Origin of the sequence: Paenibacillus motobuensis (assembly GCF_039521865.1) — a bacterium.
GTDB classification, from domain to species: Bacteria; Bacillota; Bacilli; order Paenibacillales; family Paenibacillaceae; genus Fontibacillus; species Fontibacillus motobuensis.
The window spans coordinates 288357-346027 of record NZ_BAAACX010000004.1 but is presented as its reverse complement, the minus strand read 5'-3'; the positions used below and the strand labels follow the sequence as shown (position 1 = coordinate 346027).

The window sequence follows — 57671 nt, the reverse complement described above, 5'->3', positions numbered from 1 at the left end:
CTTGGTCTGCATGAAGATTTTCGAGGAAGCGGAACCAACAGACAACCCTGCTAGGCTAAGTGGTGAAGTTCACCCCAACACCGCATTCGTTTTTAACCTAGCACTGATCTTCTAAGTATAGAAGAAAAGCTCATCCCCGATAAACTGGATGAGCTTAATATACCAACGGCATTCACACTGTGAACCTTTCGGTCTTTGGTCTGTAAGAGGTGATTCGAAGAAGTGGATCAGCATTCAATCCTACGAGCTAAGTCTTCGACCCACTAGGCGCTCTTTAAGCCTCTCGGAATCGTGAATACTGAGGACGTTGTGTGAAATTCGAATTCTAGTCCAATGTTAAGAGGTGATAGTTGTGATAAATATAGAATTAGACTATTTTGCTATAGAATGTGCTAATGGGCACCTAAATGAATGTATAAATGATGTATGCAAGGAATGTGGTATATCGCTTGAGGATCAACGACAATCTGTTGACCCGTATGTACAATCTCGCAAATTGTTATTGGAGAATGTATTATCAAGCATTGAAAATAGCGAATCAGAATATAAAAAGGTAAAAAAAGATATTAGAAAAGGTATAAGAACTAAGAATTGCTATGAGAATGAAATGGAAAAAGTTTCGGAGTATATTAGTATACTAAGTAATGAATTAAGCTTTGACATTTTCTACTCAATAAATATGACTCAAGAGGGGATTAAGTTAGTTGAAACTGTTGAAATTATTAATGAAATAAACACATTCATGATTAAATTATATGATCTATTATGTGAAGTTACTTTATTTGAACCTACTAAAGTATTTAGAAATATTCACAAAAGGCTTCTACTTACGGTTATTGCTTACAAGGAATCTGTTGTTGAACTAATAATGGCAACTATTGCTATGAACATCGACGATGCAATGAAATTGAAAGCTACTTCTCAAGTAAAATTGGATAATTCAGCGCAAGAAGTAAAAATACTTGGAAGTATATTTGGTGCTCATAATATCGAAAATTTAACTGATTTGTTTCAGAATGGTGAATTGAACCACTCAGCTATATTAGGAATGGTATGGCAAACATCAAATGAAGGAACGATTGAAGAGAGAATTAGTGATGTGTGCGAGCAAACAAGTTACTATTTTCGATCAATTTTATCTAGAGATAAAAAACACTATTCAAATGATGATCTATTAAAACTGTCTATCTACAAGTATGTTGGTACTATAGCGTTTGATGATGAAAGTTTCTTTAGAAAGGTAAGTATTGCATACAAAACTTATGAGAAAGCTTTCGAAAAGAATAATAGCTTAGTTTGTGAGTTTCTTAGCCGATATACTGAAAAATACAAGTATATGTTCAAAAAGTTAAGTGACCTTTCAATAGCATTTGGATTTGTTTTTGGTAATAATCCTTCTGATCACGTTCTTATGACCAACGGACTGAAATGGTATAAAGATTTATGTGAGGGAATATATCGTGATTCCATGGTTTTCCTATTATTGGCAAGTTACATAGATAGAGACATGAGTTGTGATATCAATGAATTAATTGAATGGACCGGATTTGGTGATATTTGTGGTCAGTTTGCATCACTAACAAAGTTCAAGCTTAATTACTTTGTTGAAGGTGTAGATAGTATCATACGTCATTCCGAAGCGCATGTAGATTATGATATAGATATTGACAATCAAATAGTAATACTAAGGAACAGACATAAGAAAACTAAAACTATCTCCACAAAAGAGTATAGGTTTGATGATTTCTTCGATCAAATGAATCTACTAGCTGAGACAGTATATTCATCGATTGCAGCGTTTACGGTATTTCTTATTAACAATAAGTATCAAATTAATAATGTAGAATCTTATTTTGAAGAAGATGAAGTAACAAACAAATTAATTGGAGTATATGCTGTATTGAGTTTATTTGGTATTTTTATAAATCAAGTGAATGAGAATGACAGCTCAATGGAGTTATTTGGTGTGTACATTGGAGAAGTTGAAAAGTTCTCGTTCGAATCGATTCGAGCGATTTTTGCACCATTAGTTCAGGCCAAACCTCATTTAACCGATGTTAAACTTGAATTGAGTGATCATATTGGAGAAAAGTTTGGTCATATTAAGGTCAGAACAGACTATATTATAAACTCAATTAATGAAAAAGGGATCAAAAAAGATTGTTGGGTTTTAATGTATATGCTCACTACCAAAATTGAAAGTATATATGAGTCTGATGAAGCAGAGAGTAAAAACGATGATAGATTTATATCAGGTATTCTTCAGCTCATATTCCCTATTTTAAAAGAAATTGATAATGAGAAAAAAAGAATTATTCAAACTGGAAAAGTTCATACTTTTGTATTAGGTTTGATAAATGCTCAAATAAAATATGTTGAAATGATTGCAGAAGAATACCTAAAGCATTCAATTGAGCCAAGATTAATTGGTCATGTAAGTCAAATTTTCAAAAATATTAATGTCGCAATAAATGTAATTATAGAGTACAATTCTAACCCCAGCATTAACTTAGATCTAGAATTCAAGAAAATATCGAAAGAAATGATGAATGTAGCACATTGCTTTGAATACTTATCAGGAAAAATTAGTGAAATGGAACTCTTCATTAATTATTCAGAAGAAGGTAAGAAATTGTACAAGAAGGTTACGGTTAATTCACCTTGCCCTTGTGGAAGCGGGAAAAAATACAAGAAGTGTTGTAAGAAGTATATACTAACGAATTAGAACATCACATCACATAACATGACAGTTTCCTACATTCCTTCCGATGACACAGTCCTTGCGAAGCAAGGACGTGCGCCACTTTTCCGCTAAGGCATTAAAAGGAAGGCGTCGTAACTGCTGGAACGCTATGTGAAATCCCTGTAACCCATTAATATCAAAAAGTTATTAGGTGATCAGATGAATCATTAAAAATGGATTATTTTTAGATAGAAATGTAAGTATCAAGAGAGAGCTATTTTAGAAGAAAAGAGTTGCATAAAAAAAGGAGTTGATTATCCGTATTTCCAGATGAATCGCAAGATGTAATGCTTCATGAGGAGAACCTTTGGATGAAGTTATTTGGTCACATTCTTGGTCACACTTCGTTAATTCAGAATACTTCGATTAGCTCGAACGTAGAATCATAAAACTCACTATATTGAACCACAAGGCCTCCTCCCTCATTATCTCTATCGTACAAACCTCATCGCTCCACTGGCAGCGAAGAGGTCAGGGGTTCGAACCCTAGACTCCACCAACATCTAATACAAACGGCAGAAGATGCGTTTTTTTTATTCAATAATTTCTGAGATAAAGCAATCATGATCGCCAGGGCGCTCAAGCTGCAAAGTAGTGTTCAAGCTTCGACTGGCTTTGCCGACGACGAAGTAATTCCACAATGGGCGAAGGGGGCGATAGAAGCAACTCACGCGCTTGGCATTGTGGATGGCCGCGGACAGAACCGTTTCGAACCGAATGAAAAGGCGACGCGGGTGGAAGCGACGGTCAGCTGCTGCGAATGATAGGACAACAGGAAGAGGAATAAGGGATGTTGTTAGGCGCTGCCAAATAATAGGCAGCGCCTAAGCTTTTGCGCGATACCTATTACAGTACCACAAGAGAATCTATGAAGTGATGAGAGAATCATTCAGACGTCATCTCGATCATATCGCGCAAAATACAACATTCTTCATAAGATATTTTATCCATAAATGAGAATTTTAGAAATTAGTGTTATTTATTGTATATTTTATGTTATTATATTTTTGTTTGAAATTTTAATAAAAGGAAGTGATCCACCATATGGCACAATGGCTCCCTCCATGGAGCAATTTATTCTTGCATGTCAAATGGTTTACCAATCAACATCTATGGTACCCCGAATCCATGTCCAAGGTTATCACCCCCGTTTTTCTCTTCTGGCTGGCATTCACGCTAGCAGCATTGCTTATTGCAGCGATATGCAATGAGAAACTGGAGAAATACCGTGTTGTTCGCCAATTTCACTTCTTACTTAATAAGTTAAGGCGATTCCAATTGACGATTTTACGTGTAGGCCTTGGCCTCGGCTTCCTCCTTCAACTCTGTACAGGAACCTATATATCCCCTTCGTTCGTATCTAATGACATATGGGTATACCTCTTGCTTATAGCAGCCATGGCGGGACTATTGCACCGCAAGCTGCTCCCCGGTAGTGGCCTGGCAATTACTGTGCTATACATTACCGCCATTGTGAACTACGGAATTTTCCATGCGCTGGACTACGTATTCTATGTTGGAATCATCTATTACTTATGCGTCGTTAACACACGATGGTCCCCCTCAGTCAATATGGTTCTCTATTTCTTTACAGGCTTGTCGCTGGCATGGATCGCCATGGAAAAGCTTACGCTACCCGAACTCGCTTACTCCCTCATGCACGAATATCATCTTCCAACTCTGGGTTTTTCCGTTGAACATTTTGTTTTGATCAGCGCCTTCATTGAGCTTGGACTTGCTTGGGCATTCATAGTTGGACTTTTGAATCGATTCTCTGCGTTCTTGCTTACGGGTATATTTATCCTTACGACAACCGTATTCGGATTTACAGAGATCGTTGGACATACCATCGTACATACAATACTGATCTTGTTCATCATTAACGGTAACGATGGGTTCAAAACCCTCTTCAAGTTCCACCGTACCATGACAATGCGCTGCTTATTTGTGGTCATTAATTTCTGTGTATTGTTATTTGGTTTGATGGCCATCTATATCTGGTTAGGACAATGGAGCTATCATACCTAAAACTTCGAGATTAGCGCACCCGCGATCTCCCAGCACCTTAAGGTATTGGAGCGAGCAGGGCTGATGCGATGGCTGGGCCAATGCGTTCGATACTTTAATGCACACACGACACGCTTGCGCGACCAGCAGCAATAGGCAGTGAGCACGAACATAGAAGGTACCTTCATGGGACATCTCATCATCGAACAGATCCTCTCCGCAGACGGGCTGTTGCACGACGCCTACGGCGGCATGGACCAAGTCCGCGCGGGCGAACTCCTGGCCCCATCGCTGCCAGTGATGGCGGTAGACTTATAAAGATTCTTTCTTGCGATAAAAGTGATCTTGAGTTCAAGTGTAAAAAACTTAATATCGCAAAATCCTATGTTGTAAGAAATTAAAGATTATATATACAATAGAACATAATTTGATACTCGAAAGGATAGAAGACGATGAGAGCTGTTATTACGGTTACTGGAAAAGATACGGTAGGAATTCTAGCGCGTGTAAGTACGATGTGCGCCAAATACAATGCGAATGTGATTGAAGTAAGCCAGACCGTGCTTCAAGATATGTTCGCTATGATTATGATGGTGAATATTGATCAAATTACTTGCGAACTGCATGAGCTGGTGGATATTATGCGCACGGAAGGCGAGCAGCACGGTCTCGTCATCCAGGTGATGCATGAGGATCTATTCAACTCCATGCACCGCATTTAGAGGAAGTTCAAAAAGTTCCGCTGGACTTTTTGAACACGATCGAACTTGGAACTTAGCACTATTCTAATCAAGGCTGAAGGGAATGTACCTGATGATAAATTCGAAAGAAGTACTAGAGACGATTCATATGATCCAGGATCAGCATCTGGATATCCGCACGATTACGATGGGAATTTCTTTGCTGGATTGCGCTGACCCAGATATTGAGAAGAGCTGTGACAAAGTGTATGCAAAAATAACACGACTGGCCCGCGATTTGGTCAAGACGGGCGAGGATATTGAGAAGGAATACGGAATTCCGATTATTAATAAGCGTATATCGGTAACGCCTATTTCCGTTCTGGTTGCTGCGAGCGGCGGTGATCCGGTGTTGTACGCGAAGACGCTTGACCGTGCGGCGAAGACCGTTGGCGTCAACTTCATCGGCGGATATTCGGCCTTGGTGCAAAAGGGCTTTGCGGCGGGGGACCGAGCTCTGATCGAATCTATCCCACGGGCCTTGAAAGAGACCGAGCATGTATGCTCATCCGTGAATGTCGGTTCGACCAAAGCGGGGATTAATATGGATGCCGTGGCTCTCATGGGCGATATTGTTCGGCAGTGTGCGGAACTAACAGCAGATCAGGACTGCTTCGGAGCCGCCAAGCTGGTTGTGTTCTGCAACGCAGTTGATGATAATCCATTCATGGCGGGTGCATTCCATGGCGTAGGCGAGGGCGATGTCGTGCTTAACGTCGGCGTATCCGGCCCGGGTGTTGTACGAGCTGCGGTAGCTAGTGCACCCGATGATTTCGATTTGACACAAATCGCTGAAATTATTAAGAAGACAGCGTTCAAGATAACGCGAATGGGACAGCTTGTAGGTACCGTAGCAAGTGAACGGCTTGGCGTTCCGTTTGGTATCGTGGATCTCTCCTTGGCTCCGACCCCGGCGATCGGCGATTCGGTGGCCCACATTCTCGAAGAGATCGGCCTGGAGTCCTGCGGCGCTTACGGAACAACTGCGGCGTTGGCGCTGCTGAACGATGCCGTGAAGAAAGGCGGCGTTATGGCTTCCTCACGGGTCGGCGGCTTGTCGGGCGCATTTATCCCGGTGTCCGAGGATGCGGGGATGATCTCGGCGGTGCGCGAAGGGGCGCTTGGTCTAGAGAAGCTGGAGGCGATGACTGCGGTATGTTCGGTAGGATTGGATATGATCGTAATCCCTGGCGATACGCCAAGTGAAGTCATTGCTGCGCTGATAGCCGACGAGGCGGCAATTGGCATGGTCAACTCGAAGACGACGGCAGTGCGGGTCATCCCTGCGATCGGTAAGAAGGAGGGAGAAGAGCTGGAATTCGGCGGACTGTTCGGAACCGGTCCGGTAATGAAGGTGAATTCCTTCTCACCATTCAAGTTCATCAAGCGCGGAGGTCAAATTCCGGCACCGCTGCAAAGTCTGAAGAATTAAACGGATCAGAACGATTCTATTGATATAAAGAAGCAGGACAGGAGCAGATGTCGCTCTTGTCCTGCTGTTTTTTTACTCTGACAAATCATTAACCTCCGCTCTCGTACGAGACACTTATAATTTTGGCAGTCGGAACAAGGATGCGCTGCTGCTGATCATCTTCCATCTCTAGTGAGTCGTCAGCGACAGCAATCAAGGTACCGCGCACAATGGCATTATGAAGACGGATCGTCATATACTGCCCGATAACATCATTCAATCGGTTTCTTGTGTCCTGATTCGGGAATGTTGCAAAAGCCAGGGCCTGCTCCAGGTGATCGATTCTAACGCTCAGAAGGGATAGAGAAGCTTCTAATATCTGAATGCGTCTTCGGTCAGGTAAATTGAACAATAAGCGTAGAATCCCCATCGTATATTCACCCCCTTGTCCAGAAATATCTCCTTAGCAGGAGACAAAATATCATATGTTCATAGTTTGATAGAGTTCGAACAAGCGTATATGAAAAATAAATAATTGCTGATTCTACTCAGGTATTATTGTGCTTGGCAGATAGATATGATTCAATCAAGTAAAGAGTACTTATTGACCGGATGAGTGTATATGAAATCTATTAAAGCTATTAAAAGGAGGGATATTCGATGAAACTGACATCCTCGCTCTCTATTAAACCGGATGAGATCGTCCTGCCCACGCGTCTGCCGCTATCCGTCTCGACCTCGCTCGGCGTTTCTCCATCATTTCAACGGCTGCATTGGCACCGGGCTCTAGAGATCAACTGGATTACAAAGGGCAGCGGCACTTATGTCATTAATGGGCAGGATTATCCTTTTGTTGAGGGGGATCTATTCCTGATTGATTCTCATGATCTACACCGGGCTTATGAAGGGACCGATCTGGAGATGGTGATCATCATGTTCGAGCCTGTATTTCTTGGTTCGGAGTACAAATACGATCATGATATACTCCTTCCTTTCCGCCAGATGGGCAATCCGCTCTCCAATCATATATCCCATGAACACCCGGCTGCCGAACAGCTTGGACAATATGTGATGAGAATGTATCAGGAGTACCAGGGTAAGGGACGCTCTTATGCCTCGGCGATCCGCGGCTGGCTGCTTCTCTTCCTGACGGAAATGAATCGTTCCATCCATACCGGACAAGGCGAACAGAGCCGGGCCGTCGTGAAGCATCTGGAACAGATCAGACATGTTGTTCAGGTGATGGAAGCGAAGCTGGCTTATCCATGGACCTTGAAGGAATTGGCGGATGAGGCGCATTTAAGCCCTTCGCGGTTCAGTGCCCTGTTTTGCCAAATCGTGGGTACGTCGCCGATGAAATACCTGGTCCAGCTGCGAATTGATCACGCCGTGGGTCTGCTGGAGCAGGATGATCTTAGCATTCTCGAAATTGCTGAAGCTAGCGGGTTCCGTAACCTCTCCAACTTCAATCGCCTTTTCCTAGGACAGACTGGAACGACGCCTTCGGTGCTGAAGAGACGGCTGCATGGCGAGGAAGTGGAATGAGTTTTTATGGCGTGAGTTCATGTTTTAGTAAGATAGTATCAAAAATGAGGACTATTGCAGAAGAAATGCGACAGTCCTTTTTAGTATGCTTAAGAAGAAGGAGAGATGCCAGATGAACTACTACTTGGGCGTTGACGCCGGGGGCAGCAAGACACATTGCCTGCTCGTCAATGCGAAGGGGGAGACCCTTGGCAGAGGAGCAAGCGGGAATGGGAATCATCAGACCGATCCCCGGAATGCGGGCCGTAACATCGCATCTGCATGCAACCAGGCGCTGCGTGAAGCAGGACTATCTGTTCACGACATTACTCATGCTTTTTTTGGATTGGCGGGAGCGGACCGGGAGGCGGATTACCGCATTCTTCGTCCAATGATCGCCGAATTGAATTTTCCCGATCACTCTATCGCGTGCGATACGATGATTGCTATGCGTGCGGGGAGTGAGCATCCCTACGGAGCGGTTATTATTAGCGGTACAGGCTTTAATGCAGCGGCCAGAAACCGCGCTGGTGAAGAATTGCAATACGGTGGGTTTGGCTTCCTGTTCGGAGACGGACAAGGCTCTGGACGGGATCTAGCCAATTTTGCGTTTCGTTCAGCCATCCGTGCCTGGGATCGCCGCGGCAAATCAACGCTGCTAACGGACCTGGTTCTGCAGGCGAGTGGGTTTGCTACTGTGCCGCAAATGCTGGATGCGGTTCTGGATGGAGAGTACACCCCTCCATTAGAGCTTGCCAAGCTTATGTTCGAAGCGGCGGAGCAGGGAGATGAAGTAGCTACTTCTATTCTTGTTGAACAGGGTGTAGAGCTCGGCAATGCAGCGTCCGCTCTGATTGTCAGACTGGGAATGGAGCAAGAGGAATTTAATGTTGTGCTGGGAGGGAGCATCCTCTCTAAAGTGCGCACGGATATTATGCGTGATGCGATCAAGCGGCGAATCACCCTTACCGCGCCGAGAGCGACGATCACGCGGATTACGATGGACCCGGTCGCCGGCGCTGTGCTTAGTGCCATGGATCGGGATGGGCAAGAGATCAGCCCGCAGGTAAAGCATCATTTAAGCCAGGTTTCTTTTTCTGATTTGAAAGGAGAGATACAGTGATGAAGACACAACATGGAATTAAGGTGGCTGTCATTGGTGGAGGTTCGTCCTATACGCCTGAATTAGTCGAGGGACTGCTGAAGAGCTACGAGGAAATGCCAATTGCTGAGCTATGGCTGGTTGATATTGAGGAAGGCAAGCACAAATTAGAAATCGTCGGCAATTTGGCCAAACGGATGGTTAAGAAATCAGGTCTTCCGATTGAGGTGCATTTGACACTGGATCGGCGGGAGGCAATTAAGGATGCTGATTTCGTCTCAACACAGATCCGTGTAGGGCTGCTAGAAGCTAGAAAGCTTGATGAGCACATCCCGATCTCACACGGGGTAATCGGTCAAGAGACGACCGGCCCAGGAGGCATGTTCAAAGCGCTGCGTACAGTTCCGGTCATTCTAGATATTTGCCGTGATATTGAAGAACTGGCACCGAATGCTTGGATGCTTAATTTTACGAATCCGGCGGGTATGATTACGGAAGCCGTTACTAAATATTCACGGGTACGCTCCGTAGGATTATGTAATTCTCCGATCAATTTCAAGAAATTTCTGGCGGAAGCCTATCAAGTGGACGAGAGTAAGGTACTACCTGAATTTGTCGGTATTAATCATCTGCACTGGGTAACCTCGGCATTAGTTAACGGCAAGGAACGGATGCCGGAATTGTTGGCAGGCAAGGGGGAGTACTCAGCCAAGAACGTGCCAACGCTTGGCTGGGATCCGGAGTTCCTGCAATCGTTGGGTGCGGTCCCAACCTACTACCTCAAGTATTACTACATGATGAATGAAATGTTCGATGAGATGAAGGAATCACTGGAGAAGAACGGAACCCGGGCCGATGTGGTCAGCCGTGTAGAGAAAGAATTGTTCGAACTGTATGCTAACGAGGAACTGGAAGAGAAGCCGAAGCAATTAGAGCAAAGAGGCGGGGCATTCTACTCGGAAGCCGCTGTACATCTCATGAGATCGCTCTATACAGGCCGTAATGATATTCAGACTCTAAACGTAGCGAACAACGGAATATTTGACTTCTTGCCGGATAACGCCAGTATTGAAGTGAACTGCGTAGTAACCTCTGAGGGGCCGATTCCGCTTGTGCCGCAGCATATTCCAGAGCATGTCAAAGGACTGCTGCATGCAGTGAAGACTTACGAAAGCCTGGCGATCGACGCGGCGGTTAGTGGGGATCGCGGCCTGGCTCTGCAGGCGCTGGCCCATCATCCGTTGGTGCCGTCTGTCTCTGTAGCCAAGGTGCTGCTCGATGAAATGCTCGAGGCGCATCGCCGGTATCTGCCGAATTTCTTCTAAGATGATGTAGAGGTTGTTTAAAAAGTCCCCTGATAAGAAAACCGATCGAAGTAATTCAAGGATAAGCGACCGCGACTCAAAGGTAGGTTTTCTTGCGATATAGAATTTTATCAGCGTAGCAAGATAACGAATAAATTCTATATCTAACACGAGGTAACACTGAGAGCCTATTCGACATCGAATCCAGCCGGGCCTAAGCAATATGCTTACGAAGTTATGTTTCCTCCGGAAACATCTCAAGTGCTCACGTACCAACTACGTACGCTCCGCTCCTCAGGCCCTAGCTTCATCCAACCTTCTCGGTGCTGAAAGTCTGACTTTTTAAACTCGCACTATAAGTGAAAGTCATAGAATAGATTTAACGAATAGAAGACCCTCAGAGAGACAGGAAGATTCTGGGGGTCTCTTTTCGTCTTGATGTGACGAAGTAGCCTTTCATGTAGCTGGGGGTTATGTTATATTTTGTGAAGAAGGTGTTTCAATCACGATAAGGTTTCTTTTCCAAAGCGGACTTTTTGAATTACCTCTTATAGAGCATGGGAAAGGGAGGGCTTACATGATCAAGCATATTGTTCTGTTTAAATTGAAGGACTCTTCACCGGAGGGCATTCGGGTGACGGAAGGAGTGCTGCGTGGACTGGAAGGCAAGGTAGAGCAGTTACGTTCGCTGGAAGTCGGAGTGGACGTTGTGAAGTCACCTCGTTCCTATGATATCGCGCTGATCGCAACCTTTGATTCGCTGGAAGATCTGCAGGGCTATCAGGTGCATCCGGAGCATAAGAAAGTGATCGAGCATATGAACGAAGTACGTGAGAGCCAGGTAGCTGTAGATTTTGAATTCTAACAAATCGATAAGGCATGGAGGTTAGCACATGTATTATGTGAACCGGGAGCAAATCGAACGGAGATTGGACGTTATTCCCGAGATCTTACAAGTATTTACACTAGCGAATACGAATCCAGGAGAGCACTTGCTGGCCCGTTATGCGGAGGAAAGGGCCATTCATTTGGCCATCGAGGTCGTAACGGATGTCGGCAGTTATTTGATCGATGGCTTTATCATGAGAGATGCGAGCAGCTATGAGGATATCGTTGAAATTATGATGGACGAGCAGGTCGTTGACAAGGAACTGGGCAATATACTTACGAAGCTGGTACGTCTGCGCCGTCCTCTCGTACAGAGTTATTTCGATTGGGACAGATCTGGCGGGCATGAACTGGTTCAGTACCTTCATGCAGCATTGGATTCATTTGCGAATAAGGTTCGCAGCTATCTGGATCGAGAAGCGATTCCTTCTTGACAGGCTGGCAAAAAAATAGGCGGTAAATTGTGACGGGCCAAGCTACAACTGCTTATAATGACATTAATTATATAGGCATTCGCCCTAATAGCTGAAGGGAGGCTGCCTTCCTGCGGGGGGGACAGTGGTTGAATCGGCTGTTAGTGCAATTGTACGATAAGGAGAGATGGATTATGAGTAAAGGAAACAAAGGCTGGATTTGGGGCGCAGCTATCGGTACGATTGTAGGTTCAGTTACAGCGCTGTTGTTTGCTCCGAAGGCAGGACGAGAACTGCGCAAGGATATCGCGGACGGTGCGCGCCAAGTCGGCGAGAAGACACAAGAGGTGGCAGGCAAGGTGTCCGAGCAGGGTGCTCAATTGGTTGATAAGGTTAAGAAAACAACAGGCGATCTAATCGAAGATTTCCAAGAATGGCGTGGGAGTAAATCTGACGGGAAAGTTGAAGTACGTGTGTCATCTGTAGCCGATGACGAAGACCCTCTGCTGTTGGAGACCGCTGTAATCGGCGTTGCGGAGGATACAGAGCAAGCGGTGACTGCCACAGAAGAGATTGGCGAACCCGTTGCTGTAGAAGCCGGGGATTCGATTGAGGAAGTTGCTCAGGCAGTCAAGGATGAGGTCGAGGAAGCTTAATTCCATCCAGACCGAGCTAAGCCAAGTCCTAGTGGATTGTAAACTCGCCTATTCAGGGCTAAGAGAGAGCATTTGGCTTGTACGGGATCTTAATACTTAATAAGAGCAAGAGGACCCGATTTCAGGGTCTTTTTTCTCGTGTAGAGGTGTGCTGAGGCCTGATCTGCATCCTTGTACCATCCTTGAAATTACGCTAATATTTAGGTACGCTTTATGCAAGGCAGTCATAAAGTAACGAGTAGAGAAATAATACTAATAAACAAAGGAAGCGGTATGTTCGTGCAGCAAGCCATCGCAATATTAGACTCGGGCGTCGGAGGACTCACCGTCGTCAAGGAAGTCATGAGACAGCTTCCTAGAGAAAAGATTATTTATTTTGGAGACACCGCGCGTGCTCCCTATGGTCCACGTACACCTGAAGAGGTAAGCTCCTTCACGGAGCAGATTGTTGATTTTCTGATTCAATTTGATCCTAAAATGATTGTCATCGCCTGTAATACCGCCACTGCGGCGGCTCTGGAATATATCAAAGGAAAGGTGAATATTCCTGTAATCGGTGTAATTCATCCTGGAGCCCGTGCGGCTATCAGTGCTACCAAGACAGGGCAGATTGGAGTCATTGGCACTATAGGGACGATCCGGAGCGGAGCTTATATAGCGGCTCTCAAGGAATTAAATCCAGGTGTAGAAATCGTAAGCAAGGCGTGTCCAACGTTGGCACCTCTGGTTGAGCAAGGGCGATATGATACGCCAGAAGCCCTGGAGCTTGTGCGGGACTCTCTTACGGAGATCAGACATTATTCACTTGATTGTCTCATTCTCGGCTGTACCCATTACCCATTCCTCAAGAAGGAGATCAAACAGGTCATGGGGCCAAGCGTTAAGCTGATCAGTTCCGCCGATGAGACGGCGCGGGAGATCAGCACGATTCTGTATCAGAAAGACAGCCTGGCAAAAGGGAATGAAATCCCGATTCATCAGTTTTTCTGCAGCGGGGACCCGGAAATTTTCCGTAAAATAGCTTTACAATGGTTAGGAGAACAAATTGAGTTAACGCCGATTGTATGGCAAGTATCGAATCCTTCTTAACTATCAAAAAAAACCTTTGGATGGCTATAACCATCCAAAGGTTTTTTGCTCAAAGCGCGTTCAAAAAGTCCGGTTCCTATAAAAAGTTATTTTGGGAGTGGGCACATTACCATTAGAGCACCCGGATCAGCCGAAACAGATAGAGGCGTTGAAGCAATCTGCTCTCCATCACCTAGTGCCAGCCGGGAAAGAGAGCTATGGACTGAGATATGTCTGCCGCGCATCATCGTCACGAAAGGAAGCCGTGTATGCTTGCCGAACAGCAGAGTTGGAAACAGCAGCAGAAGCTGCAGCTTGGAGCAATCATGAACGATGCAAATGTCCAGCACGCCGTCATCTGGTTTCGCTTCCGGGCAGATCGTCAACCCTCCGCCGTAGCTGATCACATTATTGACCGCTGTCAGCCAGGCCGAAGAATAGTTATGAATAACCCCGTCACATTCTACAGTAAGGTCGGCTGGACGGAAGGTGAGCAAGGTATGAAATACGCCAATGACATAGGCCAATCTTCCAAAGCCTAAGGCGTTGCATATCTTCTTATAACGGCTCTTATTGACATTATCCGCAACCTCGGCATCGAAGCCGACAGCCAGAGCGGTTAACGTGCTGCGGCCCGTAGTTGAGATGAGATCGGCAATTCTCGGCAATCCCTGCAGCATTGTATCAACAGCTGCCGGTATCTTCTTGGGAATACCGAATCCTCGGGCGGTATCATTGCCGGAACCTGCCGGGAAGACAGCCAGCGGAATTCCGGTTGCGCGCAGCGCAGGCAAGAGACTGTGGATCGTACCGTCTCCGCCTACAACACCAACTGCTTTCCATTCCACAGGAGATGCCAATTGCTCCTTGAGATAAGCTTGGGCTCCTTCAGCACTCTCGGTAAATTGATATTCGTAAGTTACTCCTTTATCATCAAGGATCTGACTAATTTCTCGCCAGACCCGTCTTCCTCCCCCATTTCCTGAGCGTTGATTCACGATAAATAAGTACATGATAGTTCCTCCATATGCAGCTCGTTCGATTCAAGGTAGTACACAACAAGAATAGATGCGTTCCCCAAAATTCTTATACATCCTATGAATTATTGATACTGTAACTTTTGAATGCGGATACATTCTAAGTTTAAGTAGTTTAAGTGTAACAAATTAAGATTAAAAAGGAACCATTAAATTTTGAGGAGAGAGCCTATGCAATGGATCGCGATCGTCACGATGCTGCTCGATCATATCGGAGCGGCGTTCTTTCCCGGTGAGTTAATATGGCGTATTATTGGCCGCATCTCTTTCCCGATCTATGCCTATGCATTGGTGCAAGGCTTCCGGTATACGACGAGCTATAGTAAATATATGCTGCGGCTCACGATCATTACAGTCCTGTCCCAGCTTCCCTATCAGATCGCCTTAAGCCGGAGTGGGATAAATGTCGTAGGGACACTCCTGGTGGCTGCTCTGTTAATGCGCTTGCTAGAACATATGCGCCCAGGCATACTGTCGATCCTGTTGATCGCGGGTTGCAGCCTGCTGATAGAGGTTATTCCGTTTGATTACGGGGCATATGGACTGCTTCTGGTGCTTATATTCAGATATGCGGAGAAATATCAACTGCTGTTCATACATGTATTACTGAACGTGATTTATTTGCTGGTTTATGGCTGGGTGGTGCAGATGGTGAGTATTATACCGACGCTATTAATCGTGTTAGATCCTACAATATGGCGCAGGTTGGAGTTGATCCGAATGCCGCGCTGGCTGTGGCGTTCTTATTATCCGCTTCATCTTCTAGTGCTGGCGGCAGTCAGCTACTGGCATGTTTAAGAACAGAAATTGAATGGGGAGGAGAAAACATGGATTCATCGCAATTTGCGGATCGGGCTGATACGCCGATTGTAGAGGTATGTGACGGTTATCGCTATGCCGACTTCCAAGCTCAAAGCATGGAATTGATGCGTAAATATCCGCATCTATGCCGGCGAAGTATTGGTAGAAGTGTTCTTGGGCGATCGATCGATTGTTTTATGATTGGCAATGGTCCAGAGCGCGTGCATATGAACGGGGCTGTGCATGCGAATGAATGGATTACTACTCCACTCCTGCTGCGTTTTATGGAGGATCTGCTGGAACACGCCTGTTCGCAGCGATCAGAGGCTATTGCTCATTTGCTGCAGCAAGCGACTCTGTGGATCGTGCCGATGGTTAATCCGGACGGGGTTGATCTGGCCCAGGACGGTGCTGTAATGGCCGGCGATAGCTGGAGAAGCTGCTTGCTTGCATGGAATGATGGACACGATGATTTCACAGCATGGAAGGCAAATATTCGTGGGGTCGACCTGAATGATCAGTTCCCGGCTTGCTGGGAGACAGAGCGTGAGCGCCGTCAGGTTTGTGGGCCAGCTTCTCAGGATTACAGCGGACCTTGCCCGCTAAGTGAACCAGAAGCCCAGGCATTGGCGGAGCTGACGGATACTGTGGATTTCAGCCGTGTTCTCTCTCTTCATACTCAAGGCCGGGAGATATACTGGAACTACCGAGATCAGGAGCCGCCGGAGGCGGAAGCATTGGCAGATAGACTGGCAGCGGCGAGCGGTTACCGTGCTGTGAAGCTAAGCGGAAGTGATGCGGGCTACAAGGACTGGTTCATTATGAAATTTCGTCGCCCGGGTTACACAGTAGAGGCAGGAGAGGGCAAGAATCCATTGCCGCCGGAACAATTCGACTCCATCTATAGAGATCTGGCGCCACTGCTGTTGGAGTTTATCCGGGGATAGAATTCTCCCCGGATGGCCGTCAGGCCTAATTATCATTTGTTCCCGCTAAGGAAATAAACTAGTGTAGAAGAAAGGAAACAGGGTATTCTACATGTAGGGGACAGTCCCTTAACCCGCATGCTAAGGAGGGTTCGCGATGAAATGGTCGAAATTGTGGTCGCTGCGGCATTGGTCACATATTTTCCGAAGGGTGCCTAGGCTGCTTCAATCCCCACAGATTCCATTGCTGGACAAGCTTCTGCTCACTGTTCCGGCATTGTTGTATTGGGTGCTTCCTGATTTTCTACCTTTCATTCCAATTGATGATCTGGCGGTCACAATGTTGTTAATGAACTGGTTCGTAGCACGGGCAGAGCGTAAATATCCATCAGTTTAACGATAAGTTCATATCCGGCAAGAGGATTCCATGCTACGGAATATATACGGTGGACCCTTGCATCCAGGCCAAGGTTTCTTTACAATAGGAATATTGGCGGTATAGATATAACATATTTGCTGAACAGGAGATGTCCCTTATGAAAGTGAAAATTACCCGCAACGCGGCCAAAGTGATAAAGAAAGAAATGGACAAGGAAGAGAACAAAGATTTGGTCTTGAAGGTGTTCATTACCCATGCTCATGGAGACCATGCCCATTATGGCCTTGATTTGGTCAAGCCTGACGACAAATTGACATTAGTATCGACCGATAAAGAAATTGATGTTCTTGTCGATGCGAACGAGCCGATGCTTGATGGCGTGAAGATTGACTACTTGTATCTGCCTGAAGAAGGATTCGTGATTACGAACCCGTCCATGGGCAACCATGGAGATCACTAAGAACGGAACTTTTGAACTTCCACTAAGCAATAGCATTGAAGAAAAGAAGGGAAAACATGATGGCAAATGACATTCGCATTTGCGATAAATGCAATCATATCCGTATGAAGACATTTGTGCCGAAGCTGAAGAAGATGGCACCTGATGCCGACATCAAGGTCGGCTGCAAGTCTTACTGCGGGCCATGCGGCAAAAGAGCCTTCATCTACATTAACGGCCGTTATGTCAGCGGTCCGACGGAAGATGAAGTGCTGGAGAAGGCGGCACCTTTTGTGAAGAAGCCGAAAAATTAAGAGCAGCTATTATTAATCTAATAAGGATTAGAAAGAGCGTCCATTGTACTATGGACGCTCTTTTTTTACGTATCAGTAAGTGATTTATCTTGCTTATAATCTAAATAGAATCATCTTGTTTGTTTTAAATTCATTCCTTTGTTCTTAGCAATTTGATCAAATCCCCCGTAATCACACGGTCAGATATGGATAGGCGCTTATTCGCTTCTTCATAAGGGATCTTGCACTTCTCTACATCAGTAAGTTTACGTGTCGTGAGATCATAGCAGGAGCCGTTATCGAAGCGGCTATCCGGAGACGGAACGTAATACAGATTACCATCTGTGAAAGCACCCGATCGAAGCACGACAAAGCGTTCCTGACCGGAGAATAGATTATTGCCCATCATATAGTAGCTTTCGGTTGAGATACCGAGCAAGTGCAGTAATGAAGGCGCCATATCGAGCTGACCCGCAGGCTCATCGAAAATCCCCGCATGTTGTCCATCAGGTAGATGAATCAATAGAGGAACTTGGTTCATGATTTGGCTCATATCAAGACTGGTTAAGGATTTGCCGAGAAATTGCTCATAAGGTTCCTTGTCTTGAATCGAGTTGTCATGATCACCATAGAAGACGAGGATCGTATTGTCCCAGATCCCTTGCTGCTTCATTCCTTCTACCAGCTCGCCCACCGCTGCGTCTACATAATGGACAGATTGAAGATAGTCGCCAAATATAGTTCCCTTGAATTCACCAGGATCCAACTCTTGCACGTTGGCGGGAAGCGTATAAGGATGGTGACTCGATAAAGTAATCAGGAACGAATAGGAGGGCTGCTTTTCCGTAGACATCAACTCCAGCGATTGGCGGAAGAAGGACTTGTCGCCAAGCGACCAGCCGATGGCCTCATCCATTTTGTAATCCGATTTGCTGTAGAAATGATCATAATTCATCGCTTTATACATATTCAGACGGTTCCAGAAGCTGCTCTCATAGGCATGGAAGGCTCCGGTTTCGTAGCCGTTATTCTTCAGAATACTCGGTAGTGCATCATATTCATGGTCTGGAAAGCGGACAAATACTGATCCTGTAGGTAGCGGGTGCAGAGAGCTCTGCGATGAGAAATCGGCATCCGAGGTTCTGCCTTGACCCGTCTGATGGTAGAAATTGGAGTAGTACATGCTATCCTGCATCAGACGGTTGAAATTCGGCGTAATCTCCTGACCGCCGATCTTCTTGCCAATCATGAAATTCATAAAGGCTTCGGCCTGAACGACAATAATATTGCTGTCTCGGTAGGCGCCGAAGGTCTCATTTTGAACAACCCGTCTAGATTTTGCCTGATCGAACCATTGCTGTATTTCCTGCTGGTCTTCAGCGCTAAGCTCAGGCTTGCCGCCAAGATGCTCCTTGGCATAGCGGTAGACATCATAATAATGGAACCCTAGCAGACCGGTAACATTATAGAGGGAAATATTCCACCAGCCTCCTTCAAATAAACCTGCGGCCCATGTCTTGGTATAATGCCGGATTGGACCAAGCGTCATAGCGAAGCCAATGATGAAGATCATGAGCCCACTGGCAAAGCGGCGAATCGCCACGCGTCCCCAAGATGGTATCTCCGGATATGAATAGGTCTGAGGATAGAGAGAGCCCAATTGATTACGCTGTGTATTCTGCAGTCGCCCTCGGTGTAGACCAAAGAATATCCCGGCGATCAACCCCAGCAGCAGATCGGCGCACAGCCACAGATCAGATAGATGGATAAGCGAGCGGATACTGTCTCCGAGCTCGCCGACTTGACCCGCCTGCAGCAGAACCGGGATCGTAATGAAATCACCGAAGTAACGGTAATAGATCAGATCGGCAAAGATGAGGAAGGTAAGGACAATGTCAAGGATCCATAGGGCAGCCAAGCGTCCGCGCCGCGGCAGCCAGAATACCCAGAACGAGATCAGCATGACTGAGCCGATAGCGATCACATCATCCAGCCGACTCATATCGATATATCTGGCGTGCAGGTTGTTATGAAGCAGAACTAGTTTATAGAAGATTAGAAATAAAAAGACGATATATGCAAAAAAACGGGCACGATACAAGCGTGTTAATAGGGCACGCGGACCCCTAGCCTGTGTATGACTCAGCATGAAATGCCAGCCTCCTTTCTAAATCGAATAAGCTCTCAGTGTTACTTCGTGAGCAAAAGTGAACTTTTTGAACAACCTCTATAACAAGGAAAACCCTTCCCCCAGATTAATGTCTGGGTGGAAGGGGGCCAAGGTATTGCAGGTATTGGCACTCGATCCGACCGTTGAACAGCTTGCGGCGCTTGTCCGCCTTACGGCCAAACTCATGCTCAAATTGCTTGGTCGGGGTAATAGCGAAGAAGGACCATGTTGGATGTTCCGCGGAAATCCGGCCGAGTTGGGAAATCAAGCGGCGAATTTCTTTCTCCTCACCAATTCGTTCACCGTAAGGAGGGTTCGTGATCATACATCCATAGTCGCCTTGAAGCCCGATCCTTGCCGCGGGAAGCGCCTGAAAAGTGACCTCTTTAGCAAGTCCAGCACTCTTGGCCGCCGCTTGGGCTACTTCAATCGCCTTCGGATCGATATCACTGCCGCTGATATTCAACGGAATATCATCACGTACCAAGTCGATCGCTTCATCCCGGGCGTCCTGCCACAACTCCTGCGGAATGGCTGGCCAATTCTCTGAATTGAACGAGCGGCGCAGTCCAGGGGCGATATTCCAGCCGATCATTGCGGCTTCAATCGGCAGCGTTCCCGATCCGCAGCAAGGATCGTAGAATGGGCGAGACGGATTCTGATTCCAACGGCTGAGCAGAATAAGCGCTGCCGCCATCGTCTCCTTGAGGGGAGCTTCTGTAATCAGCTTGCGGTAACCGCGTTTATGAAGTGCGGGTCCTGTCGTGTCCAGCGTCAACAGTGCAACATCATTCAGAAGGTTGACCTCAATCACATAGCGTGGTCCATTCTCCTGGAACCATTCCGTGTGGTAGGATTGCTTCAGCTTCTCGACGATCGCTTTCTTGACGATGCCTTGGCTGGCAGGGACGCTGCTAAGCTGCGATTTATGGGATCTGCCTTCTACCGGAAATTCTCCGTGCACGGGAATCCAGTCCTGCCAAGGCAAAGCCTTAGTGCCTTCGAACAATTCGTCAAAGGTGCGGGCCGTGAATTCTCCCATTTTGATGAGTACGCGGTCTGACGTGCGCAGCCAGAGGTTGCAGCGGCAGATATCGATCAGATCCCCTTTAAAAGTGACGCGTCCGTTCTCTACCTTCGTATCGGTGTAGCCTAAGTCTTTTAACTCGCGTGCCACGACGGCTTCCAGACCCATCGGTGCAGTTGCGATCAATTCCAATTGTCTCGACATTCTCGTTAATCAACTCCGTATAAAGCTTGTAATTCCTGAACTATTTCTTGTAGGAAATGTGCAAAAACCATACAATTCAGTATAGGACAATGTCTATCAAGTTACAAACTATTGTTGTCTGTTGACGGCAATTTAAATCTAGATCGTTCAAAAGGGAGTGTGGATATATGATAACGCCTGAGCAATATGGCGATGAATTGTATACAGAAGACGAGGTGCTGAGCAAAGTCACTCGTTCGATTGAGGAACACGGGATTCAGGATGTATCGATTGCGCCTGGCTATGGCAGATTGCTGACTTTGCTGGCGAAGCTGGGTGGTGCGAAGCGTGCGCTTGAGATCGGTGCCCTTGGCGGTTATAGCGGAATATGTCTGGCCAGAGGACTCGGAGCAGATGGACGTCTAGTATCGCTTGAGATTAGTGAGGATAATGCCAGGCTGGCTGGAAGCAATATGGAGATGGCTGGATATGGTCAAATGGCGGAATATATGGTTGGACCCGCTCTGGACAGTTTGGAGATTTTGAAGCGGCGTGGGGAGAAGTTCGACTTTTTCCTGATCGATGCGGACAAAGGGAACTACCCGGCTTATCTGGAATATGCGATTTCGCTGGCGTCACCGGGAGCGCTCATTGCCGGAGACAATACCTTGCTTAGAGGTAGAACTCTAAATACCGACAAGAACGGACCTTCGGTGATGGCCATGCGGAAATTCAATGAAATGATCGCATCGGATGAGCGTTTGATCAGCACGATGCTGCCGGCCTATGACGGCCTGGCGTTGGCGCTGGTGAAATAATCTATGCGTGAGCTTTCGGCTTGGAATACAGCTTGGTTCTTACCCAGATTGTGTTTAACAGCAATAAAATACCGGAAATAATGAATAATCCTTCAATGCCGATGAAGCCGGATAACGTACCTCCGATCAAGGCGCCGAACATGTTGCCCAGGGCCAACGTACTACTATTGAAGCCGAAGGCCCGGCTCTCCATTCCGTCGGGGGTATAAAACCGAATCAGAGCGTTCACGCTCGGCAGAAGTCCTCCCATGAAGATCCCCATCAGGAAGCGGACAATAACCAGTTGCCAGACACTCTGCACAAATGCTTGTGGAATCAGCATCGCTGCGGCACCAATCAGACAGAATGTCAATATGCGGTGTGCTCCGATCTTATCGCTGACCCGGCCGAGTATCGGCGAAGTGATCATGTTGGACATCCCTGTGACCGCACTGACGAAGCCTGCCCAGAACGAGGCGTTCACCGCGGTTCCATGCAGTCTCTCTACATATAGCGGCAGCAAAGTCATCGGGCTGATCATGGCGAACTGCAGCAGAAATGTTACAGCAAATAAAGCGGTCAGCTGCTGAGTCTTCGTTAATTCGCGCAGGCCTGCAAGCACAGAAATTTGCGGTACTTGGGCTGCGGCTTCTTTATTGAAGTTCTCGCGCACGAACAGCAAGCAAGCTAGGGAGGCGAGGAATAACAGGCTGCCGGTAATATAGAAAATAGGGCGGAATCCTACCCAATCGGCCAAAAGTCCGCCGATCAGCGGGCCAAGAATCGTACCTGCGACGTTGCCGGACTGGATCGTTCCCATCGCAAAGCCCATTCTTTCCTTCGGCGCCGTTCCGGATATGAGCGATACTGCAGCCGGGTTGAAGCCGGAGATCGTACCGTTGAGTAGCCGCAGCATGAGCAGATGCCATGGCTGTGTAGCTAAGCCCATGAGGGCAATAACAATCGACATGCCGAATCCGGAGCGAAGGAGCATGACTTTTCTTCCATATTTATCAGCCAGCTTGCCCCATATCGGCTGGAAGATGAAGGAGGTCGCAAAGTTGGCTGCAAAGATGCTTCCGGCCCATAAGCCGATCGCATGTTCTCCGTGAACATTCAGATCTCTGGATAAGTAAAGAGACAGAAACGGAGTGATCATGGTCATTCCGGCATTGACAAGGAATGATCCAACCCAAAGCACAATGAGGTTTACTTTCCAGGTTTTCAGTGTGCTTCACTTCCTTTCTGACTGTATTCTGGGTGTAATAATATAGAAACCTCAAAAAGACTGATCTTTCTAGTATACCACAATGGTCCATAATCATCGGAGCAGTTGTCATATGATTGTCATGAGTTTTCCGGGTGTGATAGTTGTTACATCTAGGTAAAGAAGTCATAATGTATAATATAGGATTTTGATAATAGGAGGAGAAGTTGGTTGGCATATAATGATCGGTTTATTCGCGCATGCCGGAGGCAGGAGATCGATACGGTTCCCGTCTGGTACATGCGACAAGCAGGCAGGTATGACCCGGAATATCGCAAGATCAAAGAGAAGTACAGCTTGCTCGAAATTTGCCGTCAACCGGAGCTTGCCGCGGAGGTAACGATGATGCCGGTACGCAAGCTTGGCGTGGATGCGGCTATTTTATACTCGGATATTATGAACCCGGTTGCATCGATCGGTATCGACTTCGATATTGTCAAGAATATTGGACCGGTCATCGACAATCCGATTCGTTCAGAGGCCGATATCGACCGTCTGACTCCGATTGATGTCGAGCGTGATCTATCCCATATTTTAGAGACGATACGTATTCTTGACCGGGAGTTAGAGGTTCCGCTTATTACTTTTGCCGGGGCTCCATTTACGATTGCCAGCTACTTAATTGAGGGGCGTCCGTCCAAGAGCTACATACGTACAAAAAGTATGATGTATGGCGAGCCCGAGCTATGGGACAAGCTGATGTATAAGCTTGGAGATATGGTCATCGCCTATTTGAGAGCACATATTAAGAATGGCGGTAAAGCGTTCCAACTGTTCGATAGCTGGGTTGGCGCGCTGGCCAGACGCGATTTTGAACGATATGTATTACCTACAATCACTCGCATTTTTGCCGAGCTGTCCGATCTTGATGTACCGAAGATTTATTTTCCAGGCGTAAGTTCGGGGGAATTGCTGCCGGCTCTGACAGAGCTTAAGGCGGATGTGATTGGTCTTGACTGGCGCATATCGATCGAAGAGGGAAGGCGTAGAACCGGAGGGGACTTTGCTGTACAAGGCAATTTGGATCCATATGTTCTAACTGCGCCTATGCCTGTGATTAAGCAGTATGCCAAGGATATTATCGACCAAGGCATTCAACAGCCGGGGTTTGTGTTCAATCTCGGACATGGACTATTCCCTGAGGCATCTCTAGATAAGTTACGTGAATTGACGGAATATGTACATGAGTACTCACATCAGGCTATTGCGCAGAAAGAATAGATATTGGCTGTCTCAATTTAATGGATGAGGTGAATAAAAGCGTGAGCACAAAAATCGGCGTATTGGTGATGTCTTATGGCACACCGGAGAGCATGGATCAAGTAGAGGCTTATTACACACATATACGGCGCGGGCATCCCCCGACTCCGGAGCAGCTTCGGGAACTGACAGAACGTTATGAGGCAATTGTTGGCGGCGTGTTCCCCCTGCGCGCGAATACGGATAAGCAGGTAGCTGCCTTGCAGGAGACGCTGGGTCAGCTGAACCAAGGTTCGGATCAGCAATTTGTCTGTTATCAGGGGTTGAAGCATGCCCGTCCATTCATAGAGGATGGAGTAGAGCAAATGGCCCGTGACGGTATTAAGCAGGCGATCGGAATTGTGCTTGCTCCACATTATTCGGTGATGAGCATTGGCGGCTACATAAAGCGGGCTGAGGAGAAGGCAGCCGAGCTGGGCGTAGAGATGAGCTTCGTGCATAGCTATCATCTGCATCCGAAGCTGATCAAAGCGTTCGCAAATCGGGTGTGTGCCAAGCTGGATCAGTTCAAAGAGGGCGGCGCGAATCGGGATCAGGTAAAAGTGTTATTCAGCGCGCACAGTCTGCCTGAACGCATCCTTAAGATGGGAGATCCTTATCAGGATCAACTGTTGGAGACAGCCGGAGCCGTGGCAGCGGAAGCTGGAGTGAATAACTGGCAATTCACATGGCAGAGTGCGGGCCGTACAGCCGATCCATGGCTGGGACCAGATATTCTCGATACGCTCCGCAGCTTAAGCCAGGAACAGGTGGAGGATATTCTTGTGGCTCCAGTAGGGTTCGTATCAGATCATCTGGAAGTGTTGTATGATCTAGATATTGAAGCGAAGACGATTGCCAAGGAGTTGGATATGCGCCTCGAGCGTATCGAATCCTTAGGAACCGATCCGCTTTATATGGAGACGCTGGCCGAGTGCGTTATGAAACAAGCAACAGATTTGAAATAGATTTCTAGATCTACTGCCTAAGTAGTTTCATTAATGTAACAAACGTGAAATTATGAACCCTTCCCTGTAAAATAGGCGGAGGGTTCTATTTATTTGTAGTACCTTGATATAATAAAATCAATGATGTCATGAACAAATCATGTTTTCAAAGGAGTCTCATGGATGTATCCACCAAGGTCTGAAAAAAATAAAAAACGAAAACAAGAGCAGGAACGCCGCCTAAGCCGTTTTTGGCTGGCAGTGAACGGCCTTCTTATCTTTATTATTGTTGTGCTAGGGACTTATTATTATCTTGATTATCGTACGGTCCAGGGGAATAGCAAGAATGTAGAGCAGCAAGAGCAGAATAATCCTGGTCTGTATGAGATGCCGGATATTTCCCAGCATGAGAATGAGCCGTCAAATGAAGGCGAGGATCGTTCCGCTCAGACAGATTCCGCATTGAATGCGGATGGGCAAGATAACTCATCCACGGACGGATTGCTGGATGATGAGGGATCCAGCACCACAGTAGATGCTGATCTGAACGGCGATCTGAAGCTGACACCGGAGGAGACGGCCTCCGGGGATCAGGTATTGATCCATTTCGCCGGGGATACGATCTTCTCTGGCAATGTGGCGAAGGTCCTAGAGAAGCAGGGCTATGATTATCCTTATCAGTATGTTAAGGATCTGTTCCAGGGCGACGACCTCACCGTGCTCAACCTGGAGACGCCAGTGACGTATGGAGGGACTGCCGCTGAAGACAAGACGTTCGTGTTCAAGTCCTCGCCGAAGGCGCTCGAAGAGATGTTCAAGGCCGGTGTTGATGCGGTTAATCTGGCGAACAACCATACTCTTGACCAAGGGGTAGAAGGATTGCTGGATACGATTCAGCATTTGAAGGACAATAAGATCCAATACGTCGGTGCGGGCAGCAATAGCGATGAGGCTTATGCTCCGACTTACTTCAAACGCAAAGGAATCAAGATCGCGCTATGTGGCTTCAGTCGGGTGATCCCGCAGGCAGACTGGGCCGCTACCAAGAAGAACGCTGGGGTTGCAGCCGTGTATGATTCCACTCTCGCGGTTAAGGCCATTAAGGAGGCCCGTAAGAAGGCGGATCTGGTGCTAGTCGTAACTCACTGGGGCAAGGAGAGAGTAACGAAGCTGGAGGACCATCAGACGAACCTGTCCCATGCCTTTATTGATGCCGGCGCCGATCTGGTCATTGGTGGGCATCCCCACGTGATGCAAGGCATTGAACAATACAAGGGGAAATGGGTCGTGTACAGCACGGGGAATTTTATTTTTACGAAATCGAATGATCCAAAAACGTGGGAGACGGCAGTATTCTCGGCAAAATGCAACAAGAGCGGAGACTGCCAACTGAAGCTTACGCCTTACCTTACGGAAATTGGCCAGCCAGTTCCCATGGATGAGAAGAATGGCACCAAGCTGTTGAAGGAAATAGAGGCTCTATCACCTGGGATTAGGATCAATGACTCTGGTGAAGTAAGAACGAAATCTTAACTGTAAAAACTTGCCTTATTTTATTATAAGTGTCATTCCATTTTGATGAGTGAGTCAACAGGCGGGGGTCGTAAGTCATGGGAAATATACAAAATTTATGTGTAGCCCATCGAGGCTTCTCTGGAATTGCTCCGGAGAATACGATGGCTGCGATCCAGCGAGCAATGCAGGAATCTTATGTGGAATGGGTAGAAGTGGATGTTCAGCTGTCTAAGGATGGGGTTCCGCTGCTTATTCATGACTTCACTCTGAATCGAACGACGAACGGGCGGGGCCCTGTAGGGGAGAGGACCTGGGCTGAGTTAAAGAGTCTAGATGCAGGGAGTTGGAAGGCTCCTGAATATGCTGGGGAACGCTTGATCAGCCTGGATGAGTTCCTGGAGGCAATTGCCGGACGATTGCGAGCTAATATTGAGATCAAAACGCAAGGGAATATGTATCCGGGCATTGAGGAGAAGATCGTATCAGCGATAAGGAGATATAGGATGGAGGATGAGGTGGTTCTTACTTCCTTTGAGCCACGTGTTCTTGCTAAGGTGAAGGAGATCGGCCGGGGAATCCGCACCGGATTAATCGTCGATGAGAAGCCGAGGGATTTGTTCATTCGCCTTCAAATGCTGCACTGCAGCTTTCTGTCGCTGAATTATCGCTATTTAACTGCGGAGCTGGCTACCAAGGCGGCAAGATGTGGTATTGAGGTTATGGCCTGGACGATGAACGATGTCAGGAAGCTGCGACGGGTCAGAGCAAAGGGCGATAAGGTTCTATTATGCACCAATTGGCCAGATCGATGGTTGAAGGCCATGTCTTGCGTTCGCAGTTGAAAAAATATTGAGCTTATTCGGCAGCTACGTACCGGTCCAGAATGGATCGGTATTTTTTAGGTAGGCCTAAAACCTGGTTCGTAGAAGATGTACGGGTAACTGCAGTACAGGGGCATGGCCAGTACCGTGAATATGAACAGACCCTATTCTGTGATGTAGCAGTATATAAGCCTTAGAGCGCGCGTTGACATAAGTCGCAGATACTTGCAAAAAGGTAGGTTTCTATGTCACAATCGACATAGGTACGCTGAATTCCGCTCTGGATATTCGTGCGAATGATGACAACGGGTACGAAAGGGGCTGACAACCATTACCTCAGGGTACAGGCCGCCTAGTACTCGTTGTTTTTTGCTTATTTTCCGCAAATATAACTTTACATAGAATTTAACTACCTCTACTAAAGGAGAAATATATAGTGAACAGAACAATTGCTAACGTATATTGCGTAGGACGCAACTATCGACTGCATGCTGAGGAATTAGGCAATGCGGTGCCGAAGGAACCGATGATATTTATGAAACCGTCCCATGCGATCGTGCCAATGACTGGTGCTCAGCTTGATCTGCCCACAGAACAGGGTGAGGTTCATTATGAGGCTGAGCTCGTATTGCGCATCGCGCGGGAATATAAGCCGGGGATATCAGTAGATGAACTCGTTGATGTTATGGGATTCGGCATCGATTTCACACTGCGTGATGTCCAGACTGAGTTGAAGGCCAAGGGACATCCCTGGACGGCGGCTAAGGCATTCCGCAACTCCGCTCCGATCACCCCTTACATCGCATTTCCGGGTACGGAAGAGACGGCGAGGGAGGACTTCATTCTGCGCAAGAATGGCGAGATCGTCCAGCGCGGCAATATCGCGAATATGATCTTTCCACTGCAGCGAATTATCGATTTTGTGGCTGAACGTTATGGACTGGGTGAAGGTGACCATATTTTCACAGGTACTCCGGAGGGAGTTGGCCCGGTATATAAAGGTGACCGCTTGGAAATCTCCTATGGATCCCAAGTACTTGGAAGCTGTGTGATTGGGAGCGGGCCTGCAGCTTCGGGACGGTCGTAATGATAGACTGGATTATCGGGGCGTTATGCGCCCTATTGATTGCTGGAGCTGCTTATTGGAAGAGATCCTTATCTTTATCGGGGGCCGTTGCTGCTGTTATTATGGGCACTGTATATTATGCAGCTGGTAATTTATTTTGGTTTGGTATATTGATCCTGTTCTTCGTGACCTCATCTATATTCTCCAAGCTTCGCGGCGAACGCAAGGAAGAGCTGGAGAAATCCTATGCCAAGAGCGGCAGGCGTGACGCCGGACAAGTGCTCGCTAATGGCGGTCTTGGGATGGTTGCTTGCATATTGAATGCGCTGTGGCCAAATCCGGTCTGGGGATGCTTCTTCATTGGTACGATGGCAGCTGTAACAGCAGATACATGGGCTACAGAGTGGGGTGGACTGAGCAAAAGACCGCCTCGTTCCGTAGTGAACTGGAGAGTTGTTCCGCCGGGAACATCCGGCGGGGTCTCTTCGTTGGGCAGTATGGCAGCGCTGATTGGCGCCGGGATTATTGGTGGTGCCGCTTGGGTGCTGCTGAGATGGACTGGAGATATGCAGGGCGCCATGCAAGGCTTAATATCGATCGACTTATGGAAATGGATTGTTATCGGCGGAGTGTCGGGATTTGCCGGAGCGATGGCGGATTCATTGCTAGGTGCAACAGTACAGAAGATGTTCCGCTGCGAAGTATGCGGCAAGATCGTCGAGGTTCGCGAGCATTGCGGGCAAGCTACCGTGCCGGCACGAGGTTGGAACTGGATGAGCAATGATGCGGTAAATCTGATCAGCTCTGTGGCAGCTGGCTTCATTGCCTGGGGGCTGGGGGTTATTTTAACCTAGCTGGAGCATTGCCTTTTATTAATATCGTATTAATTGAACAGAAAAGTAGGGAAATAACTATGAATATCATGACAGTAGAGCATTTGACGAAAACCTATGGCGAGAAGGTCCTGTTTCAGAATGCTTCCTTCGGAATGGATGAGCACGATAAAATTGGTGTGATCGGGGTAAATGGGACGGGAAAATCGACATTCCTGCGCGTCATTGCTGGATTCGATCAGGCCGATGAGGGCAAAGTTGCTATCAATCGGGATGTCCGTGTTGCCTATCTGGCCCAGAATCCGGAATTTGACGCTGAACTTACGGTGCTTAGAGCGGTATTTCAGGGGGAGGATCCGCAGCTTCAGGTCGTGTCAGAATATATGGAGGCCATGGAGCTGCTGGAAATGCTGCCAGGTGACCAGGTGCTTGCGGAACGTGTAACCCGATTAACGCAGGAGATGGATCGAACCTCGGCTTGGAATCTGGAGGATGAGGCCAAGACAGTCCTATCCAAGCTTGGTATTACCGATTTCAGTCAGAAGATCGGTAGTATGTCCGGCGGCCAGCGGAAGCGGGTAGCCCTAGCGTCCGTACTGATCATTCCATCGGAGCTGCTGATCATGGATGAGCCTACGAACCATCTTGATAATGATACTGTCGGCTGGCTAGAATCATTTCTCCAGAAGCGCCGCGGTGCCCTATTACTGATTACGCATGACCGTTATTTCCTCGATCGGGTCTGCAATGTCATGCTGGAGCTGGATCATGGACGTCTGTTCCGTTATGAAGCGAATTATAGCCGTTTCCTAGAGCTGAAGAGCGAACGGGAAGAGCGGGAGGCAGCGTCGGAGCAGAAACGGCAAAATCTGCTGCGAACAGAGCTGGCCTGGATCCGGCGGGGAGCTAAAGCGCGTTCCACAAAGCAGCGGGCGAGAATTGAGCGTTTTGAGAAGCTGCAATCACAGGGAACAGATTATAAGAGTGATTCGGTGGATATTTCAGTCGCTTCCACCCGGCTGGGGCGGAAAATCCTGGAGATCAGCGATTTGAGCAAATCATTCGGGGAGCGTCAGTTAATCTCCGGCTTGAATTATACGGCGGTGCCTGGCGATCGCGTCGGCATTATCGGTCTGAATGGAAGCGGAAAATCGACGCTGCTGAACATGATTGCCGGGCGAATTCAACCTGATGCAGGTGAGATTGAGCTTGGAACGACAGTCAAGCTTGGTTATTACACGCAAGAACATCAGGAAATGGACGGTAAGATGCGCGTCCTCGATTATATTAAGGAGGAAGCAGAGCTTGTAACTACGGCGGATGGTTCACGAATTAGTGCTAGCCAAATGCTGGAGCGTTTCCTGTTCACAGGCGCGATGCAATGGACGCCGATCGAGAAGCTGTCCGGCGGAGAGAGAAGGCGTCTCTATCTATTGCGAGTGCTGATGAGCGCTCCGAACGTATTGCTGTTGGACGAACCGACCAATGATCTGGATATTCAGACCTTGACTGTATTGGAAGCTTATCTGGATGAATTCCCGGGTGCTGTGTTTACAGTATCCCATGACCGTTATTTTCTCGACCGTACCGTGGATAAGATTATGGCCTTTGAAGGCGACGGGAAGGTCGCTGTTCACGTTGGTGATTATAGCGATTATCAGGAGCGGGTACAGCGTGATGACCTTGGCGGTAGTCAGGAATCGGAGTCTGAGCGTGGTGGATCAGGTAAAGGCAATCAAGGCAACGGTGGAAATGCGAGCAGAAACGGCAGTCATAACGGAGCTGCTACTCAGGGTGACGCGGCTGGTACCGATGGCCGGGCTGCGCGCACGGAGCGGCTCAAGTTCAGCTATAATGAACAGCGCGAGTATGAAGCGATCGATGGGAAGATCGAAGCAGCAGAAGCGCGGCTGACTGAGATTAGCGCGGAAATGGAGCAAGCGGCTAGTGATGCAGCAAGGCTGCAGGAACTGATGCAGGAGCAACAGACAACAGAAGCAGAGCTGGAGCATTTGATCGAGCGTTGGACCTATCTCAATGAGCTTGCTGAGAAGATTGAGAGCCAGCGTAATCAATAGTCGTGCTTGAGTCTGGTCATCGAATAAAAAGACGCCTGTCCCCAAAAAATGTCCGGGACTAGAGGCGTCTTTGCTTTATCTATCGAAGCGGAATCACAGTTACTCTGTAACGTAGGCAGCGAGCAGCTTAGCAGTATTAATAACCGCTTGTTTATGCGTCCGTTCCATAGCATGCGAAGCATGAACGCCCGGCCCGATCAGAGCGGCGCGGATGTTATTGCCGGCGCGCAGGGCGGCGGAAGCATCTGAGCCGTAATGCGGATAAATATCGACCGCATACGGAATTTCAAGCTGCTTGGCCAGCTCGATCAATCGGCCAGTCATATCGTAATCATAAGGGCCGCTGGAATCCTTGGCACAGATCGACACATCGGTCTCTTTGCAGCTGAGATCATCGCCCATTGCGCCCATATCAACGGCTACCATCTCATTGATGCCTTCCGGCAGCCAGGCTGCACCATGACCAACCTCTTCATAATTGGAGAGGAGGAATACGAGGTCATGCTTCGGTGTCCAGCCTTCGCGCTTACTCGATTCGATCAGTCCAAACAGAGCGGCAACGCTGGCTTTGTCATCAAGATGACGGGATTTCACATACCCACTCGGCGTAATGACGGCCCGGGAGTCGAAGGAGATGAAGTCTCCTACGGAAATACCGAGTTTCAAGACATCCTCTTTATTCTCTACCCGCTCATCGATACGAACTTCCATATTTGCTTCCTCCCGCTTATAGGTGCGGGCATCATCGTATACGTGCACAGATGGATGCAGGGATAGAATCGTTCCGGTATACTTCTTGCCATCACGAGTATGAATGACACAGTATTCGTTCTCGATACTGTTCATCAAGAAGCCGCCGACCGAAGTCAGCTTCAGCGTTCCGTTCGAGGTAATCGAGCGGACCATCGCTCCAAGCGTGTCAATATGCGCGCTCAGCGCGATGCGACGGGACGAATCGCTGCCCTTCAAGGTGAGCAGAGCGCCGCCTTTCTCATTCAGGGAGAAAGGGATACCTAACGATTCGGCTTCAGCACGAACAAGTTCGATGACTTCATGCGTATAACCGGTCGGGCTTGGTGTATCTAGCAATCTTTTTAAGAGATTCAAAATATAAGCTTCATTGGGCTCTATATTCATAGTTACAATCCTCCATCGTTATATCAAGTGCTGACAGGTTGAAACTGTGCAGTTCGCAAGTCTACTTGTAGTTCATTTCCCCAAGATGAGAGAAACGGCCGGGTTAGCTGTTGGTTGTAGGTTGTTCTTCAGCAGGCAATTCTTCCGGCTTCGATTCCGGAAAAACATAGCCTGTAGCTTCCTGAATATGTACAAGCTTGGCATTCAGAGTTTTGACTTGCTTCTGCAGGCGGTAGCCGCGAAAAATGCCGAAGGAACCAACGATAATGCCGCCGAGCAGCGTACAGCCAAGGATAAGCAGAATTTTCGGCAGGCTGACCGTTCCAAACAGTAGGTTCACATCGACCATGTCCACATTAATTACAGCAAAGACAGCAGTAATCAACGCAAATATCAAAGCGAGAATAAGAGACCATTGGATTTTCATGAGGGAACACCTCCTTCTTATTGACAGTATAAAATCCCTCTCCCACAAGGGGCAAGGGATTTTTTATGACGCTGATGTAAAGAGGAGCTAAACGGGCAATTATTTCGTCAGCTCTTCCATTTGTTTGATAACATCCTCGAACACGCTCATTGCTTCGCGGATTGGCTGAGGAGATGACATGTCGACTCCGGCCTTGCTCAGAATGTTAATGGAGTAGTCGCTGCCTCCGCTCTTCAGGAAGCCGAGATAGTTATCGACTGCTGGCTTGCCTTCATCAAGAATCTTCTTGGAGAAGCTGGTAGCCGCAGAGAAGCCGGTCGCATATTTGTACACATAGAAGCTAGTGTAGAAATGCGGAATCCGTGCCCATTCCATCTCGATATCTTGATCAACCTTCATTTCGTTGCCATGATATTTCACATTGAGATCGTAGTAGATGGACGATAATTCTTGCGGTGTCAATGATTCACCAGCCTCAGCGCGTTCATGTACAATTTTCTCGAACTCGGCGAACATGGTCTGACGGAAGATCGTCGTACGGAATTGATCCGCATAGTAGGTCAGCAGATAGAGCTTCTGCTTCGGATCGGTGGATTTCTTAAGCAAGTAATCCATCAGTAGTGCTTCGTTCGTCGTCGAAGCTACTTCAGCCAGGAAGATGGTGTACTGCGCATCCCGGTATTTCAGAGCTTCATCTGAGAAATAGGAATGCAGGGCATGGCCCATCTCATGCGCCAGAGTGAACATGCTATTCAAGTTGTCCTTATGGTTGAGCAGAACATATGGATGTGTGCCGTAGGCGCCCCAGCTATATGCGCCGGTCCGTTTGCCTTCGTTCTCATATACGTCGATCCAGCGGTTCTCGAAGCCTTGGCGCAGCACCTGAAGGTATTCCTCACCGAGCGGTTTCAATCCATCAAGCACGGTCTGCTTGGCCTCATCGTAAGTGATATCCCATTTATATTCCTCGACTAATGGAGCGAACAGATCGTACATATGCAGTTCATCCACGCCCAGCAGCTTCTTGCGCAGCTTCATATAACGGTGCAGAAGCGGAAGGCTCTCATGGATGGTGTCGATAAGATTGGTATAGACTTCTTTAGGAATGTTGTCTCCATGCAGGTACATTTCCAGCACGGAAGGGTATTTGCGAACGCGGGAATAGAACATGTTCTTGTTCACATTCGCACTTAGGGTAGCGGCAATCGTATTCTTCTGCTTGGCATACGTCTCATAGACGGCCTTGAAGGCGCGGCGGCGGACATCCCGGTTCGGGCTCTCCAAATATTGAATATAGCTGCCATGGGTAAGCGGAACTTCCTTGCCATTCTCATCCTCGATGTTCGGGAATTTCATATCGGCGTTGTTGATCATGCCAAAAATGCTCTGTGGCGCCTGAGATAGATTGCCAACTTGAGCAAGCAGCGCTTCCTCAGCCTTGCTAAGAACATGGGCTTTCTCGCGCTTGATCTCCTGGAGCGTGAATTTATAATCGGCCAGCTCCGGGCTACCGATTAACGCATCAAGTTCCTTCTCAGGAAGGGACAGAATTTCAGGAGTGATGAAGGATAATGCCTCACTCACCTCGACGCTCAATTTCTTGGCTTTTTGCAGCAGTGCCTGATATGTAGGATTGGTAGTGTCTTCATCGTGATGAAGATGAGAATATACGTATAGACGTTCTAGCTTGAGGGAGATGTCATCCTCGAGCACGAACACTTCCTTGATCATTTGCGGAGTGTTCAATTTGCCCTCGTATTCCGACGTCTTCTTCTTTAATTCCTTTAATTCATTGTAGGATGCGTCCCAGGCCTGTTGGCTTGGGAACAGGTCATTAAGCTCCCAGGTGTTGTTTTGCTCAACTGCGGATCGTTTTGGTAATGTGCTCATTGGTATCCTCCTCTGTTTTGGATGAGATGAAGTTGCAGATGCTGGTTGTTGAAAGGTGGTGTCAGCGAAAACTCCGGAGAATAGCAGGCAGCCGGATAGCAAGAGAGGAAGTATGGAATGTTGGTTCAAGTTGGGAATACCCTCCTATTTAGAGGTAGTTCAAAATGGTGCTGAAAATCGGGCTTTTTGAACATACACTGTTAATATATAGGAGTTAGTATATCCTCACTTGGTGAGTTCTATTTGCCGGCAGATATCCTTCGGAACTTTGAATCAACCCAGATTCCAAAAACTATAAACGATTAAAATAAAAGCTGCCACGATCATGACTATTGAGGTGATGGCAAGTCCGCGTTTCAGTTTGGGCGGGATGGAATTCTTGTTTAATATCACTACAAGCCCAAGACAGAATGCGCAAATAATGAAGATTAGATAGGTGCTCTCCATGAAAATACTCACTTTCTACATATTTTAGAATCGCAGCCGCCAGTTGGGGGCCGCGATTGCACACAAGTTAAAGTGTCTTCGGACAGGCCCTCTAGACGAGCTTGAAGGCGTCCATAATCTCTTTCCATTCTTCTTCCCGGCCTACGAAGTCCTCCTTCGGGAACCGGTCAGCAGCCCATTTCATAAGGGCGGGGCGGCTCAGAAATGTATGTGTTTCCTCGCCCCATTGGTCCGAGATCTCACGGAGAATAATATACTTGCCTTGCACCTCTACAGTCATCATATTCCATTTGTCGCGTTTGTATATTTGGTGTTTTTTTATCATTATGACTCTCCGATCTGTGCATCATTTGTGACGATAAATGACTTATGATTTTTATCATCTTGAATTGGAACATTTTCATGAAAATGATAACGCACTATATGAAGGAAAGCAAATAAAAAAGGGGCTCGGCCGAATGGAAGTAAAAGATTTTTTAACAAAATGACACGTTGCATTGTTCATAGGCATAGAGTATAATATGGTTATTCGTCAATGATGACGATTATTTTTAGGAGGTTGTTCATTTGAAAGGTACAGTTAAATGGTTTAACGCAGAGAAAGGCTATGGCTTTATTCAGGTAGAAGGCGGCGAAGACGTATTCGTACATTTCTCCGCAATCCAAGGCGACGGATTCAAAACTTTGGACGAAGGCCAAGCCGTTGAGTTCGAAATCACTGAGGGCAACCGTGGTCCTCAAGCTGCTAACGTAATCAAATTATAAGATCTATTCCGTTTAACGGATCACTTATAAAGTTTGGTTCCAAGCGCGATAATGAAAGACACAGCTCTAATTAGGGCTGTGTTTTTTTGCGTTTGAAGCCTAAGTGAAGAAATACTGTTAGCCCGGATCCTTGCAGTAGCAAGTTGTGCCTTTTTTGCTCTAACGAAACTACAGATCGTTATTGACTAAAAATCACAGGCATTTCAAGTCTAACGAAACTACAGACCGTTATTTGCTCTAAAAATAGGTTTTTGGTCGTTCTTTAGCTCAAATAGCGATACCCAGTTTCGTTACAATTTTCAGCAACTCTTTTTAGATCGAATAGCGTTACCGCGTTTCGTTAGAGAATGACGGGATCCTGTAGGAAGCAGGAAAATTGCTGAACGAATTGAATTACTAGGGAAAGTCCAATATCGGCGATATCGGTGCAGAATAATCGTTAGATTAATACAGGATAATGCATCTGATAAATGTTTTTAATACATACAATGACCGTTAGAATTAGCGACAAACTGTTGTCACCAATGGTTTGATATATTGGGATGGAACGGGGGAAAAGGATCAGCAATGAAACGGATGGATCGAATGATGGCCATTGTGTTGGCTCTTCAGCATCAGACGGAGACGGCGCAATCGCTTGCCGATAGGCTGGAGGTGTCAAAGCGGACGATTCTGCGCGATGTGCAGGCGCTGTCTGAGATCGGCGTTCCGATCTACGCGGTGAGCGGTCCTGGCGGCGGATACCGCTTGATGGAAGGCTATAGACTTCCCCCGCTGCAGTTGGATACGGAGGAAGCGTTGGTGTTGCTGCTCGCTCTGGACGGGATGACGAAGTACAGCGACAGTCCGTTTCAACAAGCCAGATGGACGGTAAGGGACAAGATCCGTTCCGTACTTCCAGAGCATACTTTAGGTCAAATTACTCCTTTACTGGGACATGTAGAAATGGAGGTGCCGGATCGTCGTTATAAAACACCGTATTTAGGCGACTTGATGAAGTATGCTGCGAACGGGCAGTGGCTATTAACGCTATATCGTTCGCAGAATCACAGCCGACAACTGAATATTCGTCCGCTGCGAGTTTATGCAGCCCACGGGTTCTGGTATTGTGAAGCGTACTCGTCTCAGCATGGGGAAGTGCGTACATTTCGGGTCGACCGCTTTGTAGAAATGGAGGCTTTCAGCATGCCGGAGTCTGAGGTGGAACAAGAGCTTAATTCGCTGAGTTCATCTAAGGAGGCGACAGCGCTTGAACAGTCCGTACATATATGCGCGAAGCTCACTTATCGCGGGGCGCTGTTGGCAGAGCAAGATCCTCATATGGGGCATCTGGTCAAGCAGACTGGAGATGAGGAGTGGGAGGTTGCCTTTGATTGCCCGAGATCGGAATGGAATTGGGCGGTGGATTTTTTCTATTATATCGGGCTAGATGCTGAAGTGCTGGAGCCAGTACGGCTTCAGGAAGAGATCCGTGCGAAGGCGGAGCAGCTGGTACAGAAATATTCAAGAAATGAATAACGAAAATCTCGAAGTAATAGAGGAGGATTGTGGTATGAAGAATGAAAATAGACATGTATTGGAGCGCAGCAAGGATTTTATATACAGGAACGCTAGATTGCTGGACCGGCTGCGGTTTGCCTACCATTTCGAGAAAGGCTCCAAGGAGGATGTCCTGCGAGCACTGCAGGCTTATCAGAACGAGGATGGCGGCTTTGGGAACGCTCTGGAGCCGGATATGCGCTGCCCGCATAGTCAGCCCGTAACTACGGAAACAGCTCTGATAATTATCAAGGAAGTAGGCGGATTTGATCATGTTATGCTAGACGGTATTCTGTCCTATTTACGGGGAATAAGTCTCTCTGGGGGAGGTTTACCGCGGGCTACTAGTGCTGTGAATGATTACCCGCATGCTCCTTGGTGGACAACAGAGCAAGATGATGTTCCGTCTCTAAATCCGACGGGAAGTATTATCGGAATGCTGCTCGGACAATCGGAACGCACTGAGTTTCAAGCTGAACGATGGTTCCGGGATCACGTAGACTTTGTATGGCGCTGTCTTGAGGAATCCTCTGCAGGTCCTGGCGACTATCATGATGCGGTACAGTGGATATCCTTCCTCGAGACTGTATCCGGAGAGCTGGAAAGGACAGCAAAATATAAGGAAATCCTTGATGAATGGTTAACTGGGCCGAAAGGTATTGAGAAGAACATCCATGCTGAAGGATACGTCCATAAAGTTCTCGATTACGCGAAGACCCCAGACTGTTATGCTAACCGGCTCCTTCAATCTGATGATATAGAACGGCATTTGGATTGGTTAATGGATGGTCAGCAAGCTGACGGGGGCTGGAATATCACATTTCCGGCTGTTAGTCCGACAGGGGAGCAGGAGTGGCGCGGTTCGTTAACCGTTGACCGATTAATTACGCTGAAGGCGTATGGGCGTTTGGGGTAAGTTAAGAGTTTAGGATATGCTTTGATTGAAAATATTAATGCAGATGCAAAAAAATATCCTTTGGTACAAAGAATTAATAGATTGACCTAATTAGAAGAACCTTGATAGGCGTGCCCTATCAAGGTTCTTTTTTAGGTTGGAGATTCATCTCCGTTCCTTACCCTTTTTCAGTGAAAGATAATATTCAACCCCGTCCAGAATACGCTCCAGCCCGAATTCGAAGTCATCTCCAATGGGGTTGGCCTCCTCTGCTTCATGGGTATACACCCCTGACATCACGAGCGGATATAAATCTGGAAAACGATCGGGAGTCACCAGCTTTTTCAATGCATCGCTGTAATCAAAACCGGTAAATGAACCAGGACTCTTTCCAGCCTTTAGGGTCCGTTCCAAATCGTTCATAATAATTCCACAAGAGCGTGCATAGCTGCTTAAGAGGAGTACGATCGACAGTTTCTCATAATCGTTAAGCGGCAGGTCCCGGGTGCTTCGTAGTCCAATGTCCGCTATTTCCATATTATTAGGTGTCATCGGGACTCCAGTGATTGTAATATCGGTATACCAAGGATGTTTACGTATCACATTGATGTTTGCCCGAACAAACCGGCGCATTTTTTCGCGCCAATCCATGTCCTGCTCGGCTTCCTCTGCGATATCTATATCGCACGCGGCATCCATCATCAGCAGCAATAAGTCGTCTTTACTTGGAACATAACGGTATAGAGACATGGTCGTAAACCCTAGAGTCGAAGCGATTCGGCTCATAGACACAGCGGAGAGACCCTCCTGATCCGCAATAGCAATCGCGGTTTCAACGATCTTCTCGATGCTCATTTCTCGTTTGGGTCCCCGCTTCGGCGGCTCAACAAGCCCCCAGCTAAGTGCTATTCCTGGAGGCAGGTTGTCCATTTTTTCATTATCCATTGCTTCACAATCCCCTCATGATTATCCATCAGTGGCTCAAGATATATATAAATTTTTTATAATTTTTATATTGCACTCTAATTGTATATGGAATATACTGTGTATGCAATAAACTGTTTACACAATACACAAATTAATCATAAGGAGGAGAACGGATGAGCTCATACGCGATTGAGATTTCCGCCTTGCAAAAAAAGTATGGCCAGCAAACCGTTTTAAATGGAGTTGACTTGAAGGTTCCAGAGGGGGGGATTTTTGCACTGCTAGGGCCAAACGGCGCTGGTAAAACCACATTGATTAACATTCTCTCGACGTTGGTTGCTCCCGACGGGGGATCAGCCAAGATAGCGGGATATGACGTGGTTCATGATAAAGAAAAGGTGAAGCTATCCATTAGTTTGACGGGTCAATTTGCTGCTGTCGATGAGTCCTTGTCGAGCGAAGAAAACCTAAGGATGATGTGCAGGCTCTCCGGTCTCTCGCGGACGGAAGCGCGGGCACGGGCTAGTGAGTTGCTTGAGTATTTTAACCTGACGGAAGTAGCACGCAAACGGGTAAAGACTTTCTCCGGAGGGATGCGGCGGCGGCTGGATTTGGCTCTTAGTCTAGTTGTCAGGAGGCCGATTTTATTTTTGGATGAACCAACGACGGGCCTGGATACACGGAGCAGGCGCGCACTATGGGATATCATCCTCGACTTGTCCGCAGACGGAGTCACCGTGTTCCTGACGACGCAATATTTGGAGGAAGCCGATCAACTGGCTGACACCATTGCTGTCATCTCGGGTGGCCGCATTGTAGCCCATGGAACCCCGACAGAGATGAAATCTCGAATCGGGGGGGAAGTCGTTGAACTCCGCAATCCCCATGACGATGTTATCCGGGAAATTCCAACGGGCGGGAGCATCGCTGACTTGAAAGAGATTTTGGATGGCCTAGTGCAAACGGCAGGGGAAGGAACGCGGATCAGTATTCGCAGACCAAGTCTGGATGATGTATTTCTGGCTTTAACGGCAACAGAAAAGGAGGCTGCTTTATGATTCAGAACCTTTCATCAATCAAAGAGCCATCCCAGATGGTCACAAGCGGCGTATTTATTAGCCGCAGTCTACTGCACAGCCTGCGCAATGCCGAGGTCTTGATTATGGCGATTATGCTTCCCATCATGCTTATGCTGATGTTCACTTATGTATTCGGTGGGGCAATCTCCCCTGGTGGGGATTATGTAAATTACGTCGTTCCGGGAATCATCTTGTTATGTGCGGGGTTTGGTTCCTCCAGTATAGCAGTGGAAGTAACGACCGACATGACCAATGGCATCATCGACCGATTTCAGACCATGCCGATTCGCAGCATCCACGTGATTACAGGCCATGTGGTAGCAAGTGTGGCGCGTAATTTGCTGGCGACAGCTATTGTGTTTGGCATTGCGCTTCTTGTCGGTTTTCGACCTGCTGCAAGTTTAGGGGCTTGGTTTGGAGCGGTGGGCGTGATTACATTGTTCATCTTGACGTTCACCTGGTTATTCGCCGCGATCGGTCTCGTTGTCAAATCGCCTGCTGCTGCGAGCGGATATGGATTTGTGTTGTTGTTCCTTCCGTATTTGTCGAGTGCTTTTGTTCCAACGAGTACGATGCCAGTCTGGTTGCAAGGTGTAGCAAACAACCAACCGATTACCCCGGTTATTGAAACCATTCGTGCACTGCTCATGGGAAATCCGATTCATGACCATATCTGGTGGGCGTTGGGCTGGTGTGTGTTGATTCTGGCGGCCTCACTTATTTGGTCTACCTGGTTATTTCACCGTAAGGCGGGACGGCGGTAATAATTTCTGTTTATGCTTCATCAGCCAGTAATAATAAAAAGCAGTCTGTTCTCCAAAAGGAGCACGGGCTGCTTTTTTCATTAGTAAAAGGCTTTAGCCTTTCTTCGAGGAGCCGATAGATTTACCTTGCACGTATTGCTGGATCGCGGTGAAAGTAGCGGGTTGCAAAGCCGATGCAAGCGATGAGAGCGAACGTCATGGCAATGAGGTAGAAGCGCTGGCGGCCGAACTGTTCGAATACGATTCCGCCCAAGGTACCGCTGAGCAGACCGGAAGCACTGGACCATGCAATCGTGAACAAGGCCATCCCGGTCGCCCGGAATTCATCGGGAATCAGTCGGGTGAGCATCCGTATCGCTGTAACATAGAAAATGCCGAAGGAGAAGCTATGCATTAATTGGATCGCGATAATCGCATAGGCCGATCCCGTTAGACTAACAAGCAGGAATCGAGTCGCAAATACTAGACTGGCAAAAATAAGCAGCGGCAGTTCCTTAAACCTGTTACCATAAATGCTTAGAAATAGAAAGATCGGTATTTCAGAGCAGGATGATGCGAGTTGAGCCCAGCCGATCACATTTTCTCCAGCCCCCAGATCTTTGAGGGTAATGGTCAGGAAGGCATCGTTCATCCGCGCCGAGATAGCGAGACAGAAGACACAGCCGAAGAACCATAGCAGCTCCTTCTGACGCAGGATAGACCAGATTCCAGACATGTTCATTTTCGCTACTGGACTGCTCTGATCCTGGATGAACATCGTAATAAGCAACGCAATTCCAGCTATTGCCATAGTTACCCACATCGTCCTGGATGCGCCGATCAACGATAGTACATACCCGATGACGAGAGCAAAGAAGGCGTAACCAATGGAGCCGAAGATACGAACTGTAATAAAGCTCTTGCCATGCTGCTTGGCAGCATTAATCGCAATCGTATCAGACAGCGGGAAGACAGGGTAGAAGAAGAAATAGAATATCGTAATAATCAGCATGATCATGGAAAAAGAGGTTGAAATCGAAAGGATGTAAGACATGATGATTTGACCTATTAACAGGATGCACATGATCTTTTTGACCGTTCTATATTTATCGCTGGCGATACTCCATAGGAGATTGGCTATCAGAGAAATCATGGGTCCCAACGCATACAAGACTCCGATTTGGCTGTTCGAAAATCCGAGCTTGGCATAGAAGAGCGGGAAATAGGTGCTGACCAGCACCATCGTTCCGTATATGGTAAAGGAAAAAGCGCGCATCGATGATAGATTGGGCCGGGATAATGAAGACGATTCCATATAGTGATGACGACCTCGTTTCGGTGGTGTTGTATGTAGGATTCGTAAATCAAGCTATGTCTCGCAATACAATTAAAGCTAGTATATCACAAGCTGTCGGAAAAAGAGGGAGATATTATTATCATCGCGATATAGGTGAATTGGTCAAATATGATCTCGAATGTAAACGCTATCTATTTTGATCAAAAAAAACACATTTCGGCGCTGAGGCCGTTATTGTCAAAAACGGATTAAGCCTTGCGGGGCGCGGATTGTATAAGCTCATAAACCACATATTTACGGTTTAATCCTTCAGCGCTATCGTTAGAAATGTAAGCGCTAGCAATCCTGCAGGATTCGCAAATAGCAAGACAAGTTAAACATTTAAAAAAAAGAACATCTATGAAATCGAACTGAAAGGGGTGATCCTATGCAAGACACCAAAGCTGCTGTCTCAGGTGAAGTCATGTTAAAACCCAAAAGCGCCGGTAAGGACCTGTGGAAGAGAATCATACAGAACTGGGAGCTGTACATTTTCATTGCGCCTGCATTTCTATACTTTCTTATTTTTTCATATGGGCCGATGTATGGCATTCAGATTGCGTTCAAGAACTTTATTCCGACCAAAGGTATCTCTGGGAGTCCATGGGTTGGATTTGATCACTTCGAACGATTCTTCCATTCTTATTATTTTTGGGATTTGCTATGGAACACACTGAGTATCAGCTTGTATGAACTAGCCGTAGGATTTCCAATTCCGATTATCCTAGCTCTGGCCTTTAATGAGATCAGGAATGGCGCCTTCAAAAAGCTGGCCCAGACGGTGACGTATGCACCGCACTTTATTTCTGTCGTGGTTATGGCCGGGATGATCATTTCATTCCTGTCCCCTTCACAAGGGATCATTATTCATATGATCGAAGGAATGGGGTTGCAAGCACCTGCTTTCCTAACAGATCCGAGATGGTTCAAGACGATATATGTCTTGTCAGGAGTATGGCAGAGCGCAGGCTGGGGAACGATCATTTATTTGGCAGCTCTGTCTGGTGTCGACCCTGGGCTTCATGAGGCAGCAATTATTGATGGCGCGTCACGTTTCCAACGTATTCGCAACATCAACTTGCCTACCATAATCCCTACGATGACTATCTTACTGATCTTGAATATAGGCAGCTTGCTTGGGGTAGGATTTGAGAAAATCCTGTTGCTGCAAAATCCGTTGAACATGACTTCATCGGACGTCATTTCCACTTTCGTGTACCGCTCCGGTCTCGTCGATGCACAGTACAGTTTCTCAACAGCGATCGGCTTGTTCAACTCGGTCATTAACTGCATACTGCTGGTTACTGTAAATCAGATTGTACGGCGGACGAGCGATAATAGTTTGTGGTAGGGAGGAGGGACACGAATGCTATTAGGTGTTAAAGAGACGAGAAGGGACAAGTTATTTCTAGCTTTTACTTACTTCTTTGTAATCCTAGCTTTTGTCGTTGTGTTGTATCCATTGCTCTATATGCTCAGTGCCTCCATCAGTGATCCGAAGTATGTTGCTTCCGGGGAGATGTGGCTGTGGCCCAAAGGAATTACGTTCGACGGTTATAAGCGAGTATTTGAGAATACAAGTATCTGGATCGGTTATGGAAACACGATTCTATACACGGTTATCGGTACAACAATCAACCTGGTCGTTACACTGCCTGCAGCTTATGCACTGAGCCGTAAGGACTTTGTCGGTCGCAACTTCTTCATGGGCATGTTCATGGTTACGATGTTCTTCAGCGGCGGACTGGTTCCATCCTATTTGCTTATTAAGTCGCTTGGTATGGTAAATACGATGTGGGCAATTGTGATTCCGTCTGCGGCGTCGATCTGGAATATTATCGTTTCGCGCACATTCTTTCAGGGTTCTATTCCACCAGAACTGCAAGATGCGGCGCAAGTGGACGGATGTACGAACATGAGGCTGTTCATCAAAATTATTCTGCCCCTCTCGATGCCAATTATCGCGGTAATGGCTCTGTTCTATGGGGTTGGTCACTGGAACAACTATTTCTCGGCCATGATCTACTTGAATGATGCAGGGAAATACCCGTTACAACTCGTCTTGAGGCAGATTCTAGTGCTGCAAGAGATGTCTGCACAAGGCGGCGGAGCAATTGATACTTCAACGGCTGCAGCTATGAATAGCAAGGCGGAAATCGCGGCTTTGGTCAAATATGCAGTCATTATTGTAGCTACAATTCCAGTTATCGTGATCTATCCATTTTTACAGCGGTATTTTGTACAGGGTGTTATGATTGGTTCTGTTAAAGGTTAATAACATTAACTATCAAAAAAGGGAGTTAAGCTAATGAAAAAACTCTATAAGCTATCATCTATCGCTCTTTGCCTCGCTCTATCGGCAGGTCTGGTATCCGCTTGCGGATCAAATAGCAGCACGAATAACAGTTCCGCAGCTAAGAATACCAACAACGTAGAAGTGAAAAAGGAAGGCTTCCCGATAGTAGATCAACCTCTTACCCTCTCGATGATGTCGCAGGATGCCGGTCTTGCGGACTGGAATAACATGCCTGTCTTGAAGGAGATGGAGAAGCTTACCGGGATCAAATTCACATATCAATTGACCCCAATCGATAGCTTCGCAACGAAGAAGAATCTTGTATTCGCCAGCGGGGATTTGCCAGACGTATTCTTTGCCGCTGATTTGAAGTCATCCGAACAGGTGACTTATGGATCCCAGGGAGTGTTAATCCCTCTGGAAAAATATATCGATGAAGGCTATGCACCGAACATAAAGAAGATTTTTGATGAACATCCTGAGATTCGTCAATCGTTTACAACGCCGGACGGTCATATCTATGCACTACCGTTTATTGACCTGTCTGCTGTGTGGTATCGCGGACCGATGTGGTATAACGGCAAATTTTTGAAAGCGCTAAACATAAAAGAACTGCCTAAGACGACGGATGAACTCTACACCTATTTGAAACGGGTAAAAGAAGAGGATCCAAACGGCAATGGCAAGAAGGATGAAATTCCGCTGACTTCGGTGAAACTGGACGATTTGCGCATGTTCTTCCTCGGTTTCTGGGGGATGTACAGCGAGACCATCTATGTCGATAACGATGGTAAAGTGCACTATTCGCCAGCAGATGAAGGCTATAAAGAATATTTGACCTTCCTGAACCGTCTCTGGAATGAGGATCTGCTGGATCATGAGACCTTCTCGCAAACCGATGAACAGAAGAAGGCCAAAGGTAAGAACAACCAGGTTGCATTGTTCAGCGATTACTATCCATACTTTACGCTTGGTGGTGAACCTAGTGAGGATAATCCATTGATGACGCCAGTAAGCAGTGATATTCAAGGCACTCCGGTATATGGCAAACATCCGGGTATCTCTACTAATGGTACCTTTGCGATTACAAGTAAGGATCCGAATCCAGAAGCAACGATGCGTTGGGTTGATTATCTGTACAGCTATGATGGAGCAACTTTGTTCGGACAAGGACCTGAGAACCTATTGTGGAAATATACGAATAAAGACGCTCACGAGAAAGAATGGTTGCCAGTTCCAGGGGGCAAGGATCGTGAAGACTATCGCGGTACGATTACACCGAACTATGGCATCCTGACTCCTGGGATCGCTTCCAGTGAATTGAACATCGGCCTTAGAAGCGACTTCGACGAATGGATCGATAAGGAAAACCAAGAGAAGCTTGTACCGATTGGAAGAAGCCCATTCCCTAACGTGTATTTGACCAATGACGAGCAGAGCGAAGCATCCGCCTTGTTCTCTGATATCGACACTTATGTGAAACAGATGGAAGCGAGGTTCGTGACGGGTCAAGAACCGTTGTCCAACTGGAACAAGTACGTAGATCAACTTAAGAAGATGGGTGTAGACCGCTACGTTGAATTGTACCAAGCCGCTTACGACCGCTCTAAGAAATAGAGAATGGGCTCCATCAGAGGCTTACTCTGTAAAAAAATGAAGCCAACATCTCCCGGTTGATAGACCGGATGTTGGCTTTCATCATTATTAGCTGTCCAAGTTGCTTTCTGATGAGTCTAAATTAACGAAAGGGGAGAACTGTTTGCGATATTGACCTGGTGTGTAGCCTGTCTCTTTCTTAAACTTGCGGATGAAGTTCGGCGCATCCATGTATCCGACGTTCGTAATGATGTTCTTGATCGACTCCTGAGTTGTCTTGAGCTGTAACTTCGCTTCTTCCATCCTCTTCTGCCATACATATTGGACAAAGTTAATGCCTAGCTTCTCCTTAAAGGTACGGCTGGCATGGGATGGTGAGATGCCGAATTCAAAGGCAACGGTCTCAAGACTTAGCGTATGATCCGTATAGTGCTCATCAATATAGATGATGATGCGATCGATAATCGATTGCTCCTCCTGAACTTCATTCTGCTCGGCCCGTTGACAGACATCGGAAGCAAGTTCCAGCAAGCTACTCTCCAGCTCATCCAAGGAGCTACTATGCAGCAGATGCGTCGAAATCTCCTGGACAAGAAGGTGGGAACTACCCAGTTCATCTACAGTCTTGAGAATTGTATTGAGCAGATCGAAGCAGATGCAGCGAATATATAGGGCCGATAGTCCGGAAGAGTGCAGGCTGACGAAAGCGGATTGAATAATCTGCGCCGCGACATCATAGCTGCCCTGCTTCAGACTCTGTGACAATTTCATGAGCAGATTGCTCGGAAGCCAGTACGTATGTTCAGGCAGCGTAGACAACTTGTCAAAATAATTGATAGACCCGTGATCGGTCGATCGCAGTTCAAAGGCCGAACAAGCTTCAATATAAGATTGATTAAGCTGATCAAAGCCAGTATATGCTGACCCTACACCGATCGTCGGTACAATATCGAAACCTTCAAGTAGATTGGCACGTACCGCTTCCGTAATTAACCGGATATGAGCGAACTGAGCGGACTCATCTTCCAGATCAAAGTTGATGATCAGACCAAGCTGGCCCACCCGAGATAGTTCAACACCGTATCCATGGGCGGACAGTTCCGGGAACTCAATCTGTGTCAATAGGGCGATCATTTCCTGATATTCTTGAATGTCGCTGTGCTCATCTTCATCCCAGCCGATGACCATCACGAAATAATGAGAACGGTTGAATTCAAGATTGAATGCTTCATGAAGTTCTGGCGTAAGACTCTGGGCATGGCCAAATTTGAGTAGCATGGTCAGAAAATGATGACGAGCGAATGGCTCTTGCAGATCAACCTTGGAACTGTACTCCTGCAAGGCAGTGCGAATGCGTTCAAGCTCATTGCCGGCAGTTCTATTCCCTTGATCTGAGTCGGATTTGCCTGCTGCGAAATGGGCGAGCATCGAGATCGGCTGATACTGCATTCTGGCCAGCAGGAGAGCGACGGCAATCCCGACGATGACTACGATGATGAAGAGTAGGAGCATGAAGCTGCGTATGTGAACGACACTGCTGAAAAATTGCGAGTTAGGCATGATCGTCACATAGGTCCAACCATTGGACTGTGATTTGACAGCTACGATCGAGTGAGCGACACCGCCGATGACACGTTCTTCAATACCAGGTTTGATGTCTCCTAGCAATGATTTTGTCTCTGCGCTTGATAGCACTTTTCCTTGGCGGTTGTTGACGAGCACATGCCCCTCGTTATCGATAATATACGTCTGGCCCTCGTAGCTACCTAGGATCGTGTCGACCAGATTCGATAGCTCGGATTCATTAATGAGATACATGACGGTGGCATACGGATTTGAGCTGTTCGGTGTAATAGGGATTAAGTAAACCAGCATCGACTTCTGCACTCCGTTAGAGTTGCTGACGATGTCGGTTGGTCGAATCGTTGGATACTTGGCACGGTTGAGATCAAGGAACAGGGCGTTCCTGTCCCAGGTCTTAAAGCGCAGATTGTCCGTGAACACATCGAAATTGTTCAAGCCTTTGCTGGAGTATATTTTATCGTCATTATGAAAATACAAATAAATCTCACCAATCATAGAGCTCGTTGCTTTATATTGATCCAGAGCTTGGATGGATTCGCTGTTGGTGATAGGGTCATGAACCTGGTATTTGGCAAGCCTTTTGTCATAGGATATGCGGGTAGCAATCTCGCTCAGTTCCTTAATCCGGCCGTCTATAACTACTTTTGCCTGCGTTAATTGGGCAAGGCGTGACTGTTCGATTTCCGTACGGAGACTTGTGACAGCGTTTTTATAAATCAGCACGGTCATGAATACCAAGGGAATAAGAAGTATGAATAAATAAGACCAGATATATTTCAGAAACAATTTGGATTTAAAATAGTTCAGTTTCAAAAGCTTCTGCCCCCTAATTGCTGATCATTCTGATTGCATTGTTAATGATACCAACAAATCAGAAATTTGGACATAGAACATTGGAAAAGTAAGCGTTTTTAGTAGAATCGCTGGATAATCTCATCAATAAAATACGGAGGGATAACATGAGCGATAACAAATCACCTACCGATGAATTCGAATCTGTCGTTGAACAGGGAGTTCATAATTACAGCAGTGAAGAAAGCTGGGTGAAGCCTGAGGACCCACTGCTGCTTGAGCGTCTGGAGTGGTTCAAGGACCAGAAGCTTGGCCTGATGATGCATTGGGGACCATATTCTCAGCTTGGCTTGGTAGAATCTTGGGCGCTGAGTGATGTGGATAAGGAATGGTCGCGCAATGAGATTGACTGGGATATTGATGCGGAGGAGCTCAAGCGAGAATATTTCGCATTGAACAAGACGTTTAATCCGCTGCGATTTCAGCCTGAACAGTGGGCGAGTCTCGCTGCTGACAACGGGTTTAAGTATTTGAATTTTACGACGAAGCATCATGACGGGTTCTGTATGTGGGATACGCAAACGACTGAATACCGTATTACAGGTCCAGACTGTCCGTTCCATAGCCATAAATATGCCGATATTACGAAGCAACTGTTTAATGCCTTCCGCGCCAGAGGACTTGGCATCTCCGCTTATTTCTCCAAAGCGGATTGGCATACGCCGTACTACTGGGCGCCTGGTATGCGCCTGGGAACGACCACATCACGCGGTCCAACCTACGATCCGAAGGAATATCCTTGGCTGTGGGAACAGTTTGTCCAGTTCACGCATGAGCAGATTATGGAGCTGATGACGAACTACGGCCGAATTGACGTGCTGTGGCTCGATGCCGGATGGGTGAATGATTACCGCGATCAGAACATCCGCTTAGGCGAGGTCGTGGAGAAGGCACGGCAGATCCAACCGTGGCTGCTGTCAGCAGACCGCACGGTGGGAGGTCCTTATGAGAACCTGATTACACCAGAGCAGACGTTGCCAGAACAAGCGCTTCATGTACCTTGGGAGAGCTGTATCACGATGGGGTCGGCCTTCTCATTCCGCTATGAAGATCACTATAAATCGGTTCGCGAATTGATCCATCTGTTTATCGAGATCGTGGCCAAAGGCGGCAATCTGGCTTTAAATGTCGGCCCCCAGCCGGACGGCAGGATATCGAGAACGGCGATTTCTCGTATTCAGGGAATGGGGGATTGGCTGAAGGTGTACGGGGAGGCGATTTATGGAACACGAATTTGCGAGCCTTATTCGATCGGGAACCTTCGGTTTACGCAAAAGGCAGATAAAGTGTACGCCTTCCATCTGTACAAGGATGAAGAGGCAAGGGTACCGCAGGAGATCGTACTGCCGCTGCATAGAGAAGTCAGCCGAATCGACTTGATTGGCAGCTACGACAAGCTGGAGTTCCGCCAAACTGAGCAGGGCGTTTCAATTCGTCTGCCGGATGAGGGGACAGGGGGCAAGGCCCCAATCGCCCATGTCTTTCGAATTCAATAATAGTTAGCAGATGGTTGTTCATAAATTTGATCATGCAACGAATCAGAAAGGTGATGATCTGAATGCAGCAATGGTTTGAGGACGCTAAACTAGGCATTTTTATTCACTATGGTATTTATGCGGTAGATGGTGTAGCGGAATCATGGTCTTTTTATAACGGGAGAATGTCGTATGAGCAGTACATGAAGCAATTGGAAGGCTTCACCGCTTCGCGCTTTAATGCCGATGAGTGGGTGGAACTCATAGAGAAGTCCGGGGCTAAATATGCGGTGTTGACGACGAAGCACCATGACGGGGTAGCGCTGTTTGATACGCAGTATAGCGATCTAAATGTGGTGAAGAGTACACCAGCGGGGCGCGACTTGGTCAAGGAGTATGCTGAGGCGATGCATAAGAAGGGGCTGCGTGTTGGAATGTACTATTCGCTAATCGACTGGTCACATCCGGATTATCCGAGTGTGTATGAAGGCGGCAAAGTTCCGGACGATCTTAGCAAGGTTAACCGCTTCGCAAGTCCGCTGGATGGGGTGCAGGATGATGAGAAATGGCAGAAGTTCCTAGAGTTCAATAATAATCAGCTCAAAGAAGTATTAACGAATTATGGGAAGGTGGATCTGCTCTGGTTCGACGGTGACTGGGAACGCAGCGCAGAGCAGTGGAACCTGCCTGAATTCAAGCATTATCTGAAGTCTTTTAATCCCGATTTGATCATTAATTCACGACTTCAAGGCCATGGCGATTATAAGACGCCGGAGCAAGGGCTTCCAATTACGAGACCGGAAGGCCCATGGGAGTTCTGCACCACGATCAACAGCTCCTGGGGATATGTGCCAACTGACGATAACTATAAATCGTTGAATCAAATCATCCGCATGTTCTGCGATTGCATCTCGATGGGCGGGAATATGCTGTTGGACATTGGTCCGCGAGAAGATGGAACGATCGACCAGAGACAGGTAGATATTTTACTCGGCCTCGGCGAATGGATACGCACGCATGAAGAAGCAATTTACGGTACCGAAGAAGGCATTATGACGCGATATTACCTGGGAGGAAGCACGCTGTCCAAGGATAGGAAGACGTTGTACCTGTTTGTGTACGATGATCCGAAGGAAAATGTATGCCTGAAAGGGCTGTGCAACAAGATCAAGAAAATTACAGTGCTGCATTCGGGCAAGGAGCTGACGCATGACATTCATGGCGGCGTACCTTGGTTCAACATTCCGGGAACGACCTGGATTCATCTGACGCCTGAGGATACCCATGAGCAGGTAACGGTGCTGAAGCTGGAATTTGATGAGGAAATTGAGATGTACGGGGGCTCCGGAGCTGTCGTTACACATAACTGAGGGAGGGGACAACATGAAGCTTAGTGGAGTACCTGAGCCAAGGATTGTATTTGATCCGAAGCATTATATTTGCCAGCGGGCTGAGGGACCGCTCAGCTTGGATGGGAGGCTCGACAAGCCGTTTTGGCAGAAAGCGGAGTGGACGGAGGACTTTGTAGATATTGAAGGCGACCTCCGGCCGAGACCGGCCAAGCAGACCCGTGTCAAAATGATGTGGGACGATGAATATTTCTATTTTGGCGCGGAGCTGATCGAAGACCAGATCTGGGCGACGCTGACGGAACGTGATTCGGTCATCTTCTATGATAATGACTTCGAAATTTTCATTGATCCCGATGGGGATACACATCAGTATTATGAATTCGAGATCAATGCCTTGAACACGGTATGGGATTTATTGCTGGTTAAGCCTTACCGGGATGGAGGGCCGCCAGTGAATGGCTGGGATATCGCTGGATTGAAGACGGCGGTTCATATTGACGGAGAGCTTAATCGCCCTGATGCTGAGAACCGGAAGTGGAGTGTGGAGGTGGCGATTCCGTGGAAAATCTTGAAGGAATGTGCACCGGAGACTCGTTCGCCGATCGCAGGCGAATTCTGGCGCGTCAACTTCTCCCGTGTAGAATGGCAGACTGAGGTGAAGAACGGGGAGTACAGCAAGGTGCTTAATCCAGAGACAGGCAAGCCGTTCCCTGAGGATAACTGGGTGTGGTCTCCGATGGGTATTATCAATATGCATTATCCCGAGCTATGGGGTTATGTTGTATTTGCAGATGCCAGTGGACCGAATGCATTTGTTCTGTCGCAGGATGAGCGCATCAAGTGGGAATTGCGCAGGCTCTATTATCTCCAGCGCAATTATTTCGAACAACATGGTGAATTTACGAAGGAGCTTGACTTGTTGCTTGGTGAGGATGAATGGAGTATTTCCCCGATGATAGAAACGACGCGAAGCCTGTTCCAGATAACGGCTCCGTCAACGGACGGCAAGACAATGTACTGTATCCGCGAAGATGGAAAACTGTGGAAGGAGTGAACGGAAGAAATGATGAACCAGACTTCTGTATTTTCATTGGATTCTAGGACGATGGACCTCATAGAGCGCAAATTGAGCGTGAAGCGGGAAATGGCCTGTGCCAAGGAGCATGAGCTGTTCGACGTATTCGAGCAGGACTTGACTGAAGAAGAAGCGTGGGCACTTAAGTATTTATACGCTTATATGCCTGTGAATGATATGGCGGATTATAACAGCGATTTGTTCCTGAGCTATGTGCGGCAGTCACTGGAAATCCGCAAGACAATGCCTTGGGGGAGCCGGGTGCCGGATCATCTATTCTTGCATTTTGTATTGCCTTATCGAGTGAATACGGAGAATATCGAGGATTCCCGGGGCATTCTGCACCAAGAATTGAATGAGCGCACGAGATCGCTGTCCATGGCTGATGCGATTCTGGAGACGAATTATTGGTGCCATGAGAAGGCGACCTATATTGGCAGCGACCTGCGCACAATCGCGCCGCTGTCGCTGATCCGGAACGCGCGCGGACGGTGCGGCGAGGAGTCGACGCTGGCGGTAGCTGCCCTGCGCAGCATCGGCATCCCGGCTCGCCAGGTATATACGCCGCGCTGGGCGCATTGCGACAGTAATCATGCCTGGGTTGAAGCGTGGGCCGATGGGACCTGGTATTATATCGGGGCTTGCGAACCCGAGGCCCGCTTGAATCAGGGCTGGTTCAGCCCGCCTGCCCGGAGGGCGATGCTGATCAACACACGGATTTATGCCGATTATTCGGGGCCAGAGGATATTACATTGGCCGACGAATGGTTCACCGAAATCAATTTGCTTGAAAATTATGCTCTAACGCGGACGATTACTGTCTTAGTCAAAGACGAAGAAGGCCGGCCTGTCAGCGAAGCGCAGGTGCACTTTGAGCTATATAATACAGCTGAATTTTACCCGATTGCCACGATTCCGACGAATGAACAGGGGGAAGCCGTCTTTAAGACGGGCCTTGGAGATCTATTAATTCGAGCTGTTAAGAATGGGGTATGGGGCGAGCAGAAGATAACGGTTGCGGATAGCGACCGTATCGAGATGGTTCTGGATCAGATGGAGCAGCCAAACGGAACACATGATCTAGACATGGTCCCGCCGCCAGAGCGAGAAGGTGAGACTGTCCAAGCATTAAGCGAGGAACGCATTCAGCAGCATAACCGCTGTCTGGAAGCAGGAACGAAGATTCGCACATCGTTCGAGGATACGTTCATGACCGAAGAGGCTGCATCGGAACTGGCTGCTGAGGTAGGGCTGCCTACGGAACGGGTATGGAATATATTGTGTAAGGCACGCGGCAACAGCCACGAGATCGCTGCTTTTCTTCGCGAACAATCGAGAGAACTTGGGGAGTGGCCGCTGCGCTTGCTAGAGAGCCTGAATGAGAAGGATCTGGTGGATACCTTCCATGATACGCTGACGGATCATTTACATGCTTCTTTGGCTGTGCGTGGGGAACTTGCAGAGGATGTGTTTACGCAGTATGTATTATGTCCGCGTGTGCTGCATGAAATGATCGTTCCATATAAGCATTTCTTCCAGGAAGCTTTCACGAGTGAAGAAGCGGAGGCGTTCAAGGCTGATCCAGCCGTGCTGGCTCGTCGTCTTGACGAGCTATACAGTCGACGCGAGGACCTGCCGAACCTGAAGGGCAAAGGTAATCCCGTGGGAACCTTCAAGCTCATGGCTGGCGACCCTGTCTCGCTGGATATCTTATTCGTTGCGATCTGCCGCAGCTTAGGTGTTCCAGCACGATTGCATCCAAGCGAGCAGAAGCCGCAGTATATGGCATGTGGCGTCTGGATAAATGCTGTCCTGGATGCATCGGTTCCACGCGAAGAAGCGGCCAAGTCCTGGGGCAAGATCAGACTGCTTAAGGATGTGCATGCTTCTGATGATGCCCCGGATGCTTCCTACTTCGAGAATTTCTCATTTGCAAGATTAGAGCATGGGGTATATAAGACGCTTCTCTTCGCCGAGGGGAAGAGGGATGTGTACGATCAGCCGTTTGAAGTAGAGCTGGGCTCATACCGGATGACCACAGGCGTTCGTCTGAAGGATGGAACGGTCCAGGTACGCTTCAATTATTTCTTGGTGCGTGCCGGGGAGGAGACGGATGTTGTGTTAACATTCCGACACGCGGAGCATGAAATTCCGGTGCTGGGAACGCTGGATCGTCAAGCGATGTTGACGAGGCTGGATGGTGCAGGCTGCCAGCTCGGCGAGCTGATCGGCGGCCGCGGTGCACTGGTTGCCTGGATCGAACCGGAGCGCGAACCAACCAAGCATCTGTTCCGTGAAATCGGAGAATTGACTACCGCATTCACGGAACTTGATGCTCCCATCGTATTGATCATCGGCGATGCCGAGTGGAGCGCCTCCTTTGATCCGTCTGATTATCCACAGCTGCCGAAGTCGACTCTGTTTATCCGCGATGCTTCCTATGCTGCATTATCGGACATCATCTCGCACTCCACGGTACATGAAGCCGGCTTCCCGCACTTGTTCGTGCTGGATGAAGCAGATCAGATCCGTTACACAGCCTCGGGATACAAGATCGGTACTGGGAAGGAATCGTTGCAAGTGTTATCGGCAATCCGGCAATAATCTAGTGAATGGAGTGAAGAATAGATGACTAAGCGCAGCTACATCGTCGCCGGCTATGCCGTCGATGCTCATCTCCCCGATATTGCTCAAGAAGATCTGACGAAGCTGACACACCTTAACATAGCTTTTGGTCAGGTGATTGATCATCGGATTTCCACCGCTCATCTGCACAACCTGGGAATACTGGAGGAGATCAAGAGCAATTATCCTCATTTAAGCCTTCTGTTATCTGTCGGTGGGTGGAGTGCTGGCGGGTTTTCGGAAGCGGCCGCGACTGAGGCGGGAAGATTACAGATGGCCGAATCAGCGGAACGTATCTTGACGGAGTATCCGTTGGACGGGATTGATCTGGATTGGGAGTACCCTTGCTATGGTGAAGCCGAAATTGCTGCCAGTCCGGAGGACAAGACGAATTTTACATTGCTCCTTAAGACAATGCGGGAAGCGCTTGATGCCAAAGGGGTACAGGACGGTCGCCACTATATGCTAACCATCGCTGCTGGGGCTGATCAATATTATGTGGACGGCACAGAGATGGATCAGGTACAGCAATACCTTGATTTCATACAGTTAATGACCTATGATATGCGCGGCGGTTTCCAGGTGCTGACCGGGCACCATACAAATTTGTATACATCGACAGGGGATTTATTCCGTATTAGTACGGATGCCTCCGTGAATCTGTTCCTGAGCGCTGGCGTGCCGAGAGAGAAGATCGTGATTGGGGCTGCTTTTTACTCTCGGATGTGGAATCAGGTGCCGGACCGCAACCATGGTCTTCATCAAATGGCCGGCACAACGGGCGGGTATGGTCCGGATTACACGGCCTTAGTTAAGGACTACATCAACAAGAACGGTTACACTCGCTATTGGGATGAAGAAGCACTGGCGCCATACCTTTTCAATGGGTCCAGCTTCATATCTTATGAAGATGAAGAGTCGATTGGTCATAAATGCACCTATGTGAAGGAGAACGGACTTTCAGGCGTAATGTTCTGGGAGTATAGCTGCGATAACACCCATCGTTTGCTGGATGCGATGTATCGCGGACTTTAATAATTATCTTATAATATGAGAAGGCTGAGGGTTAACGGCATGATCCGCATGTTGCGGATCTATCCTGATTACAGGCACGCTTGCCGCCCATGGCCTTCTTTTGTTATGGTTGGCGTTCGATTGTAATGAAAACTGTCGATAAACCCTTCAGAGTTGTGTTACCCTATAACTATATCAAATAACGTGGCAAAATTTAGATAGATTGAGCGCTGAGTTGAGTGTTGATAGCGTTTGGTATTTTCCAATGAAAGTGTGGTAGCCGGAGGCAATGAAGGATATTAAAATTATCGATGTGGCGAAGCGGGCGAATGTATCGCCGGCCACAGTGTCGCGCGTATTGAACGGGAGCAAGCTGGTGAATGCCAAGACAGAACAGCGGGTCATGCAGGTCATTCGGGAGATGGAGTATATCCCCAACAATATGGGCAAGCAGCTGCGCAGTCGCAAGACGATGACACTAGCGGTTGTAGTCTCGGATGTACTCGTCTCTTACTATGCGGAGATTATTAAAGGGATCGAGAACATGGCGAACTCTCTCCATTATAGAGTGCTGATCTGCGATGCTCAGAATCAGAGGGCGAAGGAGCTGGAGTTCCTATCATTTTTGATCAATCATACGGTAGACGCTCTAATTATGGTCACCCCCAGTCTCTCAGATGAGGAATTAAGTTCTTATGCAGAGGATGGTTACCGTCTTGCTGTAATTGGGCGGGAGGTGGGGCATCCGATGATTCCGTGCTCATTCACAGACAACATTACATTGGCCAGAGATGTTATATTCCATCTGACCGAACAAGGACATCGTAAAATTGCCTTTCTGAGCGGTTACTCGGAAGCTACCGACAGTATCAAACGGTTGGAAGGATTCATCCAAGCTCTTGAAGAGGCGGGTATTCCATTTGAACAGGGTTTGGTGGAGAAC

General features: G+C 47.6%; 52 protein-coding genes and 1 pseudogene (1 of these 53 only partly in view). 41 read left to right on the top strand and 12 right to left on the bottom strand.

Translation table 11 applies throughout. The features are described from left to right. Positions 1 to 352 precede the first annotated feature (352 nt). The 7 genes and pseudogenes from ABD014_RS02915 (at position 353) to ABD014_RS02890 (ending at position 6922) form a co-directional block, all read left to right on the top strand. Positions 353 to 2725, top strand: a complete 2373-nt coding sequence (locus ABD014_RS02915) for an SEC-C metal-binding domain-containing protein (RefSeq protein WP_343857201.1) — start codon at positions 353 to 355, stop codon at positions 2723 to 2725. 581 nt (positions 2726 to 3306) lie between these two features. Beyond that, positions 3307 to 3507 carry an S-layer homology domain-containing protein gene (locus ABD014_RS02910; protein ID WP_343857198.1) on the top strand — a complete coding sequence of 67 codons (201 nt, stop codon included), beginning with the start codon at positions 3307 to 3309 and terminating at the stop codon, positions 3505 to 3507. A gap of 280 nt (positions 3508 to 3787) precedes the next feature. Further along, a complete protein-coding gene (locus ABD014_RS02905; protein WP_343857196.1) occupies positions 3788 to 4771 on the top strand; it encodes a hypothetical protein in 984 nt (327 codons plus the stop codon). 6 nt (positions 4772 to 4777) lie between these two features. Next, a pseudogene (locus ABD014_RS24805) lies at positions 4778 to 4906 on the top strand (ArsR family transcriptional regulator); the annotation flags it as partial. Positions 4907 to 4936: 30 nt separating this feature from the next. Further along, on the top strand, positions 4937 to 5068 hold the full coding sequence (locus ABD014_RS02900) for a hypothetical protein (RefSeq protein WP_343857194.1): 132 nt from the start codon (positions 4937 to 4939) through the stop codon (positions 5066 to 5068). Between the two features lie 134 nt (positions 5069 to 5202). Then, positions 5203 to 5472: an ACT domain-containing protein gene (locus ABD014_RS02895; RefSeq protein ID WP_251407442.1), complete on the top strand. Its 270-nt coding sequence runs from the start codon at positions 5203 to 5205 to the stop codon at positions 5470 to 5472. Between the two features lie 94 nt (positions 5473 to 5566). Beyond that, the gene (locus ABD014_RS02890; protein ID WP_343857345.1) at positions 5567 to 6922 is read left to right on the top strand and encodes a PFL family protein; all 1356 of its coding nucleotides are present in this window, start codon (positions 5567 to 5569) and stop codon (positions 6920 to 6922) included. A gap of 88 nt (positions 6923 to 7010) precedes the next feature. Here the strand turns inward: ABD014_RS02890 and ABD014_RS02885 are convergent, their stop codons facing one another. Next, a complete protein-coding gene (locus ABD014_RS02885; RefSeq protein WP_343857188.1) occupies positions 7011 to 7331 on the bottom strand; it encodes an LSm family protein in 321 nt (106 codons plus the stop codon). A 230-nt stretch (positions 7332 to 7561) separates the two neighbouring features. Here ABD014_RS02885 and ABD014_RS02880 point away from each other — a divergent pair, with 230 nt between their 5' ends. From ABD014_RS02880 to racE, 7 genes are all read left to right on the top strand, one after another. After that, positions 7562 to 8446, top strand: coding sequence for an AraC family transcriptional regulator (locus ABD014_RS02880; protein ID WP_343857186.1), 885 nt, complete (start codon positions 7562 to 7564; stop codon positions 8444 to 8446). A 112-nt stretch (positions 8447 to 8558) separates the two neighbouring features. Then, positions 8559 to 9548, top strand: coding sequence for an N-acetylglucosamine kinase (locus ABD014_RS02875; RefSeq protein ID WP_343857184.1), 990 nt, complete (start codon positions 8559 to 8561; stop codon positions 9546 to 9548). Further along, on the top strand, positions 9548 to 10852 hold the full coding sequence (locus ABD014_RS02870) for a 6-phospho-beta-glucosidase (RefSeq protein ID WP_343857182.1): 1305 nt from the start codon (positions 9548 to 9550) through the stop codon (positions 10850 to 10852). Before ABD014_RS02875 ends, ABD014_RS02870 begins: the two co-directional genes overlap by 1 nt. Positions 10853 to 11408: 556 nt before the next feature. After that, complete coding sequence (locus ABD014_RS02865) at positions 11409 to 11696, top strand: Dabb family protein (protein WP_343857180.1); 288 nt, start codon at positions 11409 to 11411, stop codon at positions 11694 to 11696. Between the two features lie 28 nt (positions 11697 to 11724). Beyond that, a complete protein-coding gene (locus ABD014_RS02860; RefSeq protein WP_343857178.1) occupies positions 11725 to 12153 on the top strand; it encodes a DUF86 domain-containing protein in 429 nt (142 codons plus the stop codon). Between the two features lie 173 nt (positions 12154 to 12326). Next, positions 12327 to 12788, top strand: coding sequence for a YtxH domain-containing protein (locus tag ABD014_RS02855; protein ID WP_343857176.1), 462 nt, complete (start codon positions 12327 to 12329; stop codon positions 12786 to 12788). 273 nt (positions 12789 to 13061) lie between these two features. After that, the gene (gene racE, locus ABD014_RS02850) at positions 13062 to 13877 is read left to right on the top strand and encodes a glutamate racemase (RefSeq protein WP_343857174.1); all 816 of its coding nucleotides are present in this window, start codon (positions 13062 to 13064) and stop codon (positions 13875 to 13877) included. A gap of 86 nt (positions 13878 to 13963) precedes the next feature. On the opposite strand, the gene ABD014_RS02845 is transcribed toward racE, so the two are convergent. Beyond that, on the bottom strand, positions 13964 to 14869 hold the full coding sequence (locus ABD014_RS02845; RefSeq protein ID WP_343857172.1) for a diacylglycerol/lipid kinase family protein: 906 nt from the start codon (positions 14867 to 14869) through the stop codon (positions 13964 to 13966). Positions 14870 to 15064: 195 nt separating this feature from the next. Between ABD014_RS02845 and ABD014_RS02840 the strand changes: the two genes are divergently transcribed. The 5 genes from ABD014_RS02840 (at position 15065) to ABD014_RS02820 (ending at position 17752) form a co-directional block, all read left to right on the top strand. Further along, complete coding sequence (locus tag ABD014_RS02840; protein WP_343857170.1) at positions 15065 to 15691, top strand: TraX family protein; 627 nt, start codon at positions 15065 to 15067, stop codon at positions 15689 to 15691. Positions 15692 to 15720: 29 nt separating this feature from the next. Then, on the top strand, positions 15721 to 16641 hold the full coding sequence (locus tag ABD014_RS02835; RefSeq protein WP_343857168.1) for a M14 family metallopeptidase: 921 nt from the start codon (positions 15721 to 15723) through the stop codon (positions 16639 to 16641). 136 nt (positions 16642 to 16777) lie between these two features. Further along, positions 16778 to 17017, top strand: coding sequence for a YkvA family protein (locus ABD014_RS02830; protein ID WP_179016123.1), 240 nt, complete (start codon positions 16778 to 16780; stop codon positions 17015 to 17017). Between the two features lie 139 nt (positions 17018 to 17156). Next, complete coding sequence (locus ABD014_RS02825) at positions 17157 to 17459, top strand: heme biosynthesis protein HemY (protein WP_068780369.1); 303 nt, start codon at positions 17157 to 17159, stop codon at positions 17457 to 17459. Between the two features lie 59 nt (positions 17460 to 17518). Then, positions 17519 to 17752, top strand: a complete 234-nt coding sequence (locus tag ABD014_RS02820) for a YuzB family protein (RefSeq protein ID WP_127001028.1) — start codon at positions 17519 to 17521, stop codon at positions 17750 to 17752. A 130-nt stretch (positions 17753 to 17882) separates the two neighbouring features. On the opposite strand, the gene ABD014_RS02815 is transcribed toward ABD014_RS02820, so the two are convergent. Both ABD014_RS02815 and ABD014_RS02810 read right to left on the bottom strand, forming a co-directional pair. After that, positions 17883 to 19880: an LTA synthase family protein gene (locus tag ABD014_RS02815; RefSeq protein ID WP_343857162.1), complete on the bottom strand. Its 1998-nt coding sequence runs from the start codon at positions 19878 to 19880 to the stop codon at positions 17883 to 17885. Positions 19881 to 19986: 106 nt separating this feature from the next. After that, the gene (locus ABD014_RS02810; RefSeq protein ID WP_343857160.1) at positions 19987 to 21132 is read right to left on the bottom strand and encodes a THUMP domain-containing class I SAM-dependent RNA methyltransferase; all 1146 of its coding nucleotides are present in this window, start codon (positions 21130 to 21132) and stop codon (positions 19987 to 19989) included. A 167-nt stretch (positions 21133 to 21299) separates the two neighbouring features. On the opposite strand from ABD014_RS02810, the gene ABD014_RS02805 reads away from it, so the two are divergent. Next, positions 21300 to 21929 (top strand): O-methyltransferase, encoded by a 630-nt coding sequence (locus ABD014_RS02805; RefSeq protein WP_343857158.1) that lies wholly within the window; start codon positions 21300 to 21302, stop codon positions 21927 to 21929. A gap of 1 nt (position 21930) precedes the next feature. Here the strand turns inward: ABD014_RS02805 and ABD014_RS02800 are convergent, their stop codons facing one another. Continuing rightward, positions 21931 to 23136: an MFS transporter gene (locus tag ABD014_RS02800; protein ID WP_343857341.1), complete on the bottom strand. Its 1206-nt coding sequence runs from the start codon at positions 23134 to 23136 to the stop codon at positions 21931 to 21933. 210 nt (positions 23137 to 23346) lie between these two features. Between ABD014_RS02800 and hemE the strand changes: the two genes are divergently transcribed. The 7 genes from hemE (at position 23347) to ABD014_RS02765 (ending at position 31674) form a co-directional block, all read left to right on the top strand. Then, positions 23347 to 24396: a uroporphyrinogen decarboxylase gene (gene hemE / locus ABD014_RS02795; RefSeq protein WP_343857155.1), complete on the top strand. Its 1050-nt coding sequence runs from the start codon at positions 23347 to 23349 to the stop codon at positions 24394 to 24396. 41 nt (positions 24397 to 24437) lie between these two features. Then, positions 24438 to 25382, top strand: a complete 945-nt coding sequence (gene hemH, locus ABD014_RS02790; protein ID WP_343857153.1) for a ferrochelatase — start codon at positions 24438 to 24440, stop codon at positions 25380 to 25382. Between the two features lie 162 nt (positions 25383 to 25544). Continuing rightward, entirely contained in the window at positions 25545 to 26894 is a 1350-nt protein-coding gene (locus ABD014_RS02785) for a CapA family protein (RefSeq protein ID WP_343857151.1), read from the top strand. 77 nt (positions 26895 to 26971) lie between these two features. Then, the gene (locus ABD014_RS02780; protein WP_343857148.1) at positions 26972 to 27718 is read left to right on the top strand and encodes a glycerophosphodiester phosphodiesterase; all 747 of its coding nucleotides are present in this window, start codon (positions 26972 to 26974) and stop codon (positions 27716 to 27718) included. Positions 27719 to 28133: 415 nt separating this feature from the next. After that, positions 28134 to 28784, top strand: a complete 651-nt coding sequence (locus ABD014_RS02775) for a fumarylacetoacetate hydrolase family protein (protein WP_343857146.1) — start codon at positions 28134 to 28136, stop codon at positions 28782 to 28784. A 2-nt stretch (positions 28785 to 28786) separates the two neighbouring features. Then, complete coding sequence (locus ABD014_RS02770) at positions 28787 to 29617, top strand: DUF92 domain-containing protein (protein WP_343857339.1); 831 nt, start codon at positions 28787 to 28789, stop codon at positions 29615 to 29617. A 59-nt stretch (positions 29618 to 29676) separates the two neighbouring features. Beyond that, positions 29677 to 31674 (top strand): ABC-F family ATP-binding cassette domain-containing protein, encoded by a 1998-nt coding sequence (locus tag ABD014_RS02765; protein ID WP_343857143.1) that lies wholly within the window; start codon positions 29677 to 29679, stop codon positions 31672 to 31674. A gap of 99 nt (positions 31675 to 31773) precedes the next feature. Here ABD014_RS02765 and ABD014_RS02760 read toward each other — a convergent pair whose 3' ends face one another. From ABD014_RS02760 to ABD014_RS02745, 4 genes are all read right to left on the bottom strand, one after another. After that, the gene (locus tag ABD014_RS02760) at positions 31774 to 32811 is read right to left on the bottom strand and encodes a M42 family metallopeptidase (RefSeq protein WP_343857141.1); all 1038 of its coding nucleotides are present in this window, start codon (positions 32809 to 32811) and stop codon (positions 31774 to 31776) included. Between the two features lie 103 nt (positions 32812 to 32914). Beyond that, positions 32915 to 33238 carry a LapA family protein gene (locus ABD014_RS02755; RefSeq protein ID WP_343857139.1) on the bottom strand — a complete coding sequence of 108 codons (324 nt, stop codon included), beginning with the start codon at positions 33236 to 33238 and terminating at the stop codon, positions 32915 to 32917. Between the two features lie 99 nt (positions 33239 to 33337). Continuing rightward, entirely contained in the window at positions 33338 to 35128 is a 1791-nt protein-coding gene (pepF, locus tag ABD014_RS02750) for an oligoendopeptidase F (RefSeq protein ID WP_343857137.1), read from the bottom strand. Between the two features lie 538 nt (positions 35129 to 35666). Beyond that, a complete protein-coding gene (locus ABD014_RS02745) occupies positions 35667 to 35900 on the bottom strand; it encodes a hypothetical protein (RefSeq protein WP_343857134.1) in 234 nt (77 codons plus the stop codon). Positions 35901 to 36142: 242 nt separating this feature from the next. On the opposite strand from ABD014_RS02745, the gene ABD014_RS02740 reads away from it, so the two are divergent. The 3 genes from ABD014_RS02740 (at position 36143) to ABD014_RS02730 (ending at position 38795) form a co-directional block, all read left to right on the top strand. Further along, positions 36143 to 36340: a cold shock domain-containing protein gene (locus ABD014_RS02740; RefSeq protein ID WP_068780385.1), complete on the top strand. Its 198-nt coding sequence runs from the start codon at positions 36143 to 36145 to the stop codon at positions 36338 to 36340. 567 nt (positions 36341 to 36907) lie between these two features. Further along, positions 36908 to 37858, top strand: coding sequence for a helix-turn-helix transcriptional regulator (locus tag ABD014_RS02735; RefSeq protein ID WP_343857128.1), 951 nt, complete (start codon positions 36908 to 36910; stop codon positions 37856 to 37858). A 34-nt stretch (positions 37859 to 37892) separates the two neighbouring features. Beyond that, on the top strand, positions 37893 to 38795 hold the full coding sequence (locus ABD014_RS02730) for a prenyltransferase/squalene oxidase repeat-containing protein (protein WP_343857127.1): 903 nt from the start codon (positions 37893 to 37895) through the stop codon (positions 38793 to 38795). Between the two features lie 144 nt (positions 38796 to 38939). Here the strand turns inward: ABD014_RS02730 and ABD014_RS02725 are convergent, their stop codons facing one another. Next, positions 38940 to 39719, bottom strand: coding sequence for a TetR/AcrR family transcriptional regulator (locus ABD014_RS02725; RefSeq protein WP_343857125.1), 780 nt, complete (start codon positions 39717 to 39719; stop codon positions 38940 to 38942). Between the two features lie 155 nt (positions 39720 to 39874). Here ABD014_RS02725 and ABD014_RS02720 point away from each other — a divergent pair, with 155 nt between their 5' ends. Further along, positions 39875 to 40759 carry an ATP-binding cassette domain-containing protein gene (locus ABD014_RS02720; protein WP_343857123.1) on the top strand — a complete coding sequence of 295 codons (885 nt, stop codon included), beginning with the start codon at positions 39875 to 39877 and terminating at the stop codon, positions 40757 to 40759. After that, on the top strand, positions 40756 to 41544 hold the full coding sequence (locus tag ABD014_RS02715) for an ABC transporter permease (RefSeq protein WP_343857121.1): 789 nt from the start codon (positions 40756 to 40758) through the stop codon (positions 41542 to 41544). Before ABD014_RS02720 ends, ABD014_RS02715 begins: the two co-directional genes overlap by 4 nt. Positions 41545 to 41665: 121 nt before the next feature. Here the strand turns inward: ABD014_RS02715 and ABD014_RS02710 are convergent, their stop codons facing one another. Next, a complete protein-coding gene (locus tag ABD014_RS02710) occupies positions 41666 to 42838 on the bottom strand; it encodes an MFS transporter (RefSeq protein WP_343857119.1) in 1173 nt (390 codons plus the stop codon). A gap of 409 nt (positions 42839 to 43247) precedes the next feature. Here ABD014_RS02710 and ABD014_RS02705 point away from each other — a divergent pair, with 409 nt between their 5' ends. From ABD014_RS02705 to ABD014_RS02695, 3 genes are read left to right on the top strand one after another with little or no spacing between them, the layout of a single operon-like run. Then, entirely contained in the window at positions 43248 to 44210 is a 963-nt protein-coding gene (locus ABD014_RS02705; protein WP_379339238.1) for an ABC transporter permease, read from the top strand. Between the two features lie 15 nt (positions 44211 to 44225). Further along, positions 44226 to 45134 carry a carbohydrate ABC transporter permease gene (locus ABD014_RS02700; RefSeq protein WP_343857117.1) on the top strand — a complete coding sequence of 303 codons (909 nt, stop codon included), beginning with the start codon at positions 44226 to 44228 and terminating at the stop codon, positions 45132 to 45134. A 33-nt stretch (positions 45135 to 45167) separates the two neighbouring features. Further along, complete coding sequence (locus ABD014_RS02695) at positions 45168 to 46772, top strand: extracellular solute-binding protein (RefSeq protein WP_343857115.1); 1605 nt, start codon at positions 45168 to 45170, stop codon at positions 46770 to 46772. 87 nt (positions 46773 to 46859) lie between these two features. Here ABD014_RS02695 and ABD014_RS02690 read toward each other — a convergent pair whose 3' ends face one another. Then, the gene (locus tag ABD014_RS02690) at positions 46860 to 49148 is read right to left on the bottom strand and encodes a helix-turn-helix domain-containing protein (RefSeq protein ID WP_343857113.1); all 2289 of its coding nucleotides are present in this window, start codon (positions 49146 to 49148) and stop codon (positions 46860 to 46862) included. Positions 49149 to 49294: 146 nt separating this feature from the next. On the opposite strand from ABD014_RS02690, the gene ABD014_RS02685 reads away from it, so the two are divergent. From ABD014_RS02685 to ABD014_RS02660, 6 genes are all read left to right on the top strand, one after another. Further along, the gene (locus tag ABD014_RS02685; protein WP_343857111.1) at positions 49295 to 50683 is read left to right on the top strand and encodes an alpha-L-fucosidase; all 1389 of its coding nucleotides are present in this window, start codon (positions 49295 to 49297) and stop codon (positions 50681 to 50683) included. Between the two features lie 62 nt (positions 50684 to 50745). After that, entirely contained in the window at positions 50746 to 52032 is a 1287-nt protein-coding gene (locus ABD014_RS02680; RefSeq protein WP_343857108.1) for an alpha-L-fucosidase, read from the top strand. Between the two features lie 13 nt (positions 52033 to 52045). Further along, a complete protein-coding gene (locus ABD014_RS02675) occupies positions 52046 to 53068 on the top strand; it encodes a carbohydrate-binding family 9-like protein (protein ID WP_343857106.1) in 1023 nt (340 codons plus the stop codon). A 9-nt stretch (positions 53069 to 53077) separates the two neighbouring features. Further along, positions 53078 to 55693 (top strand): transglutaminase domain-containing protein, encoded by a 2616-nt coding sequence (locus tag ABD014_RS02670; RefSeq protein ID WP_343857103.1) that lies wholly within the window; start codon positions 53078 to 53080, stop codon positions 55691 to 55693. 24 nt (positions 55694 to 55717) lie between these two features. After that, a complete protein-coding gene (locus ABD014_RS02665; protein ID WP_343857100.1) occupies positions 55718 to 56749 on the top strand; it encodes a glycoside hydrolase family 18 protein in 1032 nt (343 codons plus the stop codon). Between the two features lie 268 nt (positions 56750 to 57017). Then, a protein-coding gene (locus ABD014_RS02660; RefSeq protein WP_343857098.1) for a LacI family DNA-binding transcriptional regulator crosses the window boundary here: on the top strand, positions 57018 to 57671 show its 5' portion. 363 nt of this gene lie beyond the right edge of the window; only the first 654 of its 1017 coding nucleotides appear in the window; the start codon lies at positions 57018 to 57020; its stop codon lies off the right edge, out of view.

Excerpts from the sequence above, each read along its gene's own strand:
- ABD014_RS02910 (WP_343857198.1), top strand. The coding sequence starts at position 3,307 with ATGATCGCCAGGGCGCTCAAGCTGCAAAGTAGTGTTCAAGCTTCGACT.
- ABD014_RS02905 (WP_343857196.1), top strand. The coding sequence starts at position 3,788 with ATGGCACAATGGCTCCCTCCATGGAGCAATTTATTCTTGCATGTCAAA.
- ABD014_RS02900 (WP_343857194.1), top strand. The coding sequence starts at position 4,937 with ATGGGACATCTCATCATCGAACAGATCCTCTCCGCAGACGGGCTGTTG.
- ABD014_RS02895 (WP_251407442.1), top strand. The coding sequence starts at position 5,203 with ATGAGAGCTGTTATTACGGTTACTGGAAAAGATACGGTAGGAATTCTA.
- ABD014_RS02885 (WP_343857188.1), bottom strand. The coding sequence starts at position 7,331 with ATGGGGATTCTACGCTTATTGTTCAATTTACCTGACCGAAGACGCATT.
- ABD014_RS02880 (WP_343857186.1), top strand. The coding sequence starts at position 7,562 with ATGAAACTGACATCCTCGCTCTCTATTAAACCGGATGAGATCGTCCTG.
- ABD014_RS02875 (WP_343857184.1), top strand. The coding sequence starts at position 8,559 with ATGAACTACTACTTGGGCGTTGACGCCGGGGGCAGCAAGACACATTGC.
- ABD014_RS02870 (WP_343857182.1), top strand. The coding sequence starts at position 9,548 with ATGAAGACACAACATGGAATTAAGGTGGCTGTCATTGGTGGAGGTTCG.
- ABD014_RS02865 (WP_343857180.1), top strand. The coding sequence starts at position 11,409 with ATGATCAAGCATATTGTTCTGTTTAAATTGAAGGACTCTTCACCGGAG.
- ABD014_RS02860 (WP_343857178.1), top strand. The coding sequence starts at position 11,725 with ATGTATTATGTGAACCGGGAGCAAATCGAACGGAGATTGGACGTTATT.
- ABD014_RS02855 (WP_343857176.1), top strand. The coding sequence starts at position 12,327 with ATGAGTAAAGGAAACAAAGGCTGGATTTGGGGCGCAGCTATCGGTACG.
- racE (WP_343857174.1), top strand. The coding sequence starts at position 13,062 with ATGTTCGTGCAGCAAGCCATCGCAATATTAGACTCGGGCGTCGGAGGA.
- ABD014_RS02845 (WP_343857172.1), bottom strand. The coding sequence starts at position 14,869 with ATGTACTTATTTATCGTGAATCAACGCTCAGGAAATGGGGGAGGAAGA.
- ABD014_RS02840 (WP_343857170.1), top strand. The coding sequence starts at position 15,065 with ATGCAATGGATCGCGATCGTCACGATGCTGCTCGATCATATCGGAGCG.
- ABD014_RS02835 (WP_343857168.1), top strand. The coding sequence starts at position 15,721 with ATGGATTCATCGCAATTTGCGGATCGGGCTGATACGCCGATTGTAGAG.
- ABD014_RS02830 (WP_179016123.1), top strand. The coding sequence starts at position 16,778 with ATGAAATGGTCGAAATTGTGGTCGCTGCGGCATTGGTCACATATTTTC.
- ABD014_RS02825 (WP_068780369.1), top strand. The coding sequence starts at position 17,157 with ATGAAAGTGAAAATTACCCGCAACGCGGCCAAAGTGATAAAGAAAGAA.
- ABD014_RS02820 (WP_127001028.1), top strand. The coding sequence starts at position 17,519 with ATGGCAAATGACATTCGCATTTGCGATAAATGCAATCATATCCGTATG.
- ABD014_RS02815 (WP_343857162.1), bottom strand. The coding sequence starts at position 19,880 with ATGCTGAGTCATACACAGGCTAGGGGTCCGCGTGCCCTATTAACACGC.
- ABD014_RS02810 (WP_343857160.1), bottom strand. The coding sequence starts at position 21,132 with ATGTCGAGACAATTGGAATTGATCGCAACTGCACCGATGGGTCTGGAA.
- ABD014_RS02805 (WP_343857158.1), top strand. The coding sequence starts at position 21,300 with ATGATAACGCCTGAGCAATATGGCGATGAATTGTATACAGAAGACGAG.
- ABD014_RS02785 (WP_343857151.1), top strand. The coding sequence starts at position 25,545 with ATGTATCCACCAAGGTCTGAAAAAAATAAAAAACGAAAACAAGAGCAG.
- ABD014_RS02780 (WP_343857148.1), top strand. The coding sequence starts at position 26,972 with ATGGGAAATATACAAAATTTATGTGTAGCCCATCGAGGCTTCTCTGGA.
- ABD014_RS02765 (WP_343857143.1), top strand. The coding sequence starts at position 29,677 with ATGAATATCATGACAGTAGAGCATTTGACGAAAACCTATGGCGAGAAG.
- ABD014_RS02760 (WP_343857141.1), bottom strand. The coding sequence starts at position 32,811 with ATGAATATAGAGCCCAATGAAGCTTATATTTTGAATCTCTTAAAAAGA.
- ABD014_RS02755 (WP_343857139.1), bottom strand. The coding sequence starts at position 33,238 with ATGAAAATCCAATGGTCTCTTATTCTCGCTTTGATATTTGCGTTGATT.
- pepF (WP_343857137.1), bottom strand. The coding sequence starts at position 35,128 with ATGAGCACATTACCAAAACGATCCGCAGTTGAGCAAAACAACACCTGG.
- ABD014_RS02745 (WP_343857134.1), bottom strand. The coding sequence starts at position 35,900 with ATGATAAAAAAACACCAAATATACAAACGCGACAAATGGAATATGATG.
- ABD014_RS02735 (WP_343857128.1), top strand. The coding sequence starts at position 36,908 with ATGAAACGGATGGATCGAATGATGGCCATTGTGTTGGCTCTTCAGCAT.
- ABD014_RS02730 (WP_343857127.1), top strand. The coding sequence starts at position 37,893 with ATGAAGAATGAAAATAGACATGTATTGGAGCGCAGCAAGGATTTTATA.
- ABD014_RS02725 (WP_343857125.1), bottom strand. The coding sequence starts at position 39,719 with ATGGATAATGAAAAAATGGACAACCTGCCTCCAGGAATAGCACTTAGC.
- ABD014_RS02720 (WP_343857123.1), top strand. The coding sequence starts at position 39,875 with ATGAGCTCATACGCGATTGAGATTTCCGCCTTGCAAAAAAAGTATGGC.
- ABD014_RS02715 (WP_343857121.1), top strand. The coding sequence starts at position 40,756 with ATGATTCAGAACCTTTCATCAATCAAAGAGCCATCCCAGATGGTCACA.
- ABD014_RS02710 (WP_343857119.1), bottom strand. The coding sequence starts at position 42,838 with ATGGAATCGTCTTCATTATCCCGGCCCAATCTATCATCGATGCGCGCT.
- ABD014_RS02705 (WP_379339238.1), top strand. The coding sequence starts at position 43,248 with ATGCAAGACACCAAAGCTGCTGTCTCAGGTGAAGTCATGTTAAAACCC.
- ABD014_RS02700 (WP_343857117.1), top strand. The coding sequence starts at position 44,226 with ATGCTATTAGGTGTTAAAGAGACGAGAAGGGACAAGTTATTTCTAGCT.
- ABD014_RS02695 (WP_343857115.1), top strand. The coding sequence starts at position 45,168 with ATGAAAAAACTCTATAAGCTATCATCTATCGCTCTTTGCCTCGCTCTA.
- ABD014_RS02685 (WP_343857111.1), top strand. The coding sequence starts at position 49,295 with ATGAGCGATAACAAATCACCTACCGATGAATTCGAATCTGTCGTTGAA.
- ABD014_RS02680 (WP_343857108.1), top strand. The coding sequence starts at position 50,746 with ATGCAGCAATGGTTTGAGGACGCTAAACTAGGCATTTTTATTCACTAT.
- ABD014_RS02675 (WP_343857106.1), top strand. The coding sequence starts at position 52,046 with ATGAAGCTTAGTGGAGTACCTGAGCCAAGGATTGTATTTGATCCGAAG.
- ABD014_RS02670 (WP_343857103.1), top strand. The coding sequence starts at position 53,078 with ATGATGAACCAGACTTCTGTATTTTCATTGGATTCTAGGACGATGGAC.
- ABD014_RS02665 (WP_343857100.1), top strand. The coding sequence starts at position 55,718 with ATGACTAAGCGCAGCTACATCGTCGCCGGCTATGCCGTCGATGCTCAT.